At 71.7% G+C, this 47728-nt stretch carries 43 protein-coding genes and 2 pseudogenes (1 of these 45 only partly in view); 7 read left to right on the top strand and 38 right to left on the bottom strand.

Features of this window, described 5'->3' with window-relative positions; genetic code table 11:
* Nucleotides 1-465: 465 nt before the first annotated feature.
* From ACZ3TI_RS14790 to ACZ3TI_RS14750, 9 genes and pseudogenes are all read right to left on the bottom strand, one after another.
* Complete coding sequence (locus ACZ3TI_RS14790; protein ID WP_465726563.1) at nt 466-1989, bottom strand: CoA-acylating methylmalonate-semialdehyde dehydrogenase; 1524 nt, start codon at nt 1987-1989, stop codon at nt 466-468.
* A 227-nt stretch (nt 1990-2216) separates the two neighbouring features.
* On the bottom strand, nt 2217-3005 hold the full coding sequence (locus tag ACZ3TI_RS14785; protein ID WP_465726562.1) for a nucleotidyl transferase AbiEii/AbiGii toxin family protein: 789 nt from the start codon (nt 3003-3005) through the stop codon (nt 2217-2219).
* Between the two features lie 121 nt (nt 3006-3126).
* Nucleotides 3127-3468: a hypothetical protein gene (locus ACZ3TI_RS14780; protein WP_465726561.1), complete on the bottom strand. Its 342-nt coding sequence runs from the start codon at nt 3466-3468 to the stop codon at nt 3127-3129.
* Nucleotides 3469-3576: 108 nt separating this feature from the next.
* Nucleotides 3577-4971 carry an NAD(P)/FAD-dependent oxidoreductase gene (locus tag ACZ3TI_RS14775; protein WP_465726560.1) on the bottom strand — a complete coding sequence of 465 codons (1395 nt, stop codon included), beginning with the start codon at nt 4969-4971 and terminating at the stop codon, nt 3577-3579.
* 61 nt (nt 4972-5032) lie between these two features.
* The gene (locus ACZ3TI_RS14770; protein ID WP_465726559.1) at nt 5033-5836 is read right to left on the bottom strand and encodes an ABC transporter permease; all 804 of its coding nucleotides are present in this window, start codon (nt 5834-5836) and stop codon (nt 5033-5035) included.
* Nucleotides 5836-6765: an ABC transporter permease gene (locus tag ACZ3TI_RS14765; protein ID WP_465726558.1), complete on the bottom strand. Its 930-nt coding sequence runs from the start codon at nt 6763-6765 to the stop codon at nt 5836-5838. The genes ACZ3TI_RS14770 and ACZ3TI_RS14765 overlap by 1 nt, the downstream gene beginning before the upstream one ends.
* The gene (locus ACZ3TI_RS14760; RefSeq protein WP_465726557.1) at nt 6762-7904 is read right to left on the bottom strand and encodes an ABC transporter ATP-binding protein; all 1143 of its coding nucleotides are present in this window, start codon (nt 7902-7904) and stop codon (nt 6762-6764) included. Before ACZ3TI_RS14760 ends, ACZ3TI_RS14765 begins: the two co-directional genes overlap by 4 nt.
* A 37-nt stretch (nt 7905-7941) precedes the next feature.
* A pseudogene (locus tag ACZ3TI_RS14755) lies at nt 7942-9203 on the bottom strand (polyamine ABC transporter substrate-binding protein).
* A gap of 56 nt (nt 9204-9259) precedes the next feature.
* Nucleotides 9260-10771 (bottom strand): gamma-aminobutyraldehyde dehydrogenase, encoded by a 1512-nt coding sequence (locus tag ACZ3TI_RS14750; RefSeq protein WP_465726556.1) that lies wholly within the window; start codon nt 10769-10771, stop codon nt 9260-9262.
* 379 nt (nt 10772-11150) lie between these two features.
* On the opposite strand from ACZ3TI_RS14750, the gene ACZ3TI_RS14745 reads away from it, so the two are divergent.
* Nucleotides 11151-12803, top strand: coding sequence for a PucR family transcriptional regulator (locus ACZ3TI_RS14745; RefSeq protein WP_465726555.1), 1653 nt, complete (start codon nt 11151-11153; stop codon nt 12801-12803).
* A 24-nt stretch (nt 12804-12827) separates the two neighbouring features.
* Here ACZ3TI_RS14745 and ACZ3TI_RS14740 read toward each other — a convergent pair whose 3' ends face one another.
* From ACZ3TI_RS14740 to ACZ3TI_RS14730, 3 genes are all read right to left on the bottom strand, one after another.
* On the bottom strand, nt 12828-14027 hold the full coding sequence (locus ACZ3TI_RS14740; RefSeq protein ID WP_465726554.1) for a polyamine ABC transporter substrate-binding protein: 1200 nt from the start codon (nt 14025-14027) through the stop codon (nt 12828-12830).
* A 69-nt stretch (nt 14028-14096) separates the two neighbouring features.
* Complete coding sequence (locus ACZ3TI_RS14735) at nt 14097-15455, bottom strand: aminotransferase class III-fold pyridoxal phosphate-dependent enzyme (RefSeq protein ID WP_465726553.1); 1359 nt, start codon at nt 15453-15455, stop codon at nt 14097-14099.
* 192 nt (nt 15456-15647) lie between these two features.
* A complete protein-coding gene (locus tag ACZ3TI_RS14730) occupies nt 15648-17141 on the bottom strand; it encodes a gamma-aminobutyraldehyde dehydrogenase (protein WP_465726552.1) in 1494 nt (497 codons plus the stop codon).
* Between the two features lie 251 nt (nt 17142-17392).
* Here ACZ3TI_RS14730 and ACZ3TI_RS14725 point away from each other — a divergent pair, with 251 nt between their 5' ends.
* The 4 genes from ACZ3TI_RS14725 (at nt 17393) to ACZ3TI_RS14710 (ending at nt 21463) form a co-directional block, all read left to right on the top strand.
* Complete coding sequence (locus ACZ3TI_RS14725) at nt 17393-17866, top strand: Lrp/AsnC family transcriptional regulator (protein WP_030243538.1); 474 nt, start codon at nt 17393-17395, stop codon at nt 17864-17866.
* Nucleotides 17863-19257 carry an aspartate aminotransferase family protein gene (locus ACZ3TI_RS14720; protein ID WP_030056796.1) on the top strand — a complete coding sequence of 465 codons (1395 nt, stop codon included), beginning with the start codon at nt 17863-17865 and terminating at the stop codon, nt 19255-19257. The genes ACZ3TI_RS14725 and ACZ3TI_RS14720 overlap by 4 nt, the downstream gene beginning before the upstream one ends.
* 259 nt (nt 19258-19516) lie before the next feature.
* A complete protein-coding gene (locus ACZ3TI_RS14715) occupies nt 19517-20272 on the top strand; it encodes an ABC transporter ATP-binding protein (protein WP_465726551.1) in 756 nt (251 codons plus the stop codon).
* A 39-nt stretch (nt 20273-20311) separates the two neighbouring features.
* Nucleotides 20312-21463 (top strand): hypothetical protein, encoded by a 1152-nt coding sequence (locus ACZ3TI_RS14710; RefSeq protein ID WP_465726550.1) that lies wholly within the window; start codon nt 20312-20314, stop codon nt 21461-21463.
* 9 nt (nt 21464-21472) lie between these two features.
* Here the strand turns inward: ACZ3TI_RS14710 and rlmN are convergent, their stop codons facing one another.
* The 6 genes from rlmN to rpsB form a co-directional block, all read right to left on the bottom strand.
* Nucleotides 21473-22573 (bottom strand): dual-specificity RNA methyltransferase RlmN, encoded by a 1101-nt coding sequence (rlmN, locus tag ACZ3TI_RS14705; RefSeq protein ID WP_465726549.1) that lies wholly within the window; start codon nt 22571-22573, stop codon nt 21473-21475.
* A 107-nt stretch (nt 22574-22680) separates the two neighbouring features.
* Nucleotides 22681-23898 (bottom strand): phosphatidate cytidylyltransferase, encoded by a 1218-nt coding sequence (locus ACZ3TI_RS14700; RefSeq protein WP_465726577.1) that lies wholly within the window; start codon nt 23896-23898, stop codon nt 22681-22683.
* Nucleotides 23899-24185: 287 nt separating this feature from the next.
* Nucleotides 24186-24743, bottom strand: coding sequence for a ribosome recycling factor (gene frr, locus ACZ3TI_RS14695; RefSeq protein WP_465726548.1), 558 nt, complete (start codon nt 24741-24743; stop codon nt 24186-24188).
* A 98-nt stretch (nt 24744-24841) separates the two neighbouring features.
* Nucleotides 24842-25606, bottom strand: coding sequence for a UMP kinase (pyrH, locus tag ACZ3TI_RS14690; RefSeq protein ID WP_189923573.1), 765 nt, complete (start codon nt 25604-25606; stop codon nt 24842-24844).
* 261 nt (nt 25607-25867) lie between these two features.
* Nucleotides 25868-26707 carry a translation elongation factor Ts gene (gene tsf, locus ACZ3TI_RS14685; RefSeq protein ID WP_465726547.1) on the bottom strand — a complete coding sequence of 280 codons (840 nt, stop codon included), beginning with the start codon at nt 26705-26707 and terminating at the stop codon, nt 25868-25870.
* Nucleotides 26708-26836: 129 nt separating this feature from the next.
* Nucleotides 26837-27664, bottom strand: a complete 828-nt coding sequence (gene rpsB / locus ACZ3TI_RS14680) for a 30S ribosomal protein S2 (RefSeq protein WP_449804591.1) — start codon at nt 27662-27664, stop codon at nt 26837-26839.
* A 747-nt stretch (nt 27665-28411) separates the two neighbouring features.
* Here rpsB and ACZ3TI_RS14675 point away from each other — a divergent pair.
* A complete protein-coding gene (locus ACZ3TI_RS14675; RefSeq protein WP_465726546.1) occupies nt 28412-28927 on the top strand; it encodes a M23 family metallopeptidase in 516 nt (171 codons plus the stop codon).
* Here ACZ3TI_RS14675 and ACZ3TI_RS14670 read toward each other — a convergent pair.
* From ACZ3TI_RS14670 to ACZ3TI_RS14660, 3 genes and pseudogenes are all read right to left on the bottom strand, one after another.
* A complete protein-coding gene (locus ACZ3TI_RS14670) occupies nt 28914-29498 on the bottom strand; it encodes a TetR/AcrR family transcriptional regulator (RefSeq protein ID WP_465726576.1) in 585 nt (194 codons plus the stop codon). The genes ACZ3TI_RS14675 and ACZ3TI_RS14670 overlap by 14 nt on opposite strands.
* Before the next feature lie 125 nt (nt 29499-29623).
* The gene (gene whiG / locus ACZ3TI_RS14665; protein WP_465726545.1) at nt 29624-30559 is read right to left on the bottom strand and encodes an RNA polymerase sigma factor WhiG; all 936 of its coding nucleotides are present in this window, start codon (nt 30557-30559) and stop codon (nt 29624-29626) included.
* A 375-nt stretch (nt 30560-30934) separates the two neighbouring features.
* Nucleotides 30935-31411 (bottom strand): annotated as a pseudogene (locus tag ACZ3TI_RS14660) (DNA-processing protein DprA); the annotation flags it as partial.
* 77 nt (nt 31412-31488) lie between these two features.
* Here ACZ3TI_RS14660 and ACZ3TI_RS14655 point away from each other — a divergent pair.
* The gene (locus ACZ3TI_RS14655; RefSeq protein ID WP_465726544.1) at nt 31489-31923 is read left to right on the top strand and encodes a hypothetical protein; all 435 of its coding nucleotides are present in this window, start codon (nt 31489-31491) and stop codon (nt 31921-31923) included.
* Nucleotides 31924-32038: 115 nt separating this feature from the next.
* Here the strand turns inward: ACZ3TI_RS14655 and ACZ3TI_RS14650 are convergent, their stop codons facing one another.
* The 17 genes from ACZ3TI_RS14650 to ACZ3TI_RS14570 form a co-directional block, all read right to left on the bottom strand.
* Nucleotides 32039-34522, bottom strand: a complete 2484-nt coding sequence (locus ACZ3TI_RS14650) for a tyrosine-type recombinase/integrase (protein WP_465726543.1) — start codon at nt 34520-34522, stop codon at nt 32039-32041.
* Entirely contained in the window at nt 34515-35714 is a 1200-nt protein-coding gene (locus ACZ3TI_RS14645) for a tyrosine-type recombinase/integrase (RefSeq protein ID WP_465726542.1), read from the bottom strand. The genes ACZ3TI_RS14650 and ACZ3TI_RS14645 overlap by 8 nt, the downstream gene beginning before the upstream one ends.
* Nucleotides 35671-36543 (bottom strand): DNA-processing protein DprA, encoded by an 873-nt coding sequence (locus ACZ3TI_RS14640; protein ID WP_465726541.1) that lies wholly within the window; start codon nt 36541-36543, stop codon nt 35671-35673. The genes ACZ3TI_RS14645 and ACZ3TI_RS14640 overlap by 44 nt, the downstream gene beginning before the upstream one ends.
* On the bottom strand, nt 36540-38249 hold the full coding sequence (locus ACZ3TI_RS14635) for a YifB family Mg chelatase-like AAA ATPase (RefSeq protein ID WP_465726540.1): 1710 nt from the start codon (nt 38247-38249) through the stop codon (nt 36540-36542). The genes ACZ3TI_RS14640 and ACZ3TI_RS14635 overlap by 4 nt, the downstream gene beginning before the upstream one ends.
* Nucleotide 38250: 1 nt before the next feature.
* Entirely contained in the window at nt 38251-38769 is a 519-nt protein-coding gene (locus tag ACZ3TI_RS14630; RefSeq protein WP_465726539.1) for a YraN family protein, read from the bottom strand.
* 168 nt (nt 38770-38937) lie between these two features.
* On the bottom strand, nt 38938-39264 hold the full coding sequence (locus tag ACZ3TI_RS14625; protein WP_030056781.1) for a DUF2469 domain-containing protein: 327 nt from the start codon (nt 39262-39264) through the stop codon (nt 38938-38940).
* A gap of 55 nt (nt 39265-39319) precedes the next feature.
* Nucleotides 39320-39793 carry an NUDIX hydrolase gene (locus tag ACZ3TI_RS14620; protein ID WP_465726538.1) on the bottom strand — a complete coding sequence of 158 codons (474 nt, stop codon included), beginning with the start codon at nt 39791-39793 and terminating at the stop codon, nt 39320-39322.
* A 112-nt stretch (nt 39794-39905) separates the two neighbouring features.
* Nucleotides 39906-40658, bottom strand: coding sequence for a signal peptidase I (gene lepB / locus ACZ3TI_RS14615; protein WP_465726537.1), 753 nt, complete (start codon nt 40656-40658; stop codon nt 39906-39908).
* Between the two features lie 145 nt (nt 40659-40803).
* Nucleotides 40804-41808 (bottom strand): signal peptidase I, encoded by a 1005-nt coding sequence (gene lepB / locus ACZ3TI_RS14610; RefSeq protein ID WP_465726536.1) that lies wholly within the window; start codon nt 41806-41808, stop codon nt 40804-40806.
* A 243-nt stretch (nt 41809-42051) separates the two neighbouring features.
* Nucleotides 42052-42993 (bottom strand): signal peptidase I, encoded by a 942-nt coding sequence (gene lepB / locus ACZ3TI_RS14605; RefSeq protein WP_465726535.1) that lies wholly within the window; start codon nt 42991-42993, stop codon nt 42052-42054.
* A complete protein-coding gene (gene lepB, locus ACZ3TI_RS14600; protein WP_465726534.1) occupies nt 42977-43939 on the bottom strand; it encodes a signal peptidase I in 963 nt (320 codons plus the stop codon). The genes lepB (ACZ3TI_RS14605) and lepB (ACZ3TI_RS14600) overlap by 17 nt, the downstream gene beginning before the upstream one ends.
* A gap of 77 nt (nt 43940-44016) precedes the next feature.
* On the bottom strand, nt 44017-44367 hold the full coding sequence (gene rplS, locus ACZ3TI_RS14595) for a 50S ribosomal protein L19 (RefSeq protein WP_063347674.1): 351 nt from the start codon (nt 44365-44367) through the stop codon (nt 44017-44019).
* 153 nt (nt 44368-44520) lie between these two features.
* Entirely contained in the window at nt 44521-45339 is an 819-nt protein-coding gene (gene trmD / locus ACZ3TI_RS14590; protein WP_465726575.1) for a tRNA (guanosine(37)-N1)-methyltransferase TrmD, read from the bottom strand.
* A gap of 47 nt (nt 45340-45386) precedes the next feature.
* Nucleotides 45387-45995 (bottom strand): ribosome maturation factor RimM, encoded by a 609-nt coding sequence (gene rimM, locus ACZ3TI_RS14585; protein ID WP_465726533.1) that lies wholly within the window; start codon nt 45993-45995, stop codon nt 45387-45389.
* A gap of 189 nt (nt 45996-46184) precedes the next feature.
* Nucleotides 46185-46424: an RNA-binding protein gene (locus ACZ3TI_RS14580; protein ID WP_030056773.1), complete on the bottom strand. Its 240-nt coding sequence runs from the start codon at nt 46422-46424 to the stop codon at nt 46185-46187.
* A gap of 2 nt (nt 46425-46426) precedes the next feature.
* Entirely contained in the window at nt 46427-46855 is a 429-nt protein-coding gene (gene rpsP, locus ACZ3TI_RS14575) for a 30S ribosomal protein S16 (protein ID WP_045700219.1), read from the bottom strand.
* 408 nt (nt 46856-47263) lie between these two features.
* A protein-coding gene (locus ACZ3TI_RS14570; protein ID WP_350602344.1) for a hypothetical protein crosses the window boundary here: on the bottom strand, nt 47264-47728 show its 3' portion. Its footprint extends 114 nt past the window's final position; the window shows 465 of its 579 coding nt (coding positions 115-579); its start codon lies off the right edge, out of view — the gene reads right to left on this strand; its stop codon occupies nt 47264-47266.

Genomic DNA, 47728 nt, shown 5'->3' with positions numbered 1-47728 from the left:
AGTTCTCAAGGAACGGACGCTTCCTTCGGACCGCCTTCCAGCGGACCCTCCGGGCTTCGTTCTTTCGTGTTTCCAGCTTATCAGATGTTTTCCGCCCCGTTTCCGGGCTTCCTTCATCCAACTCGCCGGTTTCTTCCGGGGTTTGACGCCCCGTCCGACGTTCCAAACTCTAACCGATCCCTGCCCCGAAAGGCGAATCGACCGCAATCCGATAAAACGAGCACGCAGAATAAGGCCCGAGCCGCGAACGCGAAAACGCGGACGCAACCCAGCCCGAACCTGGGAAGTGGTGTTTCAGAGGATTGGCCACTCCGGGACCGTCCGCGCAGACGCGTGTCCGGTGCTCCCTGCCGAGCAGCTCGAAGAACTCTACGCGCTTCGGCGGGCTGATGCAAACGGCAGGCAAAGCGCGCCGGCCGGGCCCCGGAGAGAGGGGTCCGGCCGGCGCGCGGGCGAAGGAGGGGCTCAGCTGTTGGTGGGGAAGCCGAGGTTGATGCCGCCGTGCGAGGGGTCGAGCCAGCGCTGGGTCACGGCCTTGCCACGGGTGAAGAAGTGCACGCCGTCCGGGCCGTACGCGTGGGCGTCGCCGAACAGCGAGGCCTTCCAGCCGCCGAAGGAGTAGTAGGCGACCGGCACCGGGATCGGCACGTTGATGCCGACCATGCCGACCTCCACCTCGAACTGGAAGCGCCGGGCCGCGCCGCCGTCGTTGGTGAACAGGGCGGTGCCGTTCCCGTAGGGGTTGGCGTTGATCAGCGCCACGCCCTCCTCGTAGGAGGAGACGCGCACGACCGAGAGGATCGGGCCGAAGATCTCGTCGTTGTAGACGGACATGCCGGGCTTCACGTGGTCGAACAGCGTCGGGCCGAGCCAGAAGCCGTCGGTGGTCGGGGTGCCGTCCTTGTCCTCGGCGGTGATCGGGTGCTTGCGGCCGTCCACGGCGAGCTCGGCGCCGTCGGCGACACCGGACTCCACGTAGGAGGTGACCTTGTCGCGGTGCTGTCCGGTGACCAGCGGGCCCATCTCGGAGTCGCCGTTGCAGCCCGGGCCGACCTTGAGGGTGGCCACCCGCTGCTTGATCTTCTCGACCAGCTCGTCGCCGATCGGGTCGACCGCGACCAGGACGGACACCGCCATGCAGCGCTCGCCGGCCGCGCCGAAGCCGGCGTTGACGGCGGCGTCGGCGGCGAGGTCCAGGTCGGCGTCGGGCAGGACCAGCATGTGGTTCTTGGCGCCGCCCAGGGCCTGCACGCGCTTGCCGTAGCGGGTACCGGTCTCGTAGACGTAGCGGGCGATCGGGGTGGAGCCGACGAAGCTGACGGACTTGATGTCCGGGTGCTCCAGCAGGCGGTCGACGGACACCTTGTCGCCGTGCACGACGTTGAAGACGCCGTCCGGCAGCCCGGCCTCCTTCCACAGCCCGGCGAGGAAGTTCGCGGCGGACGGGTCCTTCTCCGAGGGCTTCACCACGACGGTGTTGCCGGCCGCGATGGCGATCGGGAAGAACCACATCGGCACCATGGCCGGGAAGTTGAACGGCGAGATGATCGCGACCGGGCCGAGCGGCTGGCGGATCGAGTAGACGTCGATGCCGGTGGAGGCCTGCTCGGTGAAGCCGCCCTTGATGAGCTGCGGGATGCCGCAGGCGTACTCCACGACCTCCAGGCCGCGGGCGATCTCGCCCAGGGCGTCGGAGTGCACCTTGCCGTGCTCCGACACGATGATCGAGGCCAGCTCCTCACGGCGGGCGTTCAACAGCTCGCGGAAGGCGAAGAGCACCGTCGACCGCTTGGCCACCGAGGCGGTGCGCCACTCGGTGAAGGCCGAGGCGGCGGCGGCCACGGCCTGGTCGACCTCGGCGATCCCGGCGAAGTCGACCTGGCCGGCGACCTGGCCGGTGGCCGGGTCGAAGATGTCACCGCGGCGGGGCGCCGCACCGGCGGTGGCGACCGGCTTGCCGTCGATCCAGTGAATGATGTGCTTGCTCAAGGTCCGTCTGCCTCCGAAGTCCCGGGCGGCGTCCTGCCACCGGTCCGGTCTGCGCCGCCCGCGGGTGGGCCGGGCGACGGAAATACACGGGGCTACCGCGCTCGTCTCCCAGTCTGGGCGCCACCACGGCCAGGCTCAACGAACAGGCTGACGGGGATCTCGGATTCAGCCTTACAGGTCGTTCGGTTGTTACTCCGAACGTGTTGCGGCACCGCGGAGGACCGGTCTCAGGCGTCCTCCGGGGACGCATCCTCCGGGTCCGCGGCCTCCAGGTACGGATCGTGCAGGCCGTCCGCCGCCTCCTGGGTCTCCAGCAGGTCCAGCCGCAGGTCCTGTGCCCAGGCCAGCGCCCAGCGCTTCAGCTCCTCCACCGCGTCGGCCGGAACGCCGCGGGCGCGGAACCGCCCGTCCGCCGCCTCGGCGAGCGTCTCCAGCCGGTCGGCGAGCGCCGCGGGCTGGAAATCCGGATCCAACTCCCCTGCCAGCGCCAGCAGTTCGCCCTCCCGGTAGTGCCGGGTGAGGGCGTGGACGTCGATCAGGTCGCGCGGCATGCCCCGGTCCACGAGCAGCGCCGTGGTCAGCGCCGCCGCGTCCTCCAGGGCGACGACCGGCAGCACCACCGGCGGCTCGTCCGGTCCGGGCGCGCCGAGGTCGAGCCGGACCGGCCGGTGGCCCAGCGGCTCCTTGCGCAGCTCCACCGAGTGCGTCCGACCGCCCAGCGCCAGCCGAACGGTGAGCTGTTCCAGCCGCGGAGTGCCCGGCCGCTCGGCCACCCCGCCGCCCGCCGCGCGGTACGCCTCGGCCAGCGCGTCGGCCACCTCCGACAGCTCCGCGCCACCGGTCGCGAGGGTGAGCCCGTCCTGCACGCAGGCCGTGACACCGTGCGCGCGCAGCGCGTGCCCTCCGGCCAGGGCCAGGCCGTAGCGGTCGCAGACGGGCGCGGCCAGGCCGGCCAGGCGCAGCTGGGCGGGGCCCGGTCGGAGGGAGGCGTCGACGGCGTGCGGGGCGGTGGTCACGCCTCCAGTCTGACGCGACCGCCCGCTCCGCGCGCCACCGTCAGCCCGCGCACCGTCATCGCCCCGCGCTCCACCGTCAGCCCGCGCTCCACCGACGACCCACGCGCTCCCCCCGACCGGCTCACCACCCGCCGAGCCCCGCCGCCGCCTCGTGCAGGGCGAGCTCCAGCAGCACCGGGTCGTTGAGCCGCCCGGAGCCGTCCGGCGGGACGAGCCAATGCACGCCCCGGCTGCGGCGCTCGGGGTGCGGGACGACGATCCAGGTGCCCTCTCCCGCGCTGCGCACGCCCGTGCCGACCCAGCGGGCGGCGGTACCGACCGGCACCAGGAAGCCGAGGTGCTCCCCGCCGAAGTCGGTGAGGACCGGACCGCAGGAGCCGGTCTCCAGGATCTCCAGCGCCTGGCGCCCGAGCCGTCCGGGGACGCAGAGGACGTCCCAGCGCCGGCCGGCCGGCAGCAGCACCAGGCCGAGCCCGGTGCGCTCCCAGTACTCCCGGAAGTGCTCCGGGGGAGAGGCGGACGACGGGTCCCCCTTACGCGGCCAGCGACCACACGGGACAGGTCGCGGGGGTCAGCTGTCGAAGCCCAGCCCCAGCCGGTCGAGCGTGCGCAGCCACAGGTTGCGGTGCCCCCCGTTGCGGTCGGCCCGTTCCAGCGAGCGGGTGGTGAGCTCGATCCCGGCCCACCGCACCGGCTCGGGCGGGAACGGCAGCGGCTTGCTACGCACCATCTCCAGCGAGGTGCGCTCGGTGCGCTCCCCGGCGAGCAGGTCGAGCATCACCTCGGCGCCGAAGCGGGTCGCGCCGACGCCGAGCCCGGTGTAGCCGGCCGCGTACGCGACCTTGCCCCGGTACGCGGTGTCGAAGAACGCCGAGAACCGGCTGCAGGTGTCGATCGCGCCGCCCCAGGCGTTGGTGAAGCGCAGCCCCTCCAGCTGCGGGAAGCAGCGGAAGAAGTTGTTCGCCAGGGTGCGGAAGGTCTCCGGCCGCTGGTCGTACTCGTGCCGGACGTGCCCGCCGTAGTGGTAGACCGCGTCGTAGCCGCCCCAGAGGATCCGGTTGTCGGCGGAGAGCCGGAAGTAGTGGAACTTGTTGGCGCTGTCGCCGAGCCCCTGCCGTCCGCGCCAGCCGATCGAGTCGAGCCGCTCCTCGTTGAGCGGCTCGGTCATCAGCGCGTAGTCGTACACCGGCACGATGTACGGGCGGACCCGCTTGAGCAGGGACGGGAACACGTTGGTGCCGAGCGCGACCCGGCGGGCGAAGACCCGGCCGTACGGGGTGCGGGCGGCCATGCCGCTGCCGTACTCCCGCAGGTCGGTGGCCCGGGTGTGCTCGTGGATGCGCACGCCCTGGCTCAGACAGGCGTCCTTGAGGCCCCAGGCGAGCTTGGCGGGGTGGACCATCGCCACGCCCTCCTTGTCCCAGAGGCCGCCGAGGAACGTCGGCGAGTCGACCTCGGCGCGCAGCTGGTCGGCGTCCAGGACGGTGATGTCGAGGCCGTAGCGGGCGACCGCCTCGGCGACCTCGTGGAGCTCCTCGACCTGGTGGGGCTGGGTGGCGACGTCGATCTCGCCGGTTCGCTCCCACTCGGCGTCGATGCCGTAGCGCTTGAGGGTGGCCTCGATGCCGTCGAGGTTGGCGGCACCGAGGCGTTCCAGCTGTCCGAGTTCGGACGGCCAGCGCTCCAGGCCGTTGCCGAAGCCGTGGGTGAGGCTGGCCGCGCAGAATCCGCCGTTGCGCCCGGACGCGGCCCACCCGACCTCGTTGCCCTCGAGCAGCACGACGTCCAGCGAGGGGTCGCGCTCCTTGGCGATGAGGGCGGTCCACAGGCCGGAGTAGCCGCCGCCGACGACCAGCAGGTCGCAGGTGGTGTCGCCGACCAGGGCGGGCAGCGCCGCCGGCCGGCCGGGGTCCTCCAGCCAGAAGGGGGTGGGCCTGGCGTCACTGAGTGCGCGGGCGGAGTCCATGCATTATCAGCCACTTTCTACGGATAGATGACGTTACGTTCCACCGCTGACCGACCGTACGTCAGGCGGTGGCCTTCCTGCGATTGCCGAGCCACTGGCCGGCCACGGTCAGTGCGACGGCGGCGAGGAACATCGCGGTGCCGATGACGTTCACCTGCACCGGGATGCCGCGCTGCGAGGCGCCCCAGACGAACATCGGGAAGGTGACCGTGGTCGGGCCCGAGTTGAACTGGGTGATGATGAAGTCGTCGAAGGAGAGCGCGAAGCTGAGCAGCGCGCCCGCGGCGATGCCGGGCGCCGCCAGCGGCAGGGTGACCCGCAGGAAGGTCTGGGCGGGGGTCGCGTAGAGGTCCTGGGCGGCCTGTTCGAGCCTCGGGTCCATGCTCATCACACGCGCCTTGACCGCCGTCACCACGAAGCTGAGGCAGAACATGATGTGCGCGATGAGGATGGTGGTGAAGCCGAACGGGATGCGCATGTTGAGGAAGAGCGTCCCGAGCGAGGCGGCCATGACCACCTCGGGCATGGCCATCGGCAGGAAGATCATCGCGGTGGTGACGGAGCGGCCGCGGAAGCGGTAGCGGGCCAGCGCGAAGGCGACCATGGTGCCCAGCACGGTGGCGCCGATGGTGGCGAACACCGCGATCTGCAGGCTGAGCGAGAGCGACTGGCACATGTCGGCCACGCCGCAGGGGTCGGTCCAGGCGTCGGTGGAGAACTCGTTCCACTCGTAGTTGAACTTGCCCACCGGCTTGTTGAACGAGAAGGCGAGTACGACCAGGTTGGGCAGCACCAGGTAGGCGAGGGCCAGCAGGCCTGCCAGCACCACCAGGTGGGCGCGCACCCACTTCAGAATCCGGGACATCAGACCAGTTCCTCCGTCCCGGCCTTGCGCATGTAGACCGTCACCATGCCCAGGATCAGGGCCATCAGGATGAAGCTCAGCGCGGCCGCCGTGGGGTAGTCGAGCACGTTCAGGAACTGCTTCTGGATACCGTTGCCGACCATCTGCTCGCTCGGCGAGCCCAGCAGCTGGGCGTTGATGTAGTCGCCGGAGGCCGGGATGAAGGTCAGCAGGGTGCCCGCGACCACGCCCGGCAGCGAGATCGGGAAGGTGACCTTGCGGAAGGTGGTGAACGGGCGGGCGTAGAGGTCGCCGGCCGCCTCGTGCAGGCGCGGGTCGATCCGCTCCAGCGAGGTGTACAGCGGCAGGATCATGAACGGCAGGAAGTTGTACGTCAGGCCGCAGACCACCGCGAGCGGCGTGGCCAGCACCCGGTCGCCGGAGGTGAGTCCGACCAGGTTGGTGAGGTCCAGGACGTGCAGCGCGTTCAGCGCGCCGACCACCGGGCCGCCGTCGGACAGGATGGTCTTCCAGGCCAGCGTGCGGATCAGGAAGCTGGTGAAGAACGGCGCGATGACCAGGATCAGGATGACGTTGCGCCAGCGCTTGCTCGCCTTGAAGGCGATCGTGTACGCGAGCGGGTAGCCGACGGCCAGGCAGAGCACGGTGGCGACGGCCGCGTAGGAGAACGAGCGGACGAAGTGCCACTTGTACTCGACCAGGGCGTCCCAGTAGGTCGACAGGTGCCAGGTGACCTTGAAGCCCTCTTCGAGCGAGCCGGTCTGCAGCGAGGTGGACGCCTGGTAGACCATCGGGACGGCGAAGAAGACCACCAGCCAGGCGATGCCGGGCAGCAGCAGCCAGTACGGCGTGAGCCTGCGCCTCGGCTTGCGCTCCGCCGGTGCCAGCGGGATGACTTGCGGCGGCGCAGCCGGGGTGGTGGCGGTCACGCGGCCTCCTCCCCGGTGCCCGCGTCGATCGCCTGCGAGGCGTCCAGGGCGAAGGAGTGTGCCGGGTTCCAGTGCAGCAGGACGGCGGCGCCGGGGACGACGCGGGCGTCGCGCTCCATGTTCTGCTCGAAGACGGTGACCTCCTGGCCGCCCTCGGTGCGCACCACGTACTGGGTGGAGACGCCGATGAAGCTGGAGTCGAGCACCGTGCCGGCCAGCTTGTTGCGGCCGTCGGCGACCTCCTCGGAGGCGTGGGTGATGGTGATCTTCTCGGGGCGCACGCCGAGGTGGACGCGCTTGGCGTCGGTGGCGCAGCGCGCCTTCGGCACGGCGAGGCGGGCACCGGCCGCACTCAGCAGCAGGTCGCCGCCCTCGGTGCCGGTGACCTCGGCGGGCAGCAGGTTGGACTGGCCGAGGAAGTTGGCGACGAAGGTGGTGGCGGGGTTCTCGTACAGGTCGGCGGGCGCGCCCAGCTGCTCGACCCGGCCGCCGTTCATCACCGCGATGGTGTCGGCCATGGTCATGGCCTCCTCCTGGTCGTGCGTGACGTGCACGAAGGTGATGCCGACCTCGGTCTGGATCCGCTTGAGCTCCAGCTGCATCTGGCGGCGCAGCTTGAGGTCGAGCGCGCCGAGCGGCTCGTCCAGGAGCAGCACCTGCGGGTGGTTGATCAGCGCGCGGGCGACGGCGACGCGCTGCTGCTGCCCGCCGGAGAGCTGGTGCGGCTTGCGCCGGGCGTACTGGCCGAGCTCGACCAGTTCCAGCATCTCGTCGACCTGCCGCTTGACGTCCTTCTTGCCGCGCCGGCGCAGGCCGAAGGCGACGTTCTCAAAGATGTCCAGGTGCGGGAAGAGCGCGTAGCTCTGGAAGACGGTGTTCACCGGCCGCTTGTACGGGGGCAGGGCGGTGACGTCCTGGCCGCCGATCAGGACGGTGCCGCTGGTGGGCTCCTCCAGGCCGGCGATCATGCGCAGGGTGGTGGTCTTGCCGCAGCCGGAGGCGCCGAGCAGGGCGAAGAAGGAGCCCTGGGGGACGGTCAGGTCGAGGGGGTGGACGGCGGTGAAGGAGCCGTAGGTCTTGCCGATACCGGTGAGCCGGACGTCGCCGCCGACGGCCGCGTCGCGCTGCTGGTCTGTCATGGGTGGTGTCTTCCTGGGTGTCTCGGCCGGGAGGGGGTCAGGCGCCGATGAGCTTGGAGAACTTCTGCTCGAAGTCGCTCTCCTCGCTCTCGGTGAGCGTGCGGAACACGTGCGCCTTGGCCGCCATCTCGGGGGTGGGTACGACCAGCGGGTTGGCCGCGCTGTCCGGGGCGAGGGCGGCGAGTTCGTCCTTCATCCCCGTGACGGCGGAGACGTAGCCGATGCCGGCGACCAGCTGCGCCGCGATCTTCGGCTGGTAGTAGAAGTCGATCAGCTTTTCCGCGTTCGCCTTGTGCTGCGCCTTGGCCGGGACCAGCAGGTTGTCGGTCGAGGAGATGAAGCCCCGCTCCGGGACGACGAACTCGATGTCCGGGTTGTCGGCGCGCAGTTGGATCAGGTCGCCGCCCCAGGCGATGCAGGCCGCGATGTCGCCGGAGGACAGCTCCTGGCCGTAGTCGTTGCCGGTGAAGCGGCGGATCTGCTTGCTGTCGACGGCCTTCTGCAGCCTGGCGACCGCCGCGTCGAAGTCGTCGGCGGTGAACTTCGCGGAGTCCTTGCCCTGGTCCAGCAGCACCATCCCGATGCTGTCGCGCATCTCGGAGAGGAAGGTGACCCGGCCCTTGAGCTCCGAGTCGTCCAGCAGCTGCGAGACGCTGGTGACCTCCTTCCCCTTGGTCGCCTTCCGGTTGTACGCGACGACGGTCTGGATGCCCGCCCACGGGTAGGAGTAGAGCCGCCCCGGATCCCAGTCGGGGGCTCGGAAGCGCGCCTCGACGTTGGTGATCGCGGTGGTGACGTTCGCCGGGTTGAGCTTCTGCACCCAGCCGAGCCGGATCAGCCGGGCGGCCATCCAGTCGGTGAGGACCATCAGGTCGCGGCCGGTGTCCTGGCCGGAGGCGAGCTGCGGCTTGATCTTGCCGAAGAACTCGACGTTGTCGTTGACGTCCTCGGTGTACTTGACCTTGATCCCGGTGGCCTGGGTGAAGGCGTCCAGGGTGCCGTGCTTCTCCTTGTCCTGCTCGTCGGTGTCCACGTAGAGCGGCCAGTTGGAGAAGTTCACCTCCTTCTCCGCGTCCGAGAGGTCCTTGGCGGCGTTCGCGGTCGAGTCGCCGGTCGCCCGCGGGGCCGCCGGGATGCCGCAGGGATGCCGCAGGCGGCCAGGGTGCCCGCTCCGGCGGTGAGGGCGGCGGCGCGCAGCAGGGTGCGGCGGGTGAGCGCGGCCCGGCCGCTGGTCAGGCTGCGCTCCCAGGCCCTGCGGACCGGTTCGGGCAGACCGTCGGTGAGCTCGTTGAACGCCATGGAACGGGCCTCCTGGGGGAGAAGGGGGGCGTGGGGGAAGCGCCCTTGTCCGGGGGTTATCTGTCTCCGAAGACGGTGCGGTGCCAGTCCTTGCGAGCCACCGCGGTGGTGTCGAACATGACGTGCTTGACCTGCGTGTACTCGTCCAGCGAGTACTGGGACATGTCCTTGCCGTAGCCGGACGCCTTGTAGCCGCCGTGCGGCATCTCGCTGATGATCGGGATGTGGTCGTTGACCCAGACGCACCCGGCCGCGATCTCCCGGGTGGCGCGCAGCGAGCGGTGCACGTTGCTCGTCCAGGCCGAGGCGGCCAGGCCGTAGGGGGTGTCGTTGGCCAGCCGCAGGCCCTCGTCGTCGCCGTCGAAGGGCAGCACGGCCAGCACCGGGCCGAAGACCTCGCCCTGGACGACCTCGCTGTCCTGGGCCGCCCCGGTGATCAGGGTGGGCGGGTAGTAGGCGCCGCGGGTCAGGTCGGAGCCGTCGTGTCCCTTCTCCGGTACGCGGCCGCCGGTGACCACGGTGGCGTAGCCGCGGGCGCGCTCCACGAAGCCGGCCACCCGGTCCCGGTGGGTGTACGAGACCAGCGGGCCGAGGTCGGTGTGCGGGTTCAGCGGGTCGCCGATCCGGATCGCCGCGAACAGCTCGGCCACCCCGGCCACGAAGGCGTCGTACAGCGGGCGCTGGACGTAGGCGCGGGTGGCGGCGGTGCAGTCCTGGCCGCCGTTGATCAGCGAGGCGGCGACCGCGCCGTGCACGGCGGCGTCCAGGTCGGCGTCGTCGAAGACCACGAACGGGGCCTTGCCGCCGAGCTCCAGGTGGGTGCGCTTGACGCCCGCGGTGGCGATCTCGGCGACCCGCATGCCGACCGCGGTGGAGCCGGTGAAGGAGACCATCGCGACGTCCGGGTGCCCGACCAGGTGCTCGCCGGCGGTGCGGCCGGCGCCGGTGACCACGTTGACCACGCCGTCCGGGATGCCCGCCTCGGTGCACGCCGCGGCGAACATCAGCGAGGTGAGCGGGGTCAGCTCGGCGGGCTTGAGCACGATGGTGTTGCCCGCCGCGATCGCCGGGAGGATCTTCCAGGCAGCCATCTGCAGCGGGTAGTTCCACGGCGAGACGGAGCCGACCACGCCGACCGCCTCGCGCCGCACGTAGGAGGTGTGGTCGCCGGAGTACTCTCCGGCCGCCTTGCCCTCCAGGTTGCGGGCGGCGCCGGCGAAGAACGCGGCGTTGTCGATGGTGCCGGGGACGTCGAACTCGGTGGCCAGCTTGACCGGCTTGCCGGTCTGCGCGGTCTCCACCCGGGCGAGGTCCGCGCCGGCCTCGGTCAGTACGGCGGCCAGCCGGGTGAGCGCCTCGGAGCGCGTACCGGGGGTGGCCGAGGACCAGCCGGGCAGGGCGGCCTTCGCGGCTGCGACGGCCGCGTCGACGTCCCCGGTGCCGGCCAGGGCGACCTGCTGGACCACGCTGCCGTCGGCCGGGTTGACGACCTGGAAGGGCTCGCCGCTCCCCCGGGCCCGGCGGCCCGCGACGTACTGGGCGCCCGCGCCGAAGTCGGTCAGGTCCATCTGGTTCCTCCAAGTGCCGGTGGTGCGACTGCGCATGGGCGACATCGCGCTTCCGCGGGTAGCGGACTCCGCCGTGTCGATCACTGGGGGTTGCGCGATCCTGACAGTCCGGCGGATTCCTCGCAAGGGATTCCGCTGTTGCTTTCCGGTTACGCGACGGATTCCTGTGCGGGATCGGTTTTCCGCCACGGCCGACCCGCTGACCATGCCCGTTGCCGCCCGGGCGTGACAAGGGTCACTGCGGCAACCCGGGCACGAAGCGCCTTACAGGGTGCAAGGCTTCCGGCAGGGCGACAGGTCGTCCGGAGGATGGATGATTCACCTGACACTCTGATCAGCCCGGCCCGCGCTGTTCCCCTCCCGGCCATGGAGGCCCGCGATGCTCCCCACCGTCGCCCGCGTACTCGACCTGGAGGTGATGCGGCGCGGCCTGCCCCAGGTCGTGGCCGGCGCCGACCACCTGGAGCGGCCGGTCCGCTGGGTCCACGTCAGCGAGCTGCCCGACGTCGCCGGGATGCTGCGCGGCGGCGAGCTGGTGCTGACCACCGGCATCGCGCTGCCCGAGGACCGCGAGGGCCTGGCCCGCTACGTCCGCGAGCTGGACGAGGTCGGGGTGGCGGGCCTGGTCGTCGAGTTCGGGCGGCGCTACTTCGACGCGCTCCCGCGCGCCCTGGTGCACGCCGCCGAGCAGCGCGGGCTGCCGCTGATCACGCTCCGCCGCGAGCTGCGGTTCGTCGCCGTCACCGAGGCCGTGCACGCCCTGGTGGTCAACGCCCAGCTGGAGCAGCTGCGCGTCTCCGAGTCCGTCCACCAGGTGTTCAACGAGCTGGTGGTGGAGGGCGCCGAGCCGCCCGAGGTGATCCGGCAGGTGGCCCGGATGGCGGGCGCACCGGTGGTCCTGGAGAACCTGGCCCACCAGGTGCTCGCCCACGACACCGCCGGCCGTCCGGAGGCCGAGGTGCTGGAGGACTGGGAGCGCCGCTCGCGCGGGGTCCGTCCCCCCGGGCGCACCGGCCACGACCCGCGCAGCGGCTGGCTGGTCACCACCGTCGGCGCCCGCGGCCAGGACTGGGGCCGGCTGGTGCTGGTCCAGGAGCCCGGCCCGCTGCCCGAGGGCGAGGCCCACCCGCACGCCATGCTGCTTGAGCGCGGCGCCTCCGCGCTGGCGCTCAACCGGCTGGTGGTGCGCGACCGGGAGAGCCTGGAGCGGCAGACCCACCGGACCCTGCTGTCCGGCATCCTCACCCACGCGCTGACCGTCTCCGAGGCGGCGCTGCGCGCCCAGGCGCTCGGCGTCCCGCTGGAGGGCCGCCGGCTGGTCGGCGTGGTGCTGCGGCAGCGGCGCGGGCCGATCCCGGCAGCGTTGGAGGCGCAGGCCAGGCTGCGCGACTTCACCGAGCTGGCGGCCGGCGCGGTCCGGGCCTGCCGGCTCTCCGCCCTGGTCGGCGCGCTGGACGACGAGGCCGTCGGCCTGCTGATCGCGCTCGGGGCCCAGCAGGACGAGCACGCCGCGCTGGACTCCCTCTCGGCCGCCCTGCGCCGGATGTCCGCCGAGGCCGCCCGGGAGGGCGCCGACCCGGCGGGCCCGGTGGTCGCGGTGGGCTCCTCGGTCGGCTCGGTCCGCGACGCCCGGCGCACCCTGCTGGAGGCCACCCAGGTCGCCGACGCCGCCCTGCACGACGCGCCCGGCGGCCGCACCTCCTCCTACTACCGGCTGCCGGACGTCCGGTTGCGCGGCCTGCTCCACCTGTTGCGCGACGACGCCCGGCTGCAGACCTACGTGGAGCGCGAGCTGGGCCCGCTGCTGGCCCACGACGCCGAGCACAACGGCCAGTTGGTGCAGATGCTGCGGATCTACCTGGAGCAGGGCCGGAACAAGTCGGCCGCGGCGGACGCCGCGCACCTGTCCCGGCCCTCCTTCTACGACCGGCTGCACAAGGTGGAGCGGATCCTCGGCGTGGACCTCGACCAGGTCGAGTCCTGCCTCTCCCTGCACGTGGCGCTGCTCGCCCTGGACGCCGTACGGCGCTGAGCCCCAGGACCACGCCCCGGCGGATCACACCCCGGTGATGCGGCCCCAGACCTTGTGCAGCTCGGGCCGCTCGGCCGAGGTGACGTCGCGCATGGTGCGCAGCCGGGCGCGCATCTCCTCGGTCGGGAAGACCAGCGGGTTCTCGGCGAGTTCGGCCTTCTCCTTGTCGCCGCCGGCCGCCAGCACCTCGCGGGCGGCCGGCACCGGGCAGATGTACTGGACCGCCGCGGCGAGCTCGGCGGCCACCTCGGGCTGGTAGTAGTAGTCGATCAGCGCCTCGGCGTTGCGCTTGTGGGTGGCCCGGTTGGGGATCATCAGGCTCTCCGCCCACAGCTCGCCGCCCTCCTGCGGCACGACGAACTCGATGTCCGGGTTCTCGGCGGTGAGCTGGACGGCGTCGCCGGAGTACGCCTGGCAGGCCAGCGCCGCACCGGAGGCGAGGTCGCTGGTGTAGTCGTTGCCGGTGAAGCGGCGGACGTGGCCGGTGTCGACCATCTTCTGCACCAGGTCCATCGCCTTGTGCGCGTCGTCGTCGGTGAACCGGGCGATGTCGGCGCCTTGGGAGAGCATCAGCAATCCGAGCGCCTCGTCCAGCCCGGCGAACAGCGTGACCCGGCCCTTGAGGTCGGGCGCCCACAGCTCGGCGGTGGAGGTGATCTCCCGGCCGAGCGCCTTGCGGTTGTACGCGATGCCGGTGATCCCGGACTGCCAGGGCACGCTGCGCTTCCGCCCGGGGTCGAAGACCGGGTTCGCGAGCTGCGGGTCCAGGTTGGCGGTGACGTTGGGCAGGTTGGCCCGGTCCATGGCCTGCACCCAGCCCAGCGAGACGTACCGCCCGGCCATCCAGTCGCTGACCACCATCAGGTCCCGGCCGGGGTCGGCGCCCTGGGTGAGCACCGGGCTGATCTTGCCGAAGAACTCGTCGTTGTCGTTGATGTCCTCGGTGTAGGTGACGTCGATCCCGGTCTTCGCGCTGAAGCCGTCCAGGGTCGGTCGCCCGCCCTGCTCGTCGGTGTCGATGTACTGCGTCCAGTTGGAGAAGGCGAGCCGCTTGTCGGTCTCCGAGCGGTCCGGCGCCGAGCGGCGGTCCTCGGGGACGTACGCGGACGGGATCCCGCAGCCGGCCAGCGTGCCGGCACCGAGCAGCGCGGCCCCACCGAGCACGGAACGTCGGCGCAGCACGGGAGAGTCGGACGAGCGGCGGGTCAGGGTGGGGCTGGGCATGGGGAGCCTTCCGGAGCGTGGGACGGCCCCGGATGCGCGGAGGCGTCCGGGGCCGTCCTGGTCGGTACGTCAGACAGTGTGCGCGTCGGTGAGCGACAGCACCTCGTCCAGCACCGCGAGGCCGGTCTTGGCCTCCTCCTCGGTGACGGTGCACGGCGGGACGACGTGGAAGCGGTTCATGTTGACGAACGGCCAGAGCCCGCGCTGCTTGCAGGCGGTGGCCAGCTCGGCCATCGGCGCGTTGGCGGCGCCGGCCGCGTTGTACGGCACCAGCGGCTCGCGGGTCTCCCGGTCCTTCACCAGGTCGAGCGCCCAGAACACGCCCAGGCCGCGGACCTCGCCGATCGACGGGTGCCGCTCGGCCAGCTCGCGCAGGCCGGGGCCGAGCACGGTCTCGCCGATGTGCTTGGCGTTCTCGACGATGCCCTCCTCCGCCATCGTGTTGATGGTCGCCACCGCGGAGGCGCAGGCCAGCGGGTGGCCGGAGTAGGTGAGCCCGCCGGGGAACGGCCGCTCGGCGAAGATGGCGGCGATCTCGGCGCTGATCGCCACACCGCCCAGCGGCACATAGCCGGAGTTGACGCCCTTGGCGAAGGTGAGCAGGTCCGGGGTGACACCCCAGTGGTCGGCGGCGAACCACTCGCCGGTGCGGCCGAAGCCCGCCATCACCTCGTCCAGGATGAACACGATGCCGTAGCGGTCGCAGATCTCCCGCACCCCAGCCAGGTAGCCCGCCGGCGGGACCAGGATGCCGGCGGTGCCGACCACGGTCTCGAGGATGACCGCCGCGACGGTGCCCGGCCCCTCGAAGGCCAGCACCTCCTCCAGGTGCCGCAGCGCGCGCTCGCACTCCTGCGCCTCGTTCTCGGCGTGGAAGTTGGAGCGGTAGGCGTACGGGCCCCAGAAGTGCACCACGCCGGAGACGCCGGTCTCGTTGGCCCAGCGCCGCGGGTCGCCGGTGAGGGCGATCGCGTTGGCGGTGGCGCCGTGGTACGAGCGGTAGGTGGAGAGGACCTTCTGCCGGCCGGTGTGCAGCCGGGCCAGCCGGATGGCGTTCTCGTTGGCCTCGGCGCCGCCGTTGGTGAAGAAGATCTTGTCCAGGTCGCCCGGGGTGCGTTCGGCGATCAGCCGCGCCGCCTCGCTGCGCGCCTCGACCGCGAAGCCGGGCGCGATGGTGCAGAGCTTCGCCGCCTGCTCCTGGATCGCGGCGACCACCTTCGGGTGCTGGTGACCGATGTTGGTGTTGACCAGCTGCGAGGAGAAGTCGAGGTAGCGGTTGCCGTCGTAGTCCCAGAAGTACGAGCCCTCGGCGCCGGCCACCGCGAGGGGGTCGATCAGCGCCTGGGCGGACCACGAGTGGAAGACGTGCGCGCGGTCGGCTGCCTTGACGGCCTGGCCGGCGGCTGAGTCAGCGGTGGGGATGCTCATGCCGGAAAGGCTAGGACGGGCCGTCGGCGAAGTGCAGGTTCATCTTGTCAGCCGGTCACGCGATCGGTCGACAGGGTGCAAAGACACCGGGCCCGGGGCGGAAAGCCCCGGGCCCATTGTCAGTTCGTACGATCTGCACGCTCTGGGCGTTGCCTCAGATCGCGGTCATGCTGCGACGACGGTCATGACCGACTAGATCGCGGTCATGACGTGCTTCACGCGGGTGTAGTCCTCGAAGCCGTACGACGACAGGTCCTTGCCGTAGCCGGACTTCTTGAAGCCACCGTGCGGCATCTCGGCGACCAGCGGGATGTGGGTGTTGATCCAGACGCAGCCGAAGTCCAGGCGGCGCGACATCCGCATGGCGCGGGCGTGGTCCTTGGTCCACACGGAGGAGGCCAGCGCGAACTCGACGCCGTTGGCGTACTCGACGGCCTGGTCCTCGTCGGTGAACTTCTGCACGGTGATGACCGGGCCGAAGACCTCGTTCTGGATGATCTCGTCGTCCTGGTTCAGGCCGGAGACGACGGTCGGGGCGTAGAAGTAGCCCTTGTCACCGACCCGGTGGCCACCGGCCTCGACCTTGGCGTGGGCGGGCAGCCGCTCGATGAAGCCGGCGACCTGCTGCAGCTGGTTGGCGTTGTTCAGCGGGCCGTACAGCACGTCCTCGTCGTCCACGCCGCCGGTCTTGGTCTCGGCAGCGGCCTTCGCCAGCGCCTCGACGAAGGCGTCGTGGATCGACTCGTGCACCAGCACGCGGGTGGCGGCGGTGCAGTCCTGGCCGGCGTTGAAGTAGCCCGCCACCGAGATGCCCTCGACGGCCTCGGCGATGTCGGCGTCCTCGAAGACCACGACCGGGGCCTTGCCGCCCAGCTCCAGGTGGACGCGCTTGACGTCCTTGGAGGCCGACTCGGCGACCTGGATGCCGGCCCGGACCGAGCCGGTGATGGAGGCCATCGCCGGGGTCTTGTGCTCGACCATCAGCTTGCCGGTCTCGCGGTCGCCGCAGATGACGTTGAAGACGCCGGCCGGCAGGTCCAGCTCCTTGAGGACGCCGCCGATGATCTCGGCCAGCAGCACGGTGGAGGCCGGGGTGGTGTCCGAGGGCTTCAGGACGACGGCGTTGCCCGCGGCGATGGCCGGGGCGAACTTCCAGACGGCCATCATCATCGGGTAGTTCCACGGCGCGACCTGGGCACAGACGCCGACCGGCTCGCGGCGGATGATCGAGGTCATCCCGTCCATGTACTCACCGGCGGCCTTGCCCTCGAGCAGGCGGGCGGCACCGGCGAAGAAGCGGATCTGGTCCACCATCGGGCCGATCTCCTCGGAGAGGGTCAGCGCGCGGGGCTTGCCGGTGTTGCGTACCTCGGCGTCGACGATCTCGTCGGCCCGGGCCTCGACCGCGTCCGCGATCTTGAGCAGCAGCTTCTGCCGGGTGCTCGGGGTGGCGTCCCGCCAGATCGGGAACGCGGCGGCGGCGGAGGCCATGGCGGCGTCCACGTCCGCGGCGCCGGACAGCGGCGACGTCGCGTACACCTCGCCGGTGGTCGGGTCGACGATGTCGAGCGTGCGGCCGTCTGCCGCGTCGACGAACTCACCGTTGATGTAGTTGCGCAGCGTGCGAAGGTCGCTCACGGATCTCTCCTCGGTCTGGGCCTGCGGCGTTGCAGATTCCGGCGCCATGGTACGTCGGCGGGTCCGACGCACGAAGGGTGCCGAGTGGCCGGGCCCGGATCGGCGCGGTCCACTGGTGGCGGTACGCACGACAACCTCGCGGGGCCGCGCGCGTACCGTGCCAGGGTAGCCGCCCGACTGCCGTTATCGACAGGTGGACTGCGCGCACACGATGAAATCCGTATGCGTTTTCCAAGATCACGACGAAATCAGCAGTTTCCAAGCTTGCGAACACCGGGCCGATCGGGCACAGTGGCCGCGTGGCCAACCGCGACCGGAACGCCAGCGTTCCCCTCGACGCCGCCTCCAAGGCGATCATCGAGCAACTCCAGGAGGACGGGCGCCGCCCGTACGCCGCCATCGGAAAGGCCGTCGGCCTGTCCGAGGCAGCCGTACGGCAGCGCGTCCAGAAGCTGCTCGACCAAGGCGTGATGCAGATCGTCGCCGTCACGGACCCGCTCACCGTCGGCTTCACCCGCCAGGCGATGGTCGGCATCCGGGTCGAGGGTGACATCGAGCCCGTCGCCGACGCGCTGGCCGCCCTCGACGAGGTCGACTACGTCGTCTGCACCGCAGGCTCGTTCGACCTCCTGGCCGAACTGGTCTGCGAGGACGACGAGCACCTGCTCGAACTGATCAACAAGCGCATCCGCGCGCTTCCCGGCGTGCGGAGCACCGAGAGCTTCGTTTACCTGAAGCTCCGGAAACAGACCTACACCTGGGGCACCCGATGACAGCCGACCCGGCGCAGAAGGACCTTTCCAAGACCGCCTACGACCACCTGTGGATGCACTTCACCCGCATGTCGTCGTACGAGAACTCCCCCGTGCCGACGATCGTCAAGGGCGAGGGCACCTACATCTGGGACGACAAGGGCCGGAAGTACATCGACGGCCTGGCCGGCCTGTTCGTCGTGCAGGCCGGTCACGGCCGCACCGAGCTCGCCGAGGTCGCCGCCAAGCAGGCCAAGGAACTCGCGTTCTTCCCGATCTGGAGCTACGCGCACCCCAAGGCCGTCGAGCTGGCCGAGCGCCTGGCCAACTACGCCCCGGGCGACCTGAACAAGGTCTTCTTCTCCACCGGCGGCGGCGAGGCCGTCGAGACCGCCTGGAAGCTCGCCAAGCAGTACTTCAAGCTGATCGGCAAGCCGACCAAGTACAAGGTCATCTCCCGCGCCATCGCCTACCACGGCACCCCGCAGGGCGCGCTGTCCATCACCGGCCTGCCGGGCCTGAAGGCCCCGTTCGAGCCGCTGGTACCGGGCACCCACAAGGCCCCGAACACCAACATCTACCGCGCCCCGCACTACCTCGAGGGCCCCGACGGCACCGTCGACCCCGAGGCCTACGGCCGCTGGTGCGCCGACCAGGTCGAGGAGGCCATCCTCTTCGAGGGCCCCGAGACCGTCGCTGCCGTCTTCGTCGAGCCGGTGCAGAACGCCGGTGGCTGCTTCCCGCCGCCGCCCGGCTACTTCCAGCGCCTGCGCGAGATCTGCGACCGCCACGACGTGCTGCTGGTCTCGGACGAGGTCATCTGCGCCTTCGGCCGCCTCGGCACCATGTTCGGCGCCGACAAGTTCGGCTACGTGCCGGACATGATCACCTGCGCCAAGGGCATGACCTCGGGCTACTCCCCGATCGGCGCCACGATCATCTCGGACCGCATCGCCGAGCCGTTCTACAAGGGTGACAACACCTTCCTGCACGGCTACACCTTCGCCGGCCACCCGGTCTCCTCGGCCGTGGCGCTCGCCAACCTCGACATCTTCGAGCGCGAGGGCCTCAACCAGCACGTGCTCGACAACGAGTCGCGCTTCCTGGGCACCCTGAGCAAGCTGCGCGACCTGCCGATCGTCGGCGACGTCCGCGGCAACGGCTACTTCTACGGCATCGAGCTCGTGAAGGACAAGGTCACCAAGGAGTCCTTCAACGAGGAGGAGACCGAGCGCGTGCTCTACGGCTTCCTCTCGAAGGCCCTGTTCGACAACGGCCTGTACTGCCGTGCCGACGACCGCGGCGACCCGGTCGTCCAGCTGGCCCCGCCGCTGATCTCCGACCAGTCGACCTTCGACGAGATCGAGCAGATCCTGCGGACCAGCCTCACCGACGCGTGGGCGAAGCTCTGATCCCCTGAGCCCTCTCCCCCACCCTCCGCCGAAGGGCGGTCCCGCTCCCCGCGGGGCCGCCCTTCGGCGTCCCCCCACCCCCTCCCCAGGCGGCCCCGCCGATGGCGTTCCGCGCCCGCAACATCACAGTCGTACGACCAAACATGCCTGAATGCGGGTGATTTGCCCGTGATGGACCAGTGCGCCGCAACCGCGGCCCGCCCCGGTCGTTCTAATCTGACGACTGTCATATCCCTGCGGCCACCCAGGATGGAACCTGATGTCAGCGGCACCGCCTGACAACGACGTGCTGTGGGCCCGAGGGATCGTCAAGTCCCATCACGGCACCCCCGCCCTGCGCGGCATCTCGCTCGGCGTGCGCGAGGGCGAGGTGCTCGCCGTCACCGGCCCCCGCGGCTCCGGCAAGAGCACCCTGCTGGCCTGCCTCTCCGCCCAGCTCCCGGTCGACGAGGGCGAGGTCTGGTTCAACAGCGCCCCCGTGCACACCCTCACCCGGACCGGCCGCGAACGGCTGCGCCGCGACCGGTTCGGCTTCGTCGGCTCCGAGCCCCACCTCGTCCCCGAACTGACCGCCCGGGAGAACGTCGCCCTGCCGCTGCTGCTCGCCGGGGCCGGCAACAAGGCCGCCTACACCGCCGCCGACGAGTGGCTGGAGCGCCTCGACGTCGGCGACTTCGCCAAGCACCGCCCGGACCGGCTGGTCCAGAGCCAGCGCCAGCGGGTCGCCGTCGCCCGCGCCCTGGCCCCGCTGCCGCCCGTCGTCTTCGCCGACGACCCCACCGCCCCGCTGCACCGCGAGGCCGCCGACCAGGTCATGCGGATACTGACCAGCGCGGGCCGCTCGCACCAGCTCACCCTCGTCCTCGCCACCCACGACCCCGAGCTCGTCCGGTTCGCGGACCGCGCCGTCGCCCTCGTCGACGGACGGCTCACCGCCCCCGCCGCCCCCGTCCCGCGCGGCACCGCCGCGACCGGGGCCACCGGAGCGTCTGCCGTCACGGCCACCCGCCGCTGACCACGCCCAGGGCGCGCCCAAGCCGCTGAAAGAGTCGACGTGTTCTATCTCCGTCTGGCCCGGGGCTACCGGGTGCCCGACCTCGGCCGCTGGCTGCTCACCGCGCTGGCCGCCGCCGTGGTCGCTGCCTTCCTGCTGCGCTCCCTCGGCCGGGCGATGAGCGACCCGCTGGGCGGCACTGACCCGCTGGTCCGGCTCCTCTGGTGCCTGCCCCCGCTCGCCGCCGTCGCCTGGTTCGCGGCCGTCGCCGCCCGCTCGGTGCCCGCCCGGCGGCCCGAGCGGATCGCCGGCCTCACCGCCGCCGGAGCCGGCTCGCGCCGGATCCGGGCCCTGATCGCCGGCGAGGTCGCCCTCTCCTGCACCCTCGGCAGCGTGCTCACCCTGCTGGCCTTCCTGGTGCTGCGCAACGACATCGCCGGGCCCTCGCTCGCCCCCGACCTCGGCATGGGCGTGCCGCTGCCGGCCGCCGCGCCCGTCACCCTGCTCGCCCTGGTCCCGCTCACCGCCGGCATCGCCGCCGCCTGCGCGGTGCCCGCCACCGAGAACCTGCCCGGCACCCGCACCCGCCGCCGCACCGGCTTCGGCCCCTGGCGGATCGCCCTGCCGATCGGACTGGGCGTGATCGGCGCCGCGCTCGAACTCATCGCGCTGCGGCCCGGCGCCGCCGCCGACGGCCGCCCGATCCACCTGCCCGCCGGGCTCGGCACCACCAGCACCGCCGCCCTCGGCGGCTGGGCCGCGAGCGCGCTCGGCCTCGCCCTGCTCACCGGCCCGCTGCTGGCCTGGGCCGGACGACTGCTCGCCCTCGGGCGGCCCACCCCGCTGCGACTGCTCGCCGGACGCGGGCTCACCGCCCAGGCCCCGCGCCTCGGCGCACCACTGGCCGTCCTCACCCTCGCCGTCGCGCTGGTGCTCACCACCATCCGCTACTGGATCGGCACCCCCGACAGCGCCGACGCGCTGCCCGCCGTCGAGGCCTGCCTGGTGCTGGGCTGCGCGGCGGCCGCGGTGGTCGCCCGGCTGGCCGAGGTCCGCACCGACCGCCGGGACGTCACCGAGGCGCTGCTGCGCCTCGGCACCTCGCCCCGGCTGCTGTTCGGCGCGGTCGCGCTGCGCACCCTGGCGGTCGGCACCACGCTGCTGCTGACCGGCGGGGCGACCGCCGCACTGGCGGCCGCCGGACTGCGGTGACTGCCGGGTCTAGCCCGCCGCGGCGAGCTGGCCGCAGGCGCCGTCGATCTCCTGGCCGCGGGTGTCGCGGACGGTCGTCGGCACGCCGTGCGACTGCAGCCGACGGACGAACTCGCGCTCGTCCTCGGGCCGGGAGGCGGTCCACTTGGAACCCGGGGTCGGGTTCAGCGGGATCAGGTTGACGTGCACCCGGTGGTTCTTGATCAGCCGGCCGAGCAGGTCGGCCCGCCAGGCCTGGTCGTTGATGTCCTTGATCAGCGCGTACTCGATGGAGATCCGACGGCCGGACTTCTCCGCGTAGTTCCACGCCGCGTCCAGCACCTCGGCGACCTTCCACCGGGTGTTCACCGGCACCAGCTCGTCGCGCAGTTCGTCGTCCGGGGCGTGCAGGGACAGCGCCAGGCGGCAGCTGAGGCCCTCGTCGGCGAAGCGGTGCATCGCCGGGACGAGCCCGACGGTGGAGACGGTGATGCCGCGCTGCGACAGGCCGAAGCCGTCCGGCGCCGGGTCGGTCAGCCGGCGGATCGCGGCCAGCACCCGGTTGTAGTTGGCCAGCGGCTCGCCCATGCCCATGAAGACCACGTTGGACAGCCGCGCCTCGCCGCCCGGGATCTCACCGCTCTTGAGCGAGCGCATCCCGGCGGCGATCTGCTCGACGATCTCGGCGGTGGACAGGTTGCGGGTCAGCCCGGCCTGGCCGGTGGCGCAGAACGGGCAGTTCATGCCGCAGCCGGCCTGCGAGCTGATGCACATGGTGACCCGGTCCGGGTAGCGCATCAGCACGGACTCCACGAGCGTGCCGTCGAAGAGCTTCCACAGCGTCTTGCGGGTGGCGTCGTCGTCGCAGGAGACGTGCCGGACCACCGACATCAGCTCCGGCAGCAGGCTCCCGGTGAGCTTCTCCCGGCTGGCGGCGGGGATATCCGTCCAGCTCGCCGGGTCGTTCGACATCCGGCCGAAGTAGTGGTTGGAGAGCTGCTTGGCGCGGAACGGCTGCTCGCCCAGCTCGGCGACGGCCTCCTTGCGCTCGGCGGGGCTCAGGTCGGCGAGGTGTCGCGGGGGCTTGGCGCCGCGCGGCGCGACAAAGGTGAGTTCTCCGGGCTTAGGCATGGTTGTTCCAGTGTCGCAGACGCCGGGACTCCACCCGGCCCACCCGTCGTCGCGTACGCGGAAGGGCCCCGGTCGCCTGGCGTCCGGGGCCCTTCCGCGTACGTGGATCAGCTGCCGACGAAAGCCGCCAGCAGCAGCCAGACCACCGGGGCCGTCGGCAGGAGCGAGTCCAGCCGGTCCATGATGCCGCCGTGGCCGGGCAGCAGCGTGCCCATGTCCTTGATCCCGAGGTCGCGCTTGATCATCGACTCGCCCAGGTCGCCCAGGGTCGCGGTGACCGCCGCGCAGCCGCCGAGGATCAGGCCCTGCCACCAGCTGCCGCCGTCGATGATCAGCTCCATCAGCAGCGCGCCCGCCAGCATCGACAGGGCGATGCCGCCGGCCAGGCCCTCGCGGGTCTTGCCGGGGCTGATCGTCGGGGCCAGCTTGTTCCTGCCGAACTTGTAGCCCACGGCGTAGGCGCCGGTGTCGCTGCAGATCGTGACGATCAGGAAGAGCACGATCCGCTGGGGGCCGTCGTCGGCCGCCAGCATCATCGCCACGAAGGTGGCCAGGAACGGCACGTAGAAGGCGGTGAACACGCCTGCGGTTATGTCCCGCAGGTAGTTCTCCGGCGGCTCGGCCATCCGCCAGACCATCACCGCCAGCCCGGTCAGCGCGAGCGAGGCCGCAGCCCACTGGATCCCGGACCAGTAGCCGGTGGCGACCATGGCGATGCCGCCCGCGACCAGCGGGACCAGCGGCGCCTTGATCTGCTTGCGCTCGGCGAGCCGGCTGGTCAGCTCCCAGACGCCGACCGCGACCGCGGCCATCACGACGACCAGGAACAGCGCCTTCACCACGAACAGCGAGGCGACGATCAGCGTGCCGAGGCCGACCCCCACGCCTATGGCGGCCTGGAGGTTACGGCCACCGCGCTGCTTGCGCGGCTGCGGCTGCGGGTCGGGCTGGGCGGCCACGGGTGTCTCCTGCCCTGGATGGGACGACGGCACGAAGTGGGGCTGCCCGGCCGCCGGGTGGCTGGGCGGCGGCGCGGGATGCACCGGTGCCCCCGGGTACGGCGGCATGCCGGGGGCGGGGGCGGCTTCCCCGGAGATCGCGCGCAGCACGACCGTCTCCGTCACGCCGGGCGGCGCGGGCGCGGGCTGCTCGTCCCGGAACAGCGGTCCGCTCAGCCGGCCGGCCTCCCGGGCCGGGCCCGCGGCGGGGTCGGCCGGACCGCCCGCGGAGGGCCGACCGGGGGCCGCGGACGGGCCGTGGCCGGCCGACCGGCCGGGATCGGGCACACCGGGAGGCGGGCCGGGGTCGGCCGGTACGGGAGGCATGACCTGAGTCTCCTCCGCGTCGCCGCCCCAGTACACCGGAGGCTGCTGCGGGTGATCCGAACGGAAGCCCCGCACCACCGGGGCACCACCCGGCGCGCCCGGGGGCACGGCCTGGCCGCCCGGGTGGCCGGGGTTTCCCTGGACCGGCGCCGGCGGCTCGCCGTACCCCGGCGCCTGGTGGGCCGGGGTACGGGGTGCCTGCGGCTGCGGCTGCGGCGCCGGGCGGTAGGGCTGGAACTGCTGGTCGGACGGGCCCCAGTAGCCAGGGGCGTCAGGGGCGTCGTTCATCAGACCTCGAGCAGCTCGGCTTCCTTGTGCTTCAGCAGCTCGTCGACCTGGGCCACGTACTTGTTCGTGGTGTCGTCGAGCTCCTTCTCGGCGCGGCGGCCGTCGTCCTCGCCGACCTCGCCGTCCTTGACCAGCTTGTCGATGGCGTCCTTGGCCTTGCGACGCACCGCGCGGATGGAGATCTTGGCGTCCTCGCCCTTGGTGCGGGCGATCTTGATGAACTCCCGGCGGCGCTCCTCGGTCAGCTCCGGCAGCACCACGCGGATGATCGAGCCGTCGTTCGACGGGTTGACGCCCAGGTCGGAGTCGCGGATCGCCTGCTCGATGGCCTTCAGCGCGGTCTTGTCGAACGGCGAGACGACCGCCATCCGCGGCTCCGGCACCGAGAACGAGGCCAGCTGGTTGATCGGGGTCACGGCGCCGTAGTACTCCGCGACGATCTTGGCGAACATCGCCGGGTGCGCACGGCCGGTACGGATGGCCGCGAGGTCGTCCTTGGCGACGCTGACGGCCTTCTCCATCTTCTCCTCGGCCTCGAGGAGGGTCTCTTCGATCACTGTGATCTCCCTGTCCGGTTCATCTGCTGTTGTTCCGACCGGTGTCGGCGCGGAGGCCGGTCGCGGCGCCCGCGCCGTTCCGTACGGCTGGTTGCTGCTCAGGCCCGGACAGAATCCTGGCTGATGAGTGTGCCGATCTTCTCACTCTTCACCGCGCGCGCGATATTGCCCTCCGCCAGCAGTTCGAAGACCAGCATCGGAAGGTTGTTGTCCTTGCACAGCGTGATCGCGGTGAGGTCGGCGACCTTGAGGTCGCGCGCGATGACCTCGGAGTACTCCAGCGCGTCGAACTTGACCGCGTCCGGGTTGGTCCGCGGGTCGGAGTCGTAGACGCCGTCCACGCCGTTCTTGCCCATCAGCAGGACGTCGGCGTGGATCTCCAGCGCGCGCTGGACGGCCGTGGTGTCGGTGGAGAAGTACGGCATGCCCATACCGGCGCCGAAGATCACCACGCGGCCCTTCTCCAGGTGCCGGACGGCCCGCAGCGGCAGGTACGGCTCGGCGACCTGGCCCATGGTGATGGCGGTCTGGACCCGGGTCTCGATGCCCTCCTTGACCAGGAAGTCCTGCAGCGCCAGGCAGTTCATGACGGTGCCGAGCATGCCCATGTAGTCGGAGCGGGCCCGGTCCATGCCGCGGACCTGCAGCTCGGCGCCCCGGAAGAAGTTGCCGCCTCCGATGACCACCGCGACCTCGGTACCGGCACGGACGACGGTGGCGATCTCCCGGGCGATCGCGTGCACGACGTCCGGGTCGACGCCGAGCCCGCCGCCACCGGCGAAGGCTTCACCGGACAGCTTGAGCAGCACCCGGCGGCGCGAGCCGTCCTTGGGGTCCTGCGCGGTCTCCTGCGTCTCCTGCATGGACTTCTCCTTTTTGCACCTACTGGTCACAGGCGCGGGTGTGCGGGTGCCCCGCCTGCGTGTACACGCGAGGAGGCCACTGCCGCGGGAACCGGTTCGGTGTCCTGCACGGCAATGGCCTCCTCGTCGTTCATGGTGCCGACGCGAGCCCGCCCGTGGACGGTTGGCGCTGGGTGAGCCCGTTCGGCGTTCCGCCCGCCCCGGTCAGCGGGCGGGGGCGGTTCCCAGCGTAAAGGTGCCGGGGACCAGGTGGAACGTGGCTCAGGCGCCGACGCGGAAGCGGGCGAAGCGCTTGAGGGCGACGCCGTTCTCCTCGAGGACCTTGGCGACGGTCTTCTTGTTGTCCTTCGCGAAGGCCTGCTCCAGGACGGAGAACTCCTTCACGAAGCCGGTGACGCGACCCTCGACGATCTTCGGCAGGGCGGCCTCCGGCTTGCCCTCCTCGCGAGCGGTGGCCTCGGCGACGCGGCGCTCGTTCTCGATGTCCTCGGCCGGGATGTCCTCGCGGGACAGGTACTTCGGGGCGAAGGCGGCGATGTGCTGCGCGACGTCCTTGGCGACCTCGGCGTTCTCCTTGTCCAGCTCGACCAGGACGCCGACGGCCGGCGGCAGGTCGGGGCTGGTCTTGTGCAGGTAGACCGCGACGAAGCCGTCACCGTCGAACTGGGCGAAGCGACGGAAGACGATCTTCTCGCCGAGGCTCGCGTTGGCCTCGTCCACGAACTGCTGGACGGTCTTGCCGGCCTCGATCTCGGAGGCCAGGGCGGCGTCCAGGTCGGCCGGGGCGGTCTTGGCGACGTGGGCGGCGATCGCGTCGGCGACCTCGACGAACTTGTCACCCTTGGCGACGAAGTCGGTCTCGCAGTTCAGCTCGACCAGGACGCCGGACTTCTTGTCCTCGGCGATCAGCGCGGCGACGGCGCCGTTGGAGGCGTCACGGCCCTCGCGCTTGGCAACACCCTTCTGGCCCTTGATGCGCAGGAGCTCGACGGCCTTCTCGACGTTGCCCTCGGCCTCGTCCAGGGCCTTCTTGCAGTCCATCATGCCGGCGCCGGTGAGCTCACGGAGCTTCTTGACGTCCGCGGCGGTGAAGTTCGCCATGGTGTGAATCTCTTCTCGCGTCTCGCGTGTCTGCGTGGGGATGCGCCGGGACCGATGGTTCGGTCCCGGCGCGGGAGAGAGGGGCACCTACCGGTGTCGTACCGGCGGGTGCCCCTCACCCTTGGTACGTCAGGCCTGCTCGGCCGGAGCCTCGGCGGCGGCGGGGGCCTCCTCGGCCTTCTTCTCGCCCTCGATGAGGTCCTTCTCCCAGTCGGCCAGCGGCTGGTCGGCACCCGGCTCGGCCTTGGCGTCGCCCTTGGCGACACCGGCGCGGGCCTTCAGGCCCTCGGCGACGGCGTCGGCGATCACGCGGGTCAGCAGGGTGACGGAGCGGATCGCGTCGTCGTTGCCCGGGATCTTGTAGTCGACCTCGTCCGGGTCGCAGTTGGTGTCGAGGATGGCGACGACCGGGATGTTGAGCTTCCGGGCCTCGCCGACCGCGATGTGCTCCTTCTTGGTGTCCACGATCCAGACGGCGCTGGGAACGCGCTGCATGTCGCGGATACCGCCGAGGGTCTTCTCCAGCTTGTCGTGCTCGCGCTGGAGGACCAGGAGCTCCTTCTTGGTCAGGCCGGAACCGGCCACGTCCGAGAAGTCCAGCTCGCCGAGCTCCTTCAGGCGCTGCAGGCGCTTGTAGACGGTCGAGAAGTTGGTCAGCATGCCGCCGAGCCAGCGCTGGTTCACGTAGGGCATGCCCACGCGGGTGGCCTGCTCGGCGATGGCCTCCTGGGCCTGCTTCTTCGTGCCGACGAAGAGGACGCTGCCGCCGTGGGCAACGGTCTCCTTGATGAACTCGAAGGCGCGGTCGATGTAGTTCAGCGACTGCAGGAGGTCGATGATGTAGATGCCGTTGCGCTCGGTGATGATGAAGCGCTTCATCTTCGGGTTCCAGCGGCGGGTCTGGTGACCGAAGTGGACGCCGCTCTCCAGCAGCTCCCGCATCGTGACGACGGCCATTGCCGTGCTCCTCAGGTGTTACGGCCCGGCGGCGGCAGCTCGTCGGAGCGACGCTCACAGCCGGGTCAGTCTCGGTTTGTCCGTGGCGGCCAGGTGACAGCCACGCCTGACGCCCCGAACGTGCCGAGCCGCTTGCGCCCGCTCGGCCCTGGGGCCGGTCGGGCTCGGCGGACCGAGCGGCACTCGCACCTGGCGGGGCTGCGGACGAACCGCGTCCGACCACCGGTGGCGGGGCGTGCGAAGTCGACCCGGCGGACCGGGTCGCGTGTGAAGTGTACGGGAAGCGCCGAGCGGCGGGCGACTTCACCGGTGGCCGGAGGCCCGCCGGGGAGCTGGGGAGAGCCTGGGAACGGCGGGGATCGGCGGGGGTGCGAGGGGCGTGCGCCGGGTGTCGGCGGCGGGGGTCCGGCGGGGGTGCGCCGGGTATCGGCGGCGGCGTGCGGCGGGGCTGCGTCGGTGGGGCGCGTGCGGGCGCCGGTCGGCTGCCTGCCCGCGGTCGGGCGCCGGGATGCCGCTTGTACACCGGATGGCGGTATCCGTACACCCCTCCGGGGGACGGCGATCGGGCGCGGGGGCGGTTTGTCCACAGGAGTCCCGATGCGGGTGGTGCGGGGGCGGTGTGGCGGCGAGCCTTCGCGCATGGGTGTTCGTGCGTGGTTTGTCGGGTTTCGGGGGCCGGTCGCCGCGGGGGTGGCGATGGGGGTGATCGGGGCGGTGGGGGTGATCGGGGTGCCAGGGGCTTCCGGCGTGCCTGGTGGTTCCCGTGACCGTGGTGGCTCCGACGAGCGCGGTGGCTCGGGTGGTGCGCGGGCCTGGCCGGTGGGCGGGCCCGGTGGGCTCCTGGGGCGGTTCGAGCCGCCGGCGAAGCCCTGGGCCGCCGGGCACCGCGGGGTGGACCTCGCCGCCGCGCCCGGGGTCGAGGTACGAGCGGCAGCCGCCGGGGTGGTGGTGTTCTCCGGGCAGGTGGCGGGGCGTCCGGTGGTGACCGTCTCCCATCCGGGCTCGGGGTCTCCCCCGCTCCGGACCACCTACCTGCCCGTCACCGGCGTCCTCCCGGTCGGCACCCCGGTGGCCGCCGGGCAGCCGATCGGGCGGCTCGCCCCGGACGGGAGGCACTGCGCCGCGCGCGACTGCCTGCACTGGGGCTTGCTCCGCGGCGGCACCTACCTTGACCCGTTGGCCCTGTTCGGCGCGGGCACGGCGCGACTGCTGCCGCTGGGCTCAGGGCCGGCGAGGGACGAGCACACGGTCACGCCCGGCTGAGACCGTGCAGCGCGAAGGCGACGGCGGCGTCCGCGATCTCCCGCTGGGTCTCGGGCAGACAGCCGGCGCGATTCGCCGCCGCCGCCTGCTCGGCTCGGCGGACCGCCGCCTCCACGGCCCCCTGCAGCAGCGCCGCCGCGAGCCGGGGCTGCTCGTGCCCGAAGTCCTCCAGCGCCTGGACGACCAGACCGGCCAGCCGGCCGTGCGCCGCCCGGATCCGCTCCCGCGCGGCTTCGTCGAGCTCCAGCGCCGAGATCGCCACGACCGCGCGGTGACGCGGGTCGGCGGCCAGCGCCAGCTGGCCCCGGACGTACGCCTCGATCCGCTCGGCGGCGGTGTCGCAGCTCGCCATCCCGGCCTCGATCTCGGCCGCCCAGAGCGGGAAGTCCACCTCGCAGAGCGCCTCGACCACGGCGGCGCGGGAGCGGAAGTACTCGTAGACCGAGGAGCGCGCCAGCCCGGTGCGCGCCGCGAGCGCGGGGAAGGTCAGGGCCTCCTTGCCGCCCTCGGTGAGCAGGGCGCGGGCAGCGTCGAGGAGGGCTGCCCGCTGCAGCTGGCGATGCTCGGCCACCGTGGCCGCTCGGATCTTCGGCACGCTCCCACTGTACGGAGCCCTACCCACGGCCGGTACGGGCGCCGCGCATGCGAGGGAGGCACCGCCGCGCCGGGCCGTTCACGCGCCGACGGATCGGTGCGCTATCGGACGTCCGAGAGCTTGGCGCGCAGCTGGAGGACGGACTTGGTGTGGATCTGACTCACCCGACTCTCCGTCACCCCCAGCACCTGACCGATCTCGGCGAGGGTGAGCCCCTCGTAGTAGTAGAGCGTCACCACGGTCTTCTCCCGCTCGGGGAGGGTGTTGACCGCCTGGGCCAGCAGTCTGCGCAGCTCGCGGTCCTCGGCCACCTCGACTGGGTTGTCCGCGCCGTGGTCCTCCAGGGTGTCCATCAGGCTCAGCCGGTCGCCGCCCTCCCCCACCGGGTGGAGCAGCTCGTCCAGGGCCACCACGTTGGCGAGCGACAGCTGGCTGAAGATGGCGTGCAGGTCCTCGGTCGCGATGCCCATCTCGGCCGCGACCTCGGGATCGTGCGGCGTCCGGCGCAGCCGCGCCTCCAGCGTCGCGTACGTCCGCTCGACCGCCTTCGCCTTCTGCCGCACCGAGCGCGGGATCCAGTCCAGGGCGCGCAGCTCGTCGATGATCGCGCCACGGATGCGGCTGATCGCGTAGGTCTCGAACTTGATCGCGCGGCCGATGTCGAACTTCTCGATCGCGTCGATCAGCCCGAAGACCCCGGAGGAGACGAAGTCCGCCTGCTCGACGTTGGACGGCAGACCGACCCCGACCCGCCCGGCCACGTACTTGACGAGCGGTGAGTAGTGCAGGATCAGCTGCTCGCGCAGCCGCTGGTCACCGGTCTCCTTGTAGGAGCGCCAGAGCTCTTCGAGCGCGGTGCGCCCGCGGGCCGCGGCGTCCCGGTCGACCGGTCCGGTGTCCGCGGGTGCGGCACCGGGCGCGTCGGCGAGTGCGGGACCGGTTGTGGCGGCGGGCGCGCCCGTCGGAGCATCCGCCGGCGCGTCGGCGGCGGGGAGCGCCTCGGCGGCGCGGGCCGTGTCCGCGGGCTGGCCTGGCACCACCGTCGGTCGGCCGCCCTGCCGCGACAGGCCTCCCCTCGTCCCCGCCGACTTGGACGGGAACTCGGTCGCCGGGCGCCGCTCGGTCCGCGGCCCCCCCGAGGACCGAGCGCCACCGGTCACTCTGTGTCCGGGAATGTGTGTGGGCATGCGTTGGTCTGCGCCGTTCTGCCGAGTCATGTGCTGATAGGGAAGGCATGTGGAGCGTAGCGTGACCGACTCGCTGCAAAGCGCTACCGCCACTCGGTCGTCCCCCGATCCGGTGGCGTTCACTCATCGGATCCGGGCACGCGAGCGGAAGAGCCGGATCAGCAGGTCAGCCGGGCGGTTCGGACGCTCCCTCCCGCGGCGCACACCTGTTCTCCGTCCCGACGCTCACCTCCTCCGCACGATGCGCCAGTGCGCGCCGTGTCGCTCCACGTAGCCGAGCGAGCCCAACTCGTAGAGGCGCTGGAGCACTTCGTCCGGCGGGAGCCCGGACCGGCGGGCCAGTCGCTCGACCGGTGCGCCCTCCGCCGTCGCCGGTACGGCCTCCAGCACCCGGGCCACCGGGGGCTCCAGCAGGTCCCGCGGCAGCACCGGCCCGCTGCGCTGCGGGGCCAGGTCGTCCCCGATCGCCCCGATCAACTCGGTGATCTCGGCCGCGTCGGTGACCAGAGTGGCGGCGCCACTGCGGATCAGGGCGTGCACCCCGGCCGAGAGCTCCGAGGTGACCGGGCCGGCGACCCCCATGGTGTGCCGGTTGAGGTCCCGCGCCCGTCTGGCCGTGCTCAGGGCTCCGCTGCGGACGGCCGCCTCGACCACCACGGTGCCCCGGGTGAGCGCCGCGATGACCCGGTTGCGCAGTACGAAGCTTCTCTGCACTAAGTCAATCTGGGGGCCCATGGTGGCCTCTACTCACATCGGCTCCGCGCTCGTATTCTGACGACATGTCAACTGAGCCTGATGCTGGCGGCGAGGACAGCCAGCAGGGCGATGCAAGCAAACATGTCCCTCTCACCTCCAGCCAGCTCGCCGCGCTCACTCAGTTCGCTGAGCGGTTCGCTGAGCGGCTTCGTGTGATCAACGAAAAAGTGGACGCTTCCAAGGAGCGCAAGGAATTCGATCCTGCACCTCTTCGCCTAAATCCACGCGCGCTCGAACCAGAGACCGTCGTTGGGCTGGTGACGGGGGCGGGTGCGGTTGCAACGGCCGCGAGTGTGGCGTTGAAGGCGAAGATCGAGGCTCGGGCTGATGTCCGGAAGGCCGAGATCGAGGCGGAGACCCGTCGTCTTGAGATCTCCGAGGAGACGAAGCGCGAGCGGATGCGGCTGAAGGCTGGCCAGTCGGCCCCGGCCCCGGATCATCCAGCCGAGGAGGAATGAGCCAGCGCGGGGTGGGCGTCTCCAGCGAGTATGCGGCGGAGACGCCCACCTCGGCTTGGTGGTCAGGCGGTGTTTGGGCCCTGGCCCTAACGGGTGGTGCGGCCCAGGGGCGGTGTCACTCGAATTGTGGACGGACTGTCGGGATGCCGAGGGTGACAGGGGTCCTGCGGGTGAGCCGGGCCGCGTCGGCCTGTTTGGTGCGGACGAAGGTCAGGGTCAGGTCGATGCCCTCGATCTCGCCGAGCCACTGCTCTTCCTCGGCTCGTTTGCGGCGGAGGATGAGGTCCTTCTCGATCTCGGCGAGTCTGGGGAGCATTTTGGGGTTGACCTGGAGCATCGGGCATCGGATGCAGGCGTGTTCGTGCTGGCAGGGTGAGCCGTAGGGGCGGGCGCAGTTGCCGAGCTCGATCTTGCGCCGGTCGAAGTGCTCCTCGAACTCCGCCCACTCCTGCGGGGTGACATCGGTGTATTCCTCCTCGGGCCGGAGGGTGCGGCGGTGGTTGAGGAACTCCTGGAATGCCTTGACGACGTCCTCGGCGAAGACGGCGACGTAGCCCTGGGTGGTCTGGAGGTTGAGGTGGCCGAGCAGGGCGGCTCCGATGTGGATCGGCAGGCCGCCGTTGACGATGTCGGTGGCGAACAGCCTTCGGAAGTCGTGCGGGGTGAACTTGGTGCCGTGGAAGGCCGGGTTGGTCTCGGCGATCTCCTCGCAACTGCGGCCGATCATGTTCAGGACGGTGGCCGGCGCGATGACGTTCAGGACGGTGCCGATGCGGCGCTGGAAGAGGAACGGCATGGGCTCTGACCAGGTCTTCTCGTGTCCGTCGTAGCGGGTGAGGAGTTGGATGGGCCGGCCGTCGCGGGTGAGGCGGCGGATGATCTGGGCGACGGCATGGAACAGCTCGGCCGACATCGGGATGACCCGCTCGCGTTCGCTCTTGGACGGGGCGACGACCAGGAGGGCGATGACCTCGCCGTTGGGGCGTTCGTATTGGCGGATGCTCAGGTGGGTGAGCTCGACGAGTTCCTCGACGCGGATGCCGCTGTGCCGCAGGACCTCGACGGCGGCCCACTCCCAGAAGGCGCTGTCCTCGGTGAGGGTGACGTTGACCGTCTCGCCGCTGCCGTGGTCGACGACGCGGACGGCCGGTTCGGTGAGGAGCTTGGCCTTGCGCCGGTCCTCGCGGGAGTTGGTGCGACTGTAGCGCCGCCCGTTGTGAGTGAAGGACTGGCCGAGCGGGACGGGGCGGGCGGCTTCGAGGAGGGCCGCCAGGTGTTCGTGGCGGTCCTCAACGTGGCGGACCAGGACAGGCAGCAGGGGCTGGCGGACGCGGGTGCGGTCGGCCATCCGCTGGTTGATCTCGCGTCGGCGCTTGCCGAAGCCCTTGAGGTCGCGGGGCATGATCGGGCAGGGGACGACCCAGTGGGCCCAGCGCTCCGGCTCGGCGACGGCCCAGCTGTGCAGGTCCATGTAGAGGCCGCGGACAGCCAGCAGGACGGAGGCGGGGTCCTTGCGCAGGCGAGTGCGGTCGGTGCGGCCGTCCTTGCGGCAGTACTGGATCTCGGCCCGCCACTGGTCGTAAAGCTCCGGGCTGAGGGCGAGGTCCTTCTGGCCGGGGTTGAGCTCCTCGACGACATCCCAGAACAGGCCGGCGACGTTGCGGGCGAGTCCTTCGAGGGTGTTGTAGTCGGTGTCGGCGCGGCGGCGGGTGAGGTAATCGATCAGCAGCTGGCGGACGGCGGCGTTCTTGAAGCGGTAGCGGTCGACGAGTTCCTCGACGGTGCGCTGACCGTCGTAGATGAACGTCCGCAGCGTCGGTGCGGTCCCGGGCGGGAAGTGGCCGATCTTGTGGAGGGTCTCCCAGGCGGCCAGGGCCGCGAAGCGGGTGGTGTCGTTGTTGGCGCCAGGGGTGACGCCCAGGCGCTTGCACTCCAGCGAGTAGTGCAGCAGAGCCGAGGGGGTCAGGTCCGCCAGGTCGATGCCCTGGGTGGTGAGCGCGCAGGCGACGTCGAACTTGGCCCGGTTGCGGTGGACCTCGCTGATCTGGAACTGGGCATCGACGGCCGCGTAGTACTCGTCGACGCGGCGATCGTTCTGGATCTTGCGGAAGGTCTCGGGGTATTCGGCGAACTTGTTCGCCCGGAACCCGGAGAGGGAGGGCTGGATGATCCGGGCGGCGAACATCGTCCTGAGCGCGGCGGTCGCGTTGCTGCCGTCGTAGCTCCCGGGGCGGCCCACGGTATTGGCGGCCGGCGCCTTCTCGGCGTTGAAGCCGCTGGCCTCCCAGCGCTCCTGCCAGGTCTCGCCCGGGAAGGTCTCCAGGTGGCCGAGCAGCACCCGGACGCCAGCGCGGAGCTTTTCCGTTCCGGACCTGGTGCGGGCCGGCAGGATGTCGCGGACCAGGTCGGCGATCTCGCTGATGGTGGCCGTCGACCAGTCGCCGACCGGGGCCGGCGGCTTGTCGGGCCGGGGCGCGGGCGCGGCCTTGACCATGGCGCTGGTGAAGCGCGACAGCCCCTTGGTGCGCGGGGCCTCGTCGTAGTTCTGGCGCCGGTTGCGGGTGGTGTAGGTGTCGGCGAGGACTCCGCGGTTAACCACCGAACACCGCCTTCATGTCCTCGGGGTCGTAGCCGGGGGCGAAGGTCCGCTGGACGCGGGGCCGGTTGTAGTGGGCCTGGAGGGCGTCGAAGAGGTCCTCGATGCGCTCGTTCAGGTAGCGGCCGGTGGTGGCCAGGTCGGAGTGCCGCAGGATCACGCGGACCTGGGCGAGGGTGAGGTCGGGGTCGTTGGCCATGCGTTCGGCGGCGGTGTGCCGCAGGTCGTGCAGGGTCCAGTTCGTGCCGAGCTTCTCGTTGGCGCGCTGGATCACCCGGCGCATCGCCCAGTAGGTCAGGGGCCGGTCCGGTCCTCGGCGGGTCCGCAGGATCGGTTCGTTGGCCGGCGGCAGGCCGATCGCGTCGAGGTAGGCGGCCAGGACGATGAGGGCCTGGGGGCTGGCGGGGACCTGTTCGCGGTCGTCGGTGCCCTTGGTGACCACCCAGAACAATTGCTTGGCCCAGTCGATGTCGCAGGGCCGGACTCCGAGGAGTTCGCTCGCGCGGGCGCCGCTGGAGACGTAGAGCAGGATGGCGGCGCGGTCCCGGTCGCAGGTCATCGCCCCGAAGAACTCGTCCCAGAGCGAGTCGGGGATCGATCGCGGGGCGGTCTTGGGGACGCGCTGGCGCAGTCGTGCCCGGCGGAACGGCGCGATCGGGCTGTCCGGGGACCTGCGGGCCAGGGCCCGGCGCATGGCCGCCGACTCGGGGACGGGGTTGACCAGGGGGCCGCGGTTGTAGTGCTGGTGGTAGGCGTAGAAGCTGCTGACGACGGTCAGGCAGTGGTTGATCGTGCTGGGCGCGTAGCCGGCCTTGAGGCGAGGTTTGCCGGTGCGGGGGTTCACCGATCCGGGCGGCGGCGAGTCCGGGTTGGTGCGGCGGCGCTGCGGGTTCGACGCGACGCGGAGCCATCCGACCATGGCAGTGGCTTCGGCCTCGGTCGCCCGGTCCCACGGGACGTCGAGGTACCAGAGCACCCGGAACCAGCGAAGCAGGTCGTAGGCGTAGCTCTTGGCGGTCAGGGGCCGGTTGTCGTCGAGGACCAGGCCGAGGAGGTACGGGGCGACGGGGGCGACAACGGTGCCGTCAGCGTCGAGGACGGCGTACCCGGGTATGGACTCGATCTTGATTACAGAGCCGATCCGAGGCACATCAGCCCGGCCCTCGATCAGCTGACGGTGGAGGTCTTGCTGCACAACGTTCCTTGCAGGTGGAAAGCCTTCTCGCTCCAGGATCGAAACGATTAGTGCAGTTAACACACCGGAAGCGGTTCGGGTGCTCGCCGGGCGGGAGTTCACTGACCAGCAGGCCCTGGACGCCGATCCGCCGGATCAGCGCGGCGTTCCCCTTCGGGTAGGCCACATCGACTCCGCAGGCGAGCACCGCGGCCGTCATCCCGCCGACGGCCAGTGCCCCGCGGTGGGCGGCGGCGTCGATCCCGTAGGCCGCGCCGGACACCACCACCCAACCGCGCTCGGCCAGTTGGGCCGCCAGCTCCCCGGCGACGTGGGCGCCGTAGGCCGTGCAGGCGCGCGAGCCCACCATCGCGACCGAGCGGAGCGCGAGCAGCCGCAGCGAGCCGGTGCCGACCGTCCACAGCCCGACGGGGCGCCCGTCGCCCAGGTCGTCGAGTTGGCTGGGCCATTCCGTGTCCCCCGGAATGATGAACCGTCCGCCGGCGTGCCGTACCCGTTTCAGGTCCATCTCCGGGTCCAGCCCCGGGAGTCTCGCCTGGTAGCCGGTCAGCCGGGTGGCGTCCAGCCCGGGGTGGTCGGGGACCGTCCCGGACCGGATCGCCTCGACCACGTCGACCGCGGGGAGTCGGCCGAGCCAGCGGCCGACCACCGCGTCCCCCGGTTCGCTGAGCCGACTGAGCAGGGCGCGGGCGGCGCGCTCGGCATCGGGCACTGCCGTGGTGACGGCGGGGCCGGCGGGACCGGCGCTGTCGGACCTGGTCCCGGCGCCACTCCGGTCCTCCGGCCCGGCTGCGCCGGGTGCTCGGGAGTGCCCCGACAACTGGTTCATGCCTCGCCCTCCGTGTTCTCCGTCGGCTCTTCGCATGCCCCGGGCCGGCCTGCGCCCGGCGGGCCGCTGCGCTGGGCCGGAATGCCTCCGAGCCGGCCGAAGGCCCGCTCGGTCAGCGGCAGCCCTTGCTCCACCCCGGTGCGCAGGACCAGGGCGGTGCGCACGTCCCGCTGGTCCGGCCGGTCGCGGCCGGCGAGGTCGGCGACCGTCCAGGCGACCCGGAGCACCCGGTCCAGGCCCCGGGCGGTCAGCAGCCCCCGCTCCAGCTGGCGCGCGGCGTCGTTGAGTGCGCCGGCCGTGAGCTGCCAGCGGGTGCGCAGCTCGTGGCCCGGCACTTCCGCGTTGGTCCGCCACGGGGTGTTCGCCAGCCGGGCCGCCGCCCGCTCCCGTGCGGCCAGCACCCGAGCGGCGACGGTCTCGGTGGTCTCCGCCGCGGCGTCCCGCTCCATGAGTTCGACCCGCGTCACCGGGGCGACCTGCACCTGGAGGTCGACCCGGTCCAGCAGCGGCCCGGAGAGCCGCCCCTGGTAGCGGCTGACCATCGCCGGGGTGCACTCGCACCCCTCGCCCCGCCGCGAGTACCGGCCGCACGGACACGGGTTCGCCGCCAGACACAGGAGGAAGCGGGCCGGGAGCCGGAGCGACCCGGCCGAGCGGGCGATCACCACCTCCCCCGACTCCAGCGGCTGGCGCAGCGCGTCCAGCACCCGGACCGGGAATTCCGGCGCCTCGTCCAGGAAGAGCACGCCCCGGTGGGCCAGTGAGACGGCGCCCGGTCTCGGCAGGCCGCTGCCGCCGCCGACGATCGCGGGCATCGTGGTGGAGTGGTGCGGCGCGCAGTAGGGCGCCGTGTCGATCAGCGGGCGCCCGACCGGGAGCAGGCCCGCCACCGAGTGCACCGCGGTGACCTCCAGCGCCTCCTTCTGGGTCAGCGGCGGGAGCAGCGACGGCAGCCGCTCCGCCAGCATGGTCTTGCCCGCGCCCGGCGGACCCTTCAGATAGAGGTGGTGTCCGCCGGCGGCGGCGATCTCCAGGGCTCGCCGCGCCTCGTACTGGCCGGCCACGTCGGCCATGTCGAGGCGGGCCGCCTTCTCGTCGGACAGTCCCCGGACGCTCGCGCTGGGCAGCATCAGCCCGGCCATCAGCGGATCCGGCCGGCCGCCGATCGGATCGGGCGGCTCCTCCGGCGCCGCCGCCCCGGTCAGGATCGCGACCAACTGGCGCAGGCTGCGGACCCCGATCACCGTCACCCCGGGGACGAGCGAGGCCTCGGGCGCGGTCTGTTCGGCGACCACGACCCGCTCGTAGCCTGCGTCGGCGGCGGCCAGCACCGAGGGCAGCACCCCGCGGACCGGCCGCACCCGGCCGTCCAGCCCCAGTTCGCCGATGATCAGCAGCTCGGCGATGGACGACGGGTCGAGCCGCTCGGCGGCGGCCAGCACGGCGCAGGCCACCGCGAGGTCGAAGCCGCTGCCGCTCTTGGGCACCGAGGCGGGGCTGAGGCCGACCGTCAGCTTGCGCTGCGGCCAGGACTCGCCGCTGTTCACCACCGCGGCGCGGACGCGGTCACGGGCCTCGGTGAGCGCCTTGTCGGGCAGGCCGACCAGGGTGAACGCGGCCACCCCGGGCTCCAGATCGGCCTGGACCTCGACGATCACCCCGTCGACGCCGACCAGCGCGACGGAACAGGTACGGGCGAAGGCCATCTCAGACCACCCCCCGCAGGTGGTCGACCAGGGCCGCACCCCGCGCCCGGTTGACCACGGCGACCAGGTCGATCCGGACCCCGCCCGGCGGGGCGGGTGGCCAGTGCGGATCCGTCGGCGCCACGTCCGGGTCTGCCCCGGCGAGCCTGGCGAAGTGACCGGGCCAGCGTTCGGCCATCCAGCGCTCGGCCAGTCGTTGCAGCCGGGCGGCCTTGGCCTGGTCGATGGCCTCGGTGGGCTGCTGGAACCCCCGCTCGGAGCGGGTCTTCACCTCGCAGACCGCCACGGTGTCGCCGTCGAGGGCGACGATGTCCAGCTCGCCCTCGACGCAGCGCCAGTTGCGGTCCAGGATGCGGAGCCCGGCCTCCGCGAGGTGGCGGGCGGCGACCCGCTCCCCGTAGCGGCCGAGCCCGGTCCTGGTGCTGCGGTCCGGGAGTCCGCACGACTTCTTCCCGGGTGCGGCCGCGTCCGGTACGGCCTGGCCCTGCACGACGGTGTCCTGCACGACGGTGTGCTGCATGGTGACCACCTCCGCCGAGGAGGCTGCACCACCGAGCCGATCAGGGCCCGGAAATTCCGTTTCCCTGTGGATAACTCGGTTCCACGGACGACTTCTGTCACCCGCAGGGGTGAGAAGCCCCGGTCCCGGGAAATTCGGCTGGACAACGCGGGACTGAGTCGTCCAACGTCAGTTCCCGAAGCCGGACTCGTCCGAGGGCAGCTCCAGATCGCTCTTCGCGAGTTCCTCGATGTTCACGTCCTTGAAGGTCAGCACCCGGACCTTGCGGACGAACCGGGCCGGCCGGTACATGTCCCAGACCCACGCATCCGCCATCGACACCTCGAAGAACACCTCGCCCTGGACCGAGTGCACCTGCAGCTCGTAGTCGTTGGTGAGGTAGAACCGTCGCTCGGTCTCGATCACGTACTTGAACAGGCCGACGACGTCCCGGTACTCCCGGTAGAGCTTGAGCTCCATCTCGGTCTCGTACTTCTCGAGATCTTCGGCACTCATCCAGGCGTCCCCTCAACTTGTCACGTCCACCCATTGTGGACCACCGCACCCACGGTCAGAGCCGTACCGGATCCACCGGCGGGCCCTCGACCAGCAGCCGTTCCAGGAAGTCCGCCAGGCCGGCCGGATAGACCGTCTCGGCGGTCCCCCTCAGTTCCTCGACCGTCCACCAGCGCGCCGCGAGCAGCTGGGCGTGTTCGTCCTCGCCCATGCCCGAGTGGTCCAGCCCCGTCTCCGTGGTCCGGGCCAGGTGGAACCACTGCTCCTGCTCGTAGCGCTTTCCCCGAAAGGAGAAGGACACCGTGCCGTACGCCACCAAGGGTCCCAGGTCCACACCCCGCAAGCCGGTCTCCTCCGCGAGCTCCCGCTCGGCGGCCTCCCGCACGTCCTCTCCGGCCTCCAAGCCGCCACCGGGCGTGAACCACCACGTCTCCTTGGGGACTGCCGGGTCGGCGCCCAAGAAGAGGAGGATGCGGTCCAGCCCGTCCAGCAGCAGGATCCGCGCCGCCCGGCGACGCTGTGCTGTCATGGCAGCGCTCCACGCTCCTTCCGTTCGCATCGGTGGCGCTACCGATCCTGCCACCCGGCGCCGCCGTCCGGGGCGATGTTCGGCACAGCGGCCCGCGCCGCGACGGACCCGCTCAGGAGCTGCGCCCCCGCAGCCGCCGAGCCAGGCCCGCCACCCCGCCCACCGCGGAGGTCAGCAGGATCAGCGCCGCGCCGCCGACGGTGGCGTAGGCGGCGGGCCCCAGCGGGCCGGGCTGCGCCGCCCGCGGCCCCGCGAAGCCGTCGAAGGCCGTGGTCCGGTCGAGCAGTCCCATCCGGCCGTAGGGCTGCAGGGTGGCCTCGACCCTGGCCTCGACGGCCGCGGCCGGGACGGTCCCGCCGTCGACCTCCAGGTGGGTGCGGGAGTCGAGCGAGCCGACCCGGTTGTCGCCGAGCAGGAACAGCCGGCCCTGCGGCACCGTCACGCTGAACGACTCGCCCTGGCGGCCCTGCGTCGCGAGGTACGGCTCGTCCACCGGCTGTCCGTTGACCGTCAGCCGACGGTCGTCCCCGCTGGTGGCGACGGTGTCCCCACCGACCGCGACCACGCGCTTGACCATGAGCTCGCCGCCCCAGGCCTCGTCCCGGAAGACCACCACGTCGCCCCGACCGACGGCCCCGCCGTCGACCTTGCGGGCGAGCACGGTGTCCCCTGCCTGCAGCGTCGGGTGCATCGAGGCGGTGGGGATGTTGTACGGGCGGTAGTCGATCGCGATGAGGGCGAAGCCGCCGATCATCAGCACCAGTCCGAGCGCCAGCGCGACGCCCTGCAACACCGCGGCGGGCCGGCGGCGCTCCCGGGCGGGCGCGGCTGGGCGGTCTGCGGTCTGCTCCACGACACTGCTCATCGAAACCGTCCACCTCTGGCCGACCGGAGAACACCACTGGCACGCCGGAGGCACCGGCGGGAACGCCGACGGGCCGTGGCACGTCCGAGCAGATTACTCGTCGGTACCACGGCCCGCGCAAGAGTCGGGGACGACCCGGTGGAGCTCAGGACTCCTTCCGGCGCTCCACCCGGCCCCGCACCCGGCGCACCAGCGGGAGCAGGGCGACGGCCCCCACCGCACCGGCCACGGGGGGCACCGGCGGCGCGGCCGCCGCCAGGCCCTTCTGGTCGAAGGTGTCCGGCACCGGCAGCGTCGCCCAGTGGTCGACCGGCCAGGCCACCACGAAGGCGCGACCGATCACGTTGTCCACCGGGACGGTGCCGCCGCCGGGCTGGTCCATGTGGAAACGGGAGTCCAGCGAGTTGGCGCGGTGGTCGCCCATCACCCAGATCCGGCCCTCGGGCACCTTGACCGGTGCGAAGGGGTGGTCGCCGCAGGGGGTGTTTCCCGGGTAGACGTACGGCTCGTTGAGCGCGACGCCGTTCACCTTGACCGGTCCCTCGCCCTCGCACTCGACGGTGTCCCCGCCGACCGCGATGACCCGCTTGATCAGGTCCTTCTCGTTGGCGGAGGGCATCAGGCCGACGAAGCTGAGCACGTCCTGCACGCCGCGGATGAAGGAGTTGCTGCTCTGCGGGGTCGGCTCGTCGTTCAGCCAGCCGCCCGGGTCGTGGAACACCACGACCTCGCCGCGCTCGGGCTCGGCCCCGAACCACGGGGTCAGCTTGTCCACCAGGACGCGGTCACCGACCTGCAGCGTGTTCTGCATCGACTCCGACGGAATGGAGAACGCCTGGACGAAGAAGGTCTTGATCACGAGCGCGAGGATCAGCGCGATGCCGACCAGGATCGGCAGCTCCTTCCAGAAGGAGCGCTGCTTGCGCGGCTTGGCCGGAGCCTCCGACTCCGACCCGTCCGCCGGCCCGGTCTCCGGGTGCGAGGGTTCCGGCGAGTCCTCGGCCCCGGTGCCCTCCTCGTCGGCGGTCTGGGCCGCGGCGTCGTCGACCGCGGCCGAGGGCGCCGACGACTCGGCGGACCGGGCCACCCGACGGCCTGGGCCTTCGGGCTCTCCGGCGCCCGAGCGGGCGCCGATCACCAAATCCCCCACAACGTCTCCTCCCTGCTGTGCGGACGCCCGCGCGCCCGCGCTCAGAGTGCCGCACAGCGGGCACCACGCTCGCCGTGACAGCGAACGGTCCCAGGACTGCCCACCGTGGGCTCCTCTGACACCGGCACAGCCTCGGCGCCCGGCCGGGACCACTCCCGGCCGCACCTGCACTTCTCTATCACTCCAAGGCATCCGGCTCGCGGTTCCACACGCGCGGCCCGGCCGGTCGACGGCCGGTGCGGCTCACTTCGGAGGTCGCCCCGGCCGACGAACGACGAGCGGAAGGATGCCCAACACACCCATAACGAGCGGAGGTTCCATAGGAACCGGTCCAACACCCACGGATTCCGCGGCAGTTCCACCGGGCTGCGGAGCCCGGGCGAGAGAGGAGAGTGAACTCGGCACGTCGAGTTGATGGAAGCGGTCCAGCGGCCAGGCGATCACGAAGGCCCGACCGACCACGCCGCTCAGCGGGATCGTGCCCTGGCCCGGATTGCCCATGTGGAAACGGGAGTCGGCGGAGACGTCCCGGTGGTCACCCATGACCCACAGCCGCCCCTGCGGCACCTTCACCTTGAAGGGCTGCCGGGACGGTGGGTTGCCGGGCGCGAGGTAGGTCTCATCCACCGGGCGGCCGTTGACGCTGAGCCGCCCCTGCGCGTCGCAGCACTCGACGGTGTCCCCACCGACGCCGATCACCCGCTTGATCAGGTCCTGCTCGTTGTCGGATGGCAGCAGCCCGACGAAGGTCAGCGCCTGCTTGGCCGCGCCCAGTACCGGACCGTCGTCGGAGGGCCTGCGGTCGTTCTCCAGCCAGCCGCCCGGGTCCTTGAACACCACCACGTCGCCGCGCTGCGGCTCACTGCCGAACCAGGGGGTCAGCTTGTCCACCAGCACCCGGTCCCCGACCCGGATGGTCTGCTCCATCGAGCCCGAGGGGATCACGAACACCTGGACCAGGAAAGTCTTCATCACCAGCGCCACCAGCAGGGCCACCAGGATGATCAGCGGGATCTCGCGCACCAGCGACCGCTTGCGCCGACGGGCCGCCCGTCGGGCAGTGCGGCGCCGCTCGGCCCGGCCGCGTACGGGCGGGGCCCCGGCGGACCCGGCGGCCTCCGGTCCCGTGCCGTCCGGCTCGCGGGCCGGTCGGTCGGCGAGCCGGCCCCTACCTCTGGTCCCCATGACCACCCGTCCCCGCAGTCGCGGCGAAGGCCGCGGGCCGGTCCAGGCTGGTCCAGCGCGAGAACGGGTAGACCACCCAGTCCGCCCGGCCGATCACCTTCTCCTCGGGCACGAAGCCGCCGCCGGGCTCGCCGAGGTGGTCACGGGAGTCCCGGGAGGCGCTGCGGTGGTCGCCCATCACCCACAGCTCGCCCGCCGGCACCACCACGTCGAAGGCCACGCTCGAAGGGTCGTCCCCCGGGGAGAGGTAGGAGGTCTCGTCCACCGGCACGCCGTTGACGGTGATCGGCGCGCCCGGGCCGGTACTGGTCACCCGGTCCCCGCCGGTGCCGATCACGCGCTTGACGTAGACGGTGTCCCCGGCCGGGGCCAGCCCGAGGTCCCGCGCGAGCGAACGCACGTCGTCCCGGAAGCCGGTCGGCTTCGCCGACTCCCGCAGGAAGGAGCCCGTCCCGTCGAAGACCACGACGTCGCCCCGCCGGGGGTGGCCGCCGAAGGCGTAGGCCAGCTGGTTCGCGATCAGCCGGTCGCCCGGACGCAGGGTGTTCTCCATCGACCCGGAGGGCACCGAGTAGGGGCGCGCGACGAAGGCGTTCACCAGGAGGAGGGCCGCCAGGCAGATCCCCACCAGCAGCAGCAGGTCACGCGAGCGCGAGCGGCCGGGCTCCTCGTCCTGATCGGAATCCTGATCGGCGCTCTGATCGGCGCTCTGATTGGCGCTCTGATCGGCGTTCTGATCGGCGCGATCGGAGTTCTGCTCCGAGGCTTCGGCGACAACGTTCGCGGCGGCAACGTTCCCGGCCCGGTTCACGGCGGCCGTGGCAGTCGTACCGGTCGCCGGTTCCGCGTCGGGGGTCCCGGAAACGACCGCGGACCGCGACAGCGAGTCCGCACCGGTGGGTGCGGGACTGCTGTCGCGGTCCGCGGGTGGTTCGTGCGTGCTCATCGGGGGGTGAGCTTACCTTGCGGCCGTTCGGCCCCCCAGAGCGCTCCGATCCCCCGGCGAGGCCGGGGGCCGGTGGATCAGCGGTCGCGCTTCTCCTTGATCTTCGCGGCCTTGCCGCGGAGGTCACGCAGGTAGTACAGCTTGGCGCGGCGAACCGCACCGCGGGTCACGACCTCGATCTTCTCGACGACCGGGGTGTGCACCGGGAAGGTGCGCTCCACGCCGACGTTGAAGCTGACCTTGCGGACGGTGAAGGTCTCGCCGACACCGGCGCCGTGGCGGCGGATGACGACGCCCTGGAAGACCTGGACACGGGAGCGGTTGCCCTCGATGACCCGGACGTGGACCTTCAGGGTGTCACCGGCGCGGAAGGCCGGAATGTCGCTACGCAGCGAGGCCGCGTCGACAGCAGCGAGCTTGTTGCTCATGTTGCTCTCCATCGCAGGCGCCACGGGCCGCCCACGGAAATCGTCACAATGGGGTCTGCTGCGGGCCGCATCGGCTGACGACGATCCCCCCGTGGCGGGGGCGCCGGTCCACGTGCCCCCTACGGGAGGGGACCAGCGACAGACAGCAGCGGCCTATTCTTCCACACCACCGGCCGCGGACCGAAATCGGCCGAGTCGCTCGTCCCAGGCCAGGCCGAGGATGCTCAGCGCCTCCCGGTCCTTCTTGTCGAAGGCGCCGTACTGCCAGCGCTCGACCAGGTCGGGCCGGTTCGCCAGGGTGCGGGCGAAGGCCTGCTCGCGCCGCCAGCGGGCGATCTTCCCGTGGTTGCCGCTGAGCAGCACGTCCGGCACGGTCCGGCCGCGCCACTCGGCGGGCTTGGTGTAGACCGGGCCCTCCAGCAGGTCGGCCATCGCGCCCGGCGCGAAGGAGTCGTCGCGGTGGGACTCGGCATTGCCGAGCACCCCGGGCAGCAACCGGGCGATCGCCTCGACCATCACCAGCACCGCGACCTCGCCGCCGGCCAGCACGTAGTCGCCGATCGAGGCCTCGACCACCGGCATCCGGGTGGCCGCCTCCTCGATCACCCGGCGGTCGATGCCCTCGTACCGCGCGGGGGTGAAGGCCAGCCAGGGGCGGCCGGCCAGCTCCTGGGCGAGCTCCTGGGTGAACGGGCGCCCGCTCGGGGTCGGCACGACCAGGGTGGGCAGCTCGCCCTCGGGCCCACCGGCGACCACCGCGTCCAGCGCCTCGCCCCACGGCTCGGGCTTCATCACCATGCCGGGGCCGCCGCCGTACGGGCTGTCGTCCACCGTGCGGTGCACGTCGTGGGTCCACTCGCGCAGGTCGTGGACGTGCACGTCCAGCTGGCCGCGCGCGCGGGCCTTGCCGACCAGCGAGATGTTCAGCGGCTCCAGGTACTCCGGGAAGATCGAGACGACGTCGATCCGCATGCCGCTCTGCACACCGCCGGACTGCACGCTGCCGTTCCCCTCGACGGTCACTCCGACTCCTCCGACCCTTCGGCACGCTCCGAACCCTCGGCACGCTCCGACCCCTCGCCGCGCTCGCCCGCGGACGTACCGGCGACCTCGGCCTGCGCCGGGTCGATCAGCCCGGCCGGCGGAGTGATCACCGCGCGCTGGTTCTCCAGGTCGATGGTCGGCACGATCTGGGTCACGAAGGGCACCAGCACCTCCGTCCCGTCGGCCTTCTTCACCGTGAGCAGGTCCTGGTAGGGCAGGTGGACGACCTCGGTGAGCTCGCCGACCAGGGTGCCGTCGAGCAGCACCACGTCCAGGCCGATCAGCTGGTGGTCGTAGTACTCCTCCGGGTCGTCGGGGCGCTCCTCCGGGTCGACCTCGGAGATGAGCAGGGTGCCCCGCAGCGCCTCGGCGGCGTTGCGGTCCTTGACGCCGGCGAAGCGCAGCAGCAGTCGGCCGCTGTGCACCCGGCCGGACTCGACGGTCAGCGGCCCGACCGACGCGGGGTCGGTGAGCACGACGGCACCCGGGCCGAGCCGGAGTTCCGGCTCGTCGGTGCGGACCTCGACACTGACGTCCCCCCTGATGCCGTGGGCACGGCCGATCCTGCCGACGACGAGCTGCACGGTGATCGTTCTCCTGGAGTTCCTGAGTGGGGTGGGGTGGTGCGGGAAAGCGGGTGCCACGGGAAAGCGGGTGCCACGGGAAAGCGGTGGCACGAGGAAGTGCGGTGGTACGGGGAAACGAAAAAGGCCGACCGGGACGCCATGCGTCCCGGTCGGCCCCAAGCCCTGACGGCTGAACGAGCAGCTGCGTCAGCGGATGTTGTCCACGTCGACCAGGTCGACCCGGACGTTGCGACCGCCGAGGGCGCCGACCACGGTGCGCAGAGCGCGCGCCGTGCGGCCGCCCCGGCCGATCACCTTGCCGAGGTCATCGGGGTGCACTCGCACCTCGATGGTGTTGCCCCGACGCAGGTTGCGCGAGCGCACCTGCACCTCGTCGGGGTGCTCGACGATGCCCTTCACCAGGTGGTCGAGGGCGTCCTCGATCACGCTCAGGCCTCGGCGGCGGCGTCGGCCTCAGCCTCGGCCTTGTCCGACTTCTTGGCCTTCGGGGTGATGGCGACGCCGGTGGTGGCGTCCTCGAAGCCGGCGACGGCCTTGGCGAACAGGTGCGAGAAGTCCTCGACCTTCGGCTCCGCGACCTTCAGCGGGGCCGGAGCCGGCAGGCCCTTGAACTTCTGCCAGTCGCCGGTCAGCTTCAGGATGGCGAGCACCGGCTCGGTCGGCTGGGCGCCGACGGACAGCCAGTACTGGGCGCGGTCGCTGTCGACCTCGATCTTCGAGGGGTTGTAGGTCGGCTGGTAGATGCCGATCTCCTCGATCGCGCGGCCGTCACGCTTGGTGCGGGCGTCGGCGACGACGATGCGGTAGTGCGGGGAGCGAATCTTGCCGAGACGCTTCAGCTTGATCTTGACTGCCACGGGAGTGGATTCTCCTGGTGTTGACGTGGGTGAGCGGGCTCGCCGCCGCGTGGGGTTGCGGGGCGGACCGTTCAAGGGACACGCCAGCCGTAGGAGAGAGGGGTCCTGCCCGGCTGCCGAGTACTCAGCTGTCCATTCTGCCATACCGGCGCGAACCGCCTGCACACGGGCCCGGGGAGCGATCAAGGCTCGACCGGGAGCCCCCGCTCCCGGTCCAGCCCATGGACTCACCGTTGTCGCACTGCTGTCCTGCTCTGCCTTCGTACCGCTCCGCCGTGCGACAGTCCCGCCGCACAGCCGTGCGACCGTCCCGCCGCACAGCGCGTCCGTACGCACTCAGGTGCCTGCCGTACCGCTCGCTCCGGCCGGACCGCTGCCCGCACAGCAGACCGCCGGGCCGCCGACCGCCTACGCGATCTTGAACGGCTGCTGGCACGCACCGCAGACGATGGACGCCTGCGCGAGCACCGACGGCACGACCCGGACGTTGCGCCCGCACCCGCAGACCGCCTTCACCCGGACGCCGCCCCCGGAGGAGCCGTGCCGGGCGGCCGGGCCGCGGAAGGCACGCGTCGTGCCATCGCCTGCCACCGCTTCCTGGTGCGCGCCGAGGGCGCGGTCCAGGCGCTCGATGGTCTCGGCGTAGCGCTCCTGGGTCTCCTTGAGCATGGTCACCTGGGAGAAGCCGCTGCTCGCGTGCGGCTCGACCGGGTGCGCCAGACCGAGCTCGGAGGCGAGCATCAGGAAGCGCCGGTTGTGGTAGCGGCCGGCCCGCGAGGTGTCCCGGATGTCCCGGGCCGCGGCCAGACCGTGGGCAGCCTCGTGGAGGAGCCGCTCGAAACCGAGCCGCGTCCCACAGGCCGAGGAGGATTC

It is taken from the genome of Kitasatospora sp. NPDC023120 (genome assembly GCF_055560835.1).
The sequence above is the reverse complement of the archived record's forward strand: the minus strand, read 5'-3'. Positions and strand labels throughout refer to the sequence as shown.

What these genes read in the sequence shown, in the direction of transcription:
- ACZ3TI_RS14700 (WP_465726577.1), bottom strand. Translation starts at nt 23,898, where the DNA reads ATGCCTCCCGTACCGGCCGACCCCGGCCCGCCTCCCGGTGTGCCCGAT.
- trmD (WP_465726575.1), bottom strand. Translation starts at nt 45,339, where the DNA reads ATGCGGATCGACGTCGTCTCGATCTTCCCGGAGTACCTGGAGCCGCTG.
- ACZ3TI_RS14640 (WP_465726541.1), bottom strand. Translation starts at nt 36,543, where the DNA reads ATGAACCAGTTGTCGGGGCACTCCCGAGCACCCGGCGCAGCCGGGCCG.
- pyrH (WP_189923573.1), bottom strand. Translation starts at nt 25,606, where the DNA reads ATGCAGGAGACGCAGGAGACCGCGCAGGACCCCAAGGACGGCTCGCGC.
- ACZ3TI_RS14760 (WP_465726557.1), bottom strand. Translation starts at nt 7,904, where the DNA reads ATGACAGACCAGCAGCGCGACGCGGCCGTCGGCGGCGACGTCCGGCTC.
- ACZ3TI_RS14635 (WP_465726540.1), bottom strand. Translation starts at nt 38,249, where the DNA reads ATGGCCTTCGCCCGTACCTGTTCCGTCGCGCTGGTCGGCGTCGACGGG.
- ACZ3TI_RS14775 (WP_465726560.1), bottom strand. Translation starts at nt 4,971, where the DNA reads ATGGACTCCGCCCGCGCACTCAGTGACGCCAGGCCCACCCCCTTCTGG.
- ACZ3TI_RS14720 (WP_030056796.1), top strand. Translation starts at nt 17,863, where the DNA reads ATGACAGCCGACCCGGCGCAGAAGGACCTTTCCAAGACCGCCTACGAC.
- ACZ3TI_RS14655 (WP_465726544.1), top strand. Translation starts at nt 31,489, where the DNA reads ATGTCAACTGAGCCTGATGCTGGCGGCGAGGACAGCCAGCAGGGCGAT.
- lepB (WP_465726534.1), bottom strand. Translation starts at nt 43,939, where the DNA reads ATGAGCACGCACGAACCACCCGCGGACCGCGACAGCAGTCCCGCACCC.
- tsf (WP_465726547.1), bottom strand. Translation starts at nt 26,707, where the DNA reads ATGGCGAACTTCACCGCCGCGGACGTCAAGAAGCTCCGTGAGCTCACC.
- ACZ3TI_RS14740 (WP_465726554.1), bottom strand. Translation starts at nt 14,027, where the DNA reads ATGCCCAGCCCCACCCTGACCCGCCGCTCGTCCGACTCTCCCGTGCTG.
- lepB (WP_465726537.1), bottom strand. Translation starts at nt 40,658, where the DNA reads ATGAGCAGTGTCGTGGAGCAGACCGCAGACCGCCCAGCCGCGCCCGCC.
- ACZ3TI_RS14715 (WP_465726551.1), top strand. Translation starts at nt 19,517, where the DNA reads ATGTCAGCGGCACCGCCTGACAACGACGTGCTGTGGGCCCGAGGGATC.
- ACZ3TI_RS14620 (WP_465726538.1), bottom strand. Translation starts at nt 39,793, where the DNA reads ATGACAGCACAGCGTCGCCGGGCGGCGCGGATCCTGCTGCTGGACGGG.
- ACZ3TI_RS14630 (WP_465726539.1), bottom strand. Translation starts at nt 38,769, where the DNA reads ATGCAGCACACCGTCGTGCAGGACACCGTCGTGCAGGGCCAGGCCGTA.
- ACZ3TI_RS14625 (WP_030056781.1), bottom strand. Translation starts at nt 39,264, where the DNA reads ATGAGTGCCGAAGATCTCGAGAAGTACGAGACCGAGATGGAGCTCAAG.
- ACZ3TI_RS14770 (WP_465726559.1), bottom strand. Translation starts at nt 5,836, where the DNA reads ATGTCCCGGATTCTGAAGTGGGTGCGCGCCCACCTGGTGGTGCTGGCA.
- rlmN (WP_465726549.1), bottom strand. Translation starts at nt 22,573, where the DNA reads ATGCCTAAGCCCGGAGAACTCACCTTTGTCGCGCCGCGCGGCGCCAAG.
- lepB (WP_465726535.1), bottom strand. Translation starts at nt 42,993, where the DNA reads ATGGGGACCAGAGGTAGGGGCCGGCTCGCCGACCGACCGGCCCGCGAG.
- ACZ3TI_RS14745 (WP_465726555.1), top strand. Translation starts at nt 11,151, where the DNA reads ATGCTCCCCACCGTCGCCCGCGTACTCGACCTGGAGGTGATGCGGCGC.
- rpsB (WP_449804591.1), bottom strand. Translation starts at nt 27,664, where the DNA reads ATGGCCGTCGTCACGATGCGGGAGCTGCTGGAGAGCGGCGTCCACTTC.
- rplS (WP_063347674.1), bottom strand. Translation starts at nt 44,367, where the DNA reads ATGAGCAACAAGCTCGCTGCTGTCGACGCGGCCTCGCTGCGTAGCGAC.
- ACZ3TI_RS14735 (WP_465726553.1), bottom strand. Translation starts at nt 15,455, where the DNA reads ATGAGCATCCCCACCGCTGACTCAGCCGCCGGCCAGGCCGTCAAGGCA.
- ACZ3TI_RS14730 (WP_465726552.1), bottom strand. Translation starts at nt 17,141, where the DNA reads ATGGCGCCGGAATCTGCAACGCCGCAGGCCCAGACCGAGGAGAGATCC.
- ACZ3TI_RS14750 (WP_465726556.1), bottom strand. Translation starts at nt 10,771, where the DNA reads ATGGACCTGACCGACTTCGGCGCGGGCGCCCAGTACGTCGCGGGCCGC.